The organism is Alteraquisediminimonas sediminicola (assembly GCF_019740335.1).
In the GTDB taxonomy this organism is placed as follows: domain Bacteria; phylum Pseudomonadota; class Alphaproteobacteria; order Sphingomonadales; family Sphingomonadaceae; genus Alteraquisediminimonas; species Alteraquisediminimonas sediminicola.
The window spans coordinates 1-57,671 of record NZ_JAHXZS010000008.1; the positions used below are offsets into that span (position 1 = coordinate 1).

51 protein-coding genes and 2 pseudogenes are annotated in these 57,671 nt (G+C 55.9%); 17 read left to right on the top strand and 36 right to left on the bottom strand.

Going from position 1 to position 57,671, the window contains the following annotated elements; genetic code table 11:
- The 4 genes from K6117_RS13285 to K6117_RS13300 form a co-directional block, all read right to left on the bottom strand.
- On the bottom strand, positions 1-520 hold a 520-nt coding region (locus K6117_RS13285; RefSeq protein WP_221796146.1), incomplete at its 3' end, for an AMP-binding protein.
- Between the two features lie 36 nt (positions 521-556).
- Entirely contained in the window at positions 557-2,401 is a 1,845-nt protein-coding gene (locus K6117_RS13290) for a flavin-containing monooxygenase (protein WP_221796149.1), read from the bottom strand.
- A gap of 42 nt (positions 2,402-2,443) precedes the next feature.
- On the bottom strand, positions 2,444-2,860 hold the full coding sequence (locus tag K6117_RS13295) for a limonene-1,2-epoxide hydrolase family protein (RefSeq protein ID WP_221796152.1): 417 nt from the start codon (positions 2,858-2,860) through the stop codon (positions 2,444-2,446).
- Positions 2,861-2,875: 15 nt separating this feature from the next.
- On the bottom strand, positions 2,876-3,289 hold the full coding sequence (locus tag K6117_RS13300) for a nuclear transport factor 2 family protein (protein ID WP_221796154.1): 414 nt from the start codon (positions 3,287-3,289) through the stop codon (positions 2,876-2,878).
- Positions 3,290-3,767: 478 nt separating this feature from the next.
- Between K6117_RS13300 and K6117_RS14695 the strand changes: the two are divergent.
- Positions 3,768-4,049, top strand: a pseudogene (locus tag K6117_RS14695) (IS6 family transposase); the annotation flags it as partial.
- A gap of 132 nt (positions 4,050-4,181) precedes the next feature.
- Here K6117_RS14695 and K6117_RS13305 read toward each other — a convergent pair.
- From K6117_RS13305 to K6117_RS13320, 4 genes are all read right to left on the bottom strand, one after another.
- Positions 4,182-4,553, bottom strand: coding sequence for a hypothetical protein (locus K6117_RS13305; RefSeq protein ID WP_221796157.1), 372 nt, complete (start codon positions 4,551-4,553; stop codon positions 4,182-4,184).
- A 27-nt stretch (positions 4,554-4,580) separates the two neighbouring features.
- Positions 4,581-4,940, bottom strand: a complete 360-nt coding sequence (locus tag K6117_RS13310; protein ID WP_221796160.1) for a hypothetical protein — start codon at positions 4,938-4,940, stop codon at positions 4,581-4,583.
- A gap of 669 nt (positions 4,941-5,609) precedes the next feature.
- Positions 5,610-6,206, bottom strand: coding sequence for a TetR/AcrR family transcriptional regulator (locus tag K6117_RS13315; protein ID WP_221796163.1), 597 nt, complete (start codon positions 6,204-6,206; stop codon positions 5,610-5,612).
- Positions 6,207-6,372: 166 nt separating this feature from the next.
- Positions 6,373-8,673 carry a TonB-dependent receptor gene (locus K6117_RS13320; RefSeq protein WP_221796166.1) on the bottom strand — a complete coding sequence of 767 codons (2,301 nt, stop codon included), beginning with the start codon at positions 8,671-8,673 and terminating at the stop codon, positions 6,373-6,375.
- A gap of 322 nt (positions 8,674-8,995) precedes the next feature.
- Here K6117_RS13320 and K6117_RS13325 point away from each other — a divergent pair, with 322 nt between their 5' ends.
- From K6117_RS13325 to K6117_RS13335, 3 genes are read left to right on the top strand one after another with little or no spacing between them, the layout of a single operon-like run.
- Positions 8,996-11,698 carry a PEP/pyruvate-binding domain-containing protein gene (locus K6117_RS13325; protein ID WP_221796169.1) on the top strand — a complete coding sequence of 901 codons (2,703 nt, stop codon included), beginning with the start codon at positions 8,996-8,998 and terminating at the stop codon, positions 11,696-11,698.
- The gene (locus tag K6117_RS13330) at positions 11,698-12,477 is read left to right on the top strand and encodes a tyrosine-protein phosphatase (RefSeq protein WP_221796173.1); all 780 of its coding nucleotides are present in this window, start codon (positions 11,698-11,700) and stop codon (positions 12,475-12,477) included. The genes K6117_RS13325 and K6117_RS13330 overlap by 1 nt, the downstream gene beginning before the upstream one ends.
- A 28-nt stretch (positions 12,478-12,505) precedes the next feature.
- Positions 12,506-13,525, top strand: coding sequence for an NADP-dependent oxidoreductase (locus K6117_RS13335; RefSeq protein WP_221796177.1), 1,020 nt, complete (start codon positions 12,506-12,508; stop codon positions 13,523-13,525).
- Between the two features lie 275 nt (positions 13,526-13,800).
- On the opposite strand, the pseudogene K6117_RS14510 reads toward K6117_RS13335, so the two are convergent.
- From K6117_RS14510 to K6117_RS13360, 6 genes and pseudogenes are all read right to left on the bottom strand, one after another.
- A pseudogene (locus K6117_RS14510) lies at positions 13,801-14,670 on the bottom strand (recombinase family protein); the annotation flags it as partial.
- The gene (locus tag K6117_RS13340) at positions 14,657-15,142 is read right to left on the bottom strand and encodes a DUF2924 domain-containing protein (RefSeq protein ID WP_221796181.1); all 486 of its coding nucleotides are present in this window, start codon (positions 15,140-15,142) and stop codon (positions 14,657-14,659) included. The pseudogene K6117_RS14510 and the gene K6117_RS13340, both read right to left, overlap by 14 nt.
- Positions 15,139-15,393 carry a DUF3489 domain-containing protein gene (locus tag K6117_RS13345; protein ID WP_221796184.1) on the bottom strand — a complete coding sequence of 85 codons (255 nt, stop codon included), beginning with the start codon at positions 15,391-15,393 and terminating at the stop codon, positions 15,139-15,141. The genes K6117_RS13340 and K6117_RS13345 overlap by 4 nt, the downstream gene beginning before the upstream one ends.
- Positions 15,394-15,712: 319 nt before the next feature.
- On the bottom strand, positions 15,713-15,964 hold the full coding sequence (locus K6117_RS13350; protein WP_221796186.1) for a hypothetical protein: 252 nt from the start codon (positions 15,962-15,964) through the stop codon (positions 15,713-15,715).
- A complete protein-coding gene (locus tag K6117_RS13355; protein WP_221796189.1) occupies positions 15,961-17,205 on the bottom strand; it encodes a Y-family DNA polymerase in 1,245 nt (414 codons plus the stop codon). Before K6117_RS13355 ends, K6117_RS13350 begins: the two co-directional genes overlap by 4 nt.
- A 184-nt stretch (positions 17,206-17,389) precedes the next feature.
- Positions 17,390-17,929, bottom strand: a complete 540-nt coding sequence (locus K6117_RS13360) for a restriction endonuclease (protein WP_246605105.1) — start codon at positions 17,927-17,929, stop codon at positions 17,390-17,392.
- Positions 17,930-18,464: 535 nt separating this feature from the next.
- On the opposite strand from K6117_RS13360, the gene K6117_RS13365 reads away from it, so the two are divergent.
- From K6117_RS13365 to K6117_RS13375, 3 genes are all read left to right on the top strand, one after another.
- Positions 18,465-19,304: a hypothetical protein gene (locus K6117_RS13365; RefSeq protein WP_221796192.1), complete on the top strand. Its 840-nt coding sequence runs from the start codon at positions 18,465-18,467 to the stop codon at positions 19,302-19,304.
- 492 nt (positions 19,305-19,796) lie between these two features.
- On the top strand, positions 19,797-20,462 hold the full coding sequence (locus tag K6117_RS13370) for a hypothetical protein (RefSeq protein ID WP_221796195.1): 666 nt from the start codon (positions 19,797-19,799) through the stop codon (positions 20,460-20,462).
- Between the two features lie 333 nt (positions 20,463-20,795).
- Entirely contained in the window at positions 20,796-21,092 is a 297-nt protein-coding gene (locus K6117_RS13375) for a hypothetical protein (RefSeq protein WP_221796198.1), read from the top strand.
- An 80-nt stretch (positions 21,093-21,172) separates the two neighbouring features.
- Here K6117_RS13375 and K6117_RS13380 read toward each other — a convergent pair whose 3' ends face one another.
- On the bottom strand, positions 21,173-21,376 hold the full coding sequence (locus tag K6117_RS13380) for a helix-turn-helix domain-containing protein (RefSeq protein WP_221796203.1): 204 nt from the start codon (positions 21,374-21,376) through the stop codon (positions 21,173-21,175).
- Positions 21,377-21,491: 115 nt separating this feature from the next.
- Between K6117_RS13380 and K6117_RS13385 the strand changes: the two genes are divergently transcribed.
- Positions 21,492-22,085: a hypothetical protein gene (locus tag K6117_RS13385; protein ID WP_221796206.1), complete on the top strand. Its 594-nt coding sequence runs from the start codon at positions 21,492-21,494 to the stop codon at positions 22,083-22,085.
- Positions 22,086-22,233: 148 nt separating this feature from the next.
- Here K6117_RS13385 and K6117_RS13390 read toward each other — a convergent pair whose 3' ends face one another.
- The 8 genes from K6117_RS13390 to K6117_RS13425 all read right to left on the bottom strand — a co-directional run bounded on the left by K6117_RS13390 (position 22,234) and on the right by K6117_RS13425 (position 29,228).
- Positions 22,234-22,545 carry a type II toxin-antitoxin system RelE/ParE family toxin gene (locus tag K6117_RS13390; protein WP_221796209.1) on the bottom strand — a complete coding sequence of 104 codons (312 nt, stop codon included), beginning with the start codon at positions 22,543-22,545 and terminating at the stop codon, positions 22,234-22,236.
- The gene (locus K6117_RS13395) at positions 22,542-22,808 is read right to left on the bottom strand and encodes a ribbon-helix-helix domain-containing protein (RefSeq protein ID WP_246605106.1); all 267 of its coding nucleotides are present in this window, start codon (positions 22,806-22,808) and stop codon (positions 22,542-22,544) included. Before K6117_RS13395 ends, K6117_RS13390 begins: the two co-directional genes overlap by 4 nt.
- Before the next feature lie 251 nt (positions 22,809-23,059).
- Positions 23,060-24,670 (bottom strand): phage terminase large subunit, encoded by a 1,611-nt coding sequence (gene terL / locus K6117_RS13400; protein ID WP_221796212.1) that lies wholly within the window; start codon positions 24,668-24,670, stop codon positions 23,060-23,062.
- A gap of 70 nt (positions 24,671-24,740) precedes the next feature.
- Positions 24,741-25,571 (bottom strand): ParB/Srx family N-terminal domain-containing protein, encoded by an 831-nt coding sequence (locus tag K6117_RS13405; protein WP_221796215.1) that lies wholly within the window; start codon positions 25,569-25,571, stop codon positions 24,741-24,743.
- Between the two features lie 43 nt (positions 25,572-25,614).
- Positions 25,615-26,319: a hypothetical protein gene (locus K6117_RS13410; RefSeq protein ID WP_221796219.1), complete on the bottom strand. Its 705-nt coding sequence runs from the start codon at positions 26,317-26,319 to the stop codon at positions 25,615-25,617.
- A 506-nt stretch (positions 26,320-26,825) separates the two neighbouring features.
- The gene (locus K6117_RS13415; RefSeq protein WP_221796222.1) at positions 26,826-28,505 is read right to left on the bottom strand and encodes a recombinase family protein; all 1,680 of its coding nucleotides are present in this window, start codon (positions 28,503-28,505) and stop codon (positions 26,826-26,828) included.
- Positions 28,492-28,977 (bottom strand): DUF2924 domain-containing protein, encoded by a 486-nt coding sequence (locus K6117_RS13420; RefSeq protein WP_221796226.1) that lies wholly within the window; start codon positions 28,975-28,977, stop codon positions 28,492-28,494. The genes K6117_RS13415 and K6117_RS13420 overlap by 14 nt, the downstream gene beginning before the upstream one ends.
- Positions 28,974-29,228 (bottom strand): DUF3489 domain-containing protein, encoded by a 255-nt coding sequence (locus K6117_RS13425; RefSeq protein WP_221796229.1) that lies wholly within the window; start codon positions 29,226-29,228, stop codon positions 28,974-28,976. Before K6117_RS13425 ends, K6117_RS13420 begins: the two co-directional genes overlap by 4 nt.
- Before the next feature lie 458 nt (positions 29,229-29,686).
- On the opposite strand from K6117_RS13425, the gene K6117_RS13430 reads away from it, so the two are divergent.
- Both K6117_RS13430 and K6117_RS13435 read left to right on the top strand, forming a co-directional pair.
- On the top strand, positions 29,687-30,076 hold the full coding sequence (locus tag K6117_RS13430) for a nuclear transport factor 2 family protein (protein WP_221796232.1): 390 nt from the start codon (positions 29,687-29,689) through the stop codon (positions 30,074-30,076).
- A gap of 323 nt (positions 30,077-30,399) precedes the next feature.
- The gene (locus K6117_RS13435; protein WP_221796234.1) at positions 30,400-31,188 is read left to right on the top strand and encodes an SDR family NAD(P)-dependent oxidoreductase; all 789 of its coding nucleotides are present in this window, start codon (positions 30,400-30,402) and stop codon (positions 31,186-31,188) included.
- A 243-nt stretch (positions 31,189-31,431) separates the two neighbouring features.
- On the opposite strand, the gene lpdA is transcribed toward K6117_RS13435, so the two are convergent.
- The 8 genes from lpdA to K6117_RS13475 form a co-directional block, all read right to left on the bottom strand.
- Positions 31,432-32,841, bottom strand: a complete 1,410-nt coding sequence (gene lpdA / locus K6117_RS13440) for a dihydrolipoyl dehydrogenase (RefSeq protein ID WP_221796237.1) — start codon at positions 32,839-32,841, stop codon at positions 31,432-31,434.
- Between the two features lie 134 nt (positions 32,842-32,975).
- Positions 32,976-33,908 carry an electron transfer flavoprotein subunit alpha/FixB family protein gene (locus K6117_RS13445; RefSeq protein WP_221796240.1) on the bottom strand — a complete coding sequence of 311 codons (933 nt, stop codon included), beginning with the start codon at positions 33,906-33,908 and terminating at the stop codon, positions 32,976-32,978.
- Positions 33,908-34,660 carry an electron transfer flavoprotein subunit beta/FixA family protein gene (locus tag K6117_RS13450; RefSeq protein ID WP_221796243.1) on the bottom strand — a complete coding sequence of 251 codons (753 nt, stop codon included), beginning with the start codon at positions 34,658-34,660 and terminating at the stop codon, positions 33,908-33,910. Before K6117_RS13450 ends, K6117_RS13445 begins: the two co-directional genes overlap by 1 nt.
- Before the next feature lie 395 nt (positions 34,661-35,055).
- Complete coding sequence (locus tag K6117_RS13455) at positions 35,056-37,878, bottom strand: TonB-dependent receptor domain-containing protein (RefSeq protein WP_221796246.1); 2,823 nt, start codon at positions 37,876-37,878, stop codon at positions 35,056-35,058.
- Between the two features lie 159 nt (positions 37,879-38,037).
- Positions 38,038-40,374, bottom strand: a complete 2,337-nt coding sequence (locus tag K6117_RS13460; protein WP_221796249.1) for an arylsulfatase — start codon at positions 40,372-40,374, stop codon at positions 38,038-38,040.
- A 42-nt stretch (positions 40,375-40,416) separates the two neighbouring features.
- Complete coding sequence (locus K6117_RS13465) at positions 40,417-42,585, bottom strand: arylsulfatase (RefSeq protein ID WP_246605107.1); 2,169 nt, start codon at positions 42,583-42,585, stop codon at positions 40,417-40,419.
- 171 nt (positions 42,586-42,756) lie between these two features.
- Positions 42,757-43,518, bottom strand: a complete 762-nt coding sequence (locus tag K6117_RS13470) for a ThuA domain-containing protein (protein WP_221796254.1) — start codon at positions 43,516-43,518, stop codon at positions 42,757-42,759.
- A 31-nt stretch (positions 43,519-43,549) separates the two neighbouring features.
- Entirely contained in the window at positions 43,550-44,311 is a 762-nt protein-coding gene (locus K6117_RS13475) for an SDR family NAD(P)-dependent oxidoreductase (protein ID WP_221796257.1), read from the bottom strand.
- A gap of 98 nt (positions 44,312-44,409) precedes the next feature.
- On the opposite strand from K6117_RS13475, the gene K6117_RS13480 reads away from it, so the two are divergent.
- Genes K6117_RS13480 through K6117_RS13490 form a run of 3 tightly spaced genes read left to right on the top strand, consistent with a single transcriptional unit; the run spans position 44,410 to position 47,842 of the window.
- Positions 44,410-45,381 (top strand): thiamine pyrophosphate-dependent dehydrogenase E1 component subunit alpha, encoded by a 972-nt coding sequence (locus tag K6117_RS13480; RefSeq protein ID WP_221796260.1) that lies wholly within the window; start codon positions 44,410-44,412, stop codon positions 45,379-45,381.
- A gap of 14 nt (positions 45,382-45,395) precedes the next feature.
- Positions 45,396-46,406, top strand: a complete 1,011-nt coding sequence (locus K6117_RS13485) for an alpha-ketoacid dehydrogenase subunit beta (protein ID WP_221796263.1) — start codon at positions 45,396-45,398, stop codon at positions 46,404-46,406.
- Between the two features lie 11 nt (positions 46,407-46,417).
- Positions 46,418-47,842: a 2-oxo acid dehydrogenase subunit E2 gene (locus K6117_RS13490; protein ID WP_221796267.1), complete on the top strand. Its 1,425-nt coding sequence runs from the start codon at positions 46,418-46,420 to the stop codon at positions 47,840-47,842.
- 16 nt (positions 47,843-47,858) lie between these two features.
- Here the strand turns inward: K6117_RS13490 and K6117_RS13495 are convergent, their stop codons facing one another.
- Positions 47,859-49,418 (bottom strand): fatty acid--CoA ligase, encoded by a 1,560-nt coding sequence (locus K6117_RS13495; RefSeq protein ID WP_221796270.1) that lies wholly within the window; start codon positions 49,416-49,418, stop codon positions 47,859-47,861.
- Positions 49,419-49,565: 147 nt separating this feature from the next.
- Between K6117_RS13495 and K6117_RS13500 the strand changes: the two genes are divergently transcribed.
- The 4 genes from K6117_RS13500 to K6117_RS13515 all read left to right on the top strand — a co-directional run bounded on the left by K6117_RS13500 (position 49,566) and on the right by K6117_RS13515 (position 53,492).
- Positions 49,566-50,684, top strand: a complete 1,119-nt coding sequence (locus tag K6117_RS13500) for an acyl-CoA dehydrogenase family protein (RefSeq protein WP_221796273.1) — start codon at positions 49,566-49,568, stop codon at positions 50,682-50,684.
- The gene (locus K6117_RS14605; RefSeq protein WP_221796276.1) at positions 50,681-51,853 is read left to right on the top strand and encodes an acyl-CoA dehydrogenase family protein; all 1,173 of its coding nucleotides are present in this window, start codon (positions 50,681-50,683) and stop codon (positions 51,851-51,853) included. The genes K6117_RS13500 and K6117_RS14605 overlap by 4 nt, the downstream gene beginning before the upstream one ends.
- Positions 51,854-51,944: 91 nt before the next feature.
- On the top strand, positions 51,945-52,694 hold the full coding sequence (locus tag K6117_RS13510; RefSeq protein WP_221796279.1) for a TetR/AcrR family transcriptional regulator: 750 nt from the start codon (positions 51,945-51,947) through the stop codon (positions 52,692-52,694).
- Between the two features lie 126 nt (positions 52,695-52,820).
- Positions 52,821-53,492 carry a TetR/AcrR family transcriptional regulator gene (locus tag K6117_RS13515; protein WP_221796282.1) on the top strand — a complete coding sequence of 224 codons (672 nt, stop codon included), beginning with the start codon at positions 52,821-52,823 and terminating at the stop codon, positions 53,490-53,492.
- A gap of 51 nt (positions 53,493-53,543) precedes the next feature.
- Here K6117_RS13515 and K6117_RS13520 read toward each other — a convergent pair whose 3' ends face one another.
- The 4 genes from K6117_RS13520 to K6117_RS13535 are packed head-to-tail and all read right to left on the bottom strand — an operon-like array spanning position 53,544 to position 57,476.
- Positions 53,544-54,884 (bottom strand): aromatic ring-hydroxylating oxygenase subunit alpha, encoded by a 1,341-nt coding sequence (locus K6117_RS13520; RefSeq protein ID WP_221796285.1) that lies wholly within the window; start codon positions 54,882-54,884, stop codon positions 53,544-53,546.
- Positions 54,885-54,913: 29 nt separating this feature from the next.
- Positions 54,914-55,675 carry an SDR family NAD(P)-dependent oxidoreductase gene (locus K6117_RS13525; protein WP_221796288.1) on the bottom strand — a complete coding sequence of 254 codons (762 nt, stop codon included), beginning with the start codon at positions 55,673-55,675 and terminating at the stop codon, positions 54,914-54,916.
- Entirely contained in the window at positions 55,672-56,205 is a 534-nt protein-coding gene (locus K6117_RS13530) for a nuclear transport factor 2 family protein (RefSeq protein WP_221796291.1), read from the bottom strand. The genes K6117_RS13525 and K6117_RS13530 overlap by 4 nt, the downstream gene beginning before the upstream one ends.
- A complete protein-coding gene (locus K6117_RS13535) occupies positions 56,202-57,476 on the bottom strand; it encodes an aromatic ring-hydroxylating oxygenase subunit alpha (protein ID WP_343211798.1) in 1,275 nt (424 codons plus the stop codon). The genes K6117_RS13530 and K6117_RS13535 overlap by 4 nt, the downstream gene beginning before the upstream one ends.
- Positions 57,477-57,671 lie beyond the last annotated feature (195 nt).

The window sequence follows — 57,671 nt, forward strand, 5'->3', positions numbered from 1 at the left end:
TTTGCAGCGTTTCGCGAATGGCACCCTTGAGCTTGAGCGTGAGCCCGGCTTCCGCGATGGCGGCATCTGCGGTGGCAACCAACGCGTCTTCTGCGATCAGGCCGCACGCCTCCGCATTGTCGAGGATATACGCGACCTCAGCGGCATTCAGCATGAAGTTGATCGGCACCATCACCGCGCCGAGCCGGGCAAGCGCAAAGCGTACAACGACAAACGCATGGTTGTTGTGCGACAGCATCGCAATATGATCGCCCTTGCCCACGCCGCGCGCTGCCAAGGCGTTCGCCATTCTGTTCACGATGTCATCAAGCGCGGCGAAGCTTTGTCGCAGATCGCCATAGACAATGGCTGTTTTGTTCGGCGTGCGAACCGCGCTGCGGTAGAGCAGATCGCCTAGACGATGACGGCGGGCGCTTTTGAGCAGATTCGCGATATTGCCTTCGGTACGCATCGGTTCTTTCCCTGCATTGCGGTTGTCGGGCGAAAGCACGTCTGACTGGCCGACTTGGCGCGCGCCCATCGACCTGTCAGACCTTACTCACGCCCTACAACTTCATCAGCGGTGGAGCGTGAGCCCCTCAAACCTACCATCCGCTCGCCACTGCGCGAGCATTTTGTAGAATTTCAGCGCGCCTTCCGGGTAATGGCCCTGCAGGAAGCCCGAGTTGTTCTTCGAGCCGCCTTCGGCGTTGTAATAGCCCGGCGTGCAGCTCTTGAGATAATCGGTCATCGCATTGGGGGCTGTCACCAGCGCCACATAATCCGCCTCAGCGTCCTTCGTTGTCTCCATCGACTTGATGCCCTTCGCATTGGCATCGGCGATCACCTTCGCAATGTGATAGGATTGTTGGTCGGCCATATAGGTGAAGTTCGGTGCATAGCCCGTCTGGGTGAAGCCCAGATGGAAGCAATTGGGGAAGCCATAAGAGAACAACCCTTGATAGGTGCGCATGCCATTGGCCCAGTAATCGCCCAGCTTAACGCCATCGCGACCAATGACTTCCATTTCCGCCTGATGCGTATAGGTGGCCCGGTTCACTTCAAAACCGGTGGCGAAGATCAGGCAGTCCAATTCATATTCGACGCCGTCGACCACGACACCCTTTTCGGTGATGCGATCCACGCCTTTGCCTTCGGTATCCACCAAGGTCACATTGGGGCGGTTGAACGTGGGCAGATATTCATCATGGAAGCACGGACGCTTGCACCACGGGCGATACCAAGCCTTCAGCCTCTCAGCGGTCTTCGGGTCTTTCACAATCGATACCACGCGGTCGCGGACGCGGTTGTCATGTTGGAAATCGATGATCTCGGCCAGCTGGTTAAGCTCTGCATCTGACAGATTCGACGAACCCGAGCCATCGAGCAGCTCACCAAGCGACTTGAACAATTCCGTCCAGCCGTCCTTGATCAGGTCTTCCTCGAAATCGGCACCGACCAGCATCGCGGTGAAATTATCGTTGCGCACCGTCTGCCAACCGGACTCAAGCGTCTTGAACCATTCCGGATCTGTCGGCCGGTTACGGCGTTCGTCCACCGACGAAGGCGTCCGCTGGAACACGTACAGATGCTTTGAATCCCTGCCCAGATGCGGGATCACCTGCACGGCGGTGGCGCCAGTGCCGATGATGCCAACACGCTTATCGGCAAGACGATCCATCGGCGTCGACGGCGTGCCGCCCGTATAAGCATAATCCCAACGGCTAGTGTGGAAGATATGGCCCTTGAAGTCGCGCACGCCCGGAATCCCCGGCAGCTTCGGCAGATTGAGCGAGCCGCTGGAGATGACGACATAATGCGCGTCAAACACGTCGCCACGATCAGTCGTGACCGTCCAGCGGTCCGTCGCCTCGTTCCATGTGCAGTCCTTTACCTGCGTCTGGAAATAGGAGAGATTATACAGGTCAAAATGATGGCCGATGCGTTGCGCGTGCTCAAAAATCTCCGTCCCAAAGGAATATTTCGCCTTGGGCATATAGCCGGTTTCCTCCAGCAGCGGGAGGTAGATATAGGATTCGACGTCACACTGTGCGCCGGGATAGCGGTTCCAATACCATGTGCCGCCAAAGTCCCCTGCACGCTCGATGATGCGAAAGCTATCGATGCCCTCCTGCCGCAGTCGCGCACCCATATAGAGGCCGCCAAAACCGCCGCCGAGCACCAGCACCTCGACCTTTTCCGTCACAGGCGCGCGCTCGATGCGCGGCGTGAAGGGGTCTTCATTGCAATGCGCGAATTCAGTCTCGATCTCCGGATACTGTTTCTCGCTATTGGCGCGCAGACGACGGTCGCGCTCAAACTGATATTTTGCCCGCATTTCCTCCGGATCGAAGCCTAGCTCGGCCGCAGTGGGAATGCTCAGCTTGCCGCTCTTGCCGAACAGCGAAGTGGCCTTATCCATCATTATTTCCTCTCGAATTCAATATATTGCATCTCACAGCACTCAGAGCACGAGGCTCGGGCCGCCGTGGTTGGTCCAATAGGCGTTGTCATAATATTCGCGCCATTCGATGATCTTGCCGTTCACGGTGACCTCGAACATGCCGCAGACCTTGAGTTCCATTTCCCATTTGCCGCTGCCGGACCAATCCCAGCGATCGACGCGCTCGGTGATGACCTTGTTTTCATAGGCAAAGCAGTTGACCAGCTCGAATTCGACGCGCTTTGCAGGCGCGAGGATAGACGCGATCATCTTGTGCACATTCGCCTTGCCCTTGATCGCTTCGAGCGGCTGGTTGAGATAGCACATATCCTCGGTGGCATATTCCATGCAGAAATCTGCATTGCGGAGGTTCCAGCCATTGAGGAAGGCGCGGACGACTTTCTCGTTGCGAGCGAGACGGGGATCAGTGTTGTTCATGAATGTTGCTCCGGATCAATCGAGGTGCAGGGTGGGGCCGCCATTCGCGAACCACATTTGGTTGTCGAAATAATCGCGCCAACCACAGATCAGGCCCTCTTCGTTGAGGTCGAACATGCCGATGCACGGCAATGCAAGACCCCAGCCCTTGCCATCGAAATCCCAAAGATCCAGCCGTTCGGACACCACGACATTGCCGCGGCCAAAGCAGTTGCGCAGTTCCCAGTGGACGCGCTTCGACAACTTCATAATGCCGTCAACTATCTGACGGACATCCTTCTGGCCCACCACAGGCTCAAGCGGCTGGTTGATATAGACGATGTCGTCCGACAGGCAGCGCATCGCATGGTCGAAGTCGAGTGCTTCCCAGCAATCAATGAACTCGCGCACTTTCGCAACGTTGCGCGCGACCTTTTCTTCTTCAGTCATTGCATCTCCTCCATCTTGGCTCGCAATCCCATGCGAGCGCTTCATTGATGGGATAATGCTATGGATCGACCACTAGGACGCCAATGGAAGGGCGTGTCAAAATCTGTTACTTTGATGACAGGCGAAGAAGCGATCCCCGAGACCCATGCCCCCGGGATCGAGAAGGCGCAACCTACTCAAAACGATGTCGCCACCACCCATAGCCGCAACATCGAGACCGGCACATGAGATGCGGCCTCGCCGAATAGCTGCCGCCACTCGGCTTTGATATCGGCGGGTGAGAGGGTCGACAGGTTTCCCACCCTGTCTGACACGTCGCGCGTCATTGTTCGACGCCAATGAGGTAATAGTGAGCTACGCCTTGCTTGATAGCGTGTTAGACCACATAGCCACGTTTACGCAAACCACTCACCGCCGCGCGGATAGGCACTGTCAAAGCAAATTGGCCGCTCGGCCCCTGCCCTGCTAGCCACCGGAAATGAGCAAGCCTGCGAACCCGTTCCGCTACTTCAACTCTTCACCCGAGGTGATCCGTCTGGCGGTAATGATGTATGTGCGTTTCCCATTGAGCCTGCGCAATGTCGAGGACCTGCTATTCAAGCGAGGAATCGACATCTGCCACGAAACGGTTCGGCTGTGGTGGAACAGGTTCGGACCGATGTTCGCTGCGGATATCCGGCGGCAGCGGGTCAACCAGATGCGAGGTTTCCGACATTGGAGATGGCGCCTCGATGAGGTCTACGTAATGATCAATGGCGACCCGAGGCAAGCTAGTTCAGGCCACCCAAGCTTCTCGTTCGAAGTAGATAGGGCTGACCGAACCCCACCTGTTCAGATGGAATTCCAGATTGAAGTCAGGGTAATTGAGCAAAATAGTGGATATGGCGCCCACTCAGGGCGAGTAATATCCATACTCTTCTATCGCTCGCTTGGCGAAATAGGCGACCCACGCTTCAGGACCATTGTAGCTTTTGATATAAGCGAGCGCCTGCAACATGGAATTGAGCTGATCGTCGAAGGTTAGACGCTCACGATAGATATCGAGCAGGAAATAGCTTGTGCCTGAGAGCGCCCAAGTCGAGCAGACGCTGTAATCATTGTGGCGCTCCGTCTCATAGGCCGTGTTCCAGCTCTGGATGATCACTTCGACCTTATAATGCTCAGGCCGCATCTCGTAGCGGCGCAGCCAGCTGAGCTGGAAGAGCGTGCCGCCACCTGCACATGGGCGCTGATTATATTGCGCTTCGAAGTCCCGCTCTCCCATCGCATGGCGGAGCCGGTCGATTTCCGCTTAATCGAACCGTTCTGGATGCAGGATATTACCTGGATAGCGCGTTATCTCACCGCCGTCCGATACTGGGATGGTCTGCTGTCGTGGTGCAATAAGTGGGAGGCAGAGCTCATCCCATCCACCGCCAGCCGCGAGTTGTCCGGGCAGGTCCTCCAGATGCAATCGCTGGGCCACCAGAAGGATTCTACCCGTCTTTGGATTGTTGAGACGACTCAACACTGTGCCGGTGAACCAGTCGATTGCGCCTTGTCGCGCGACCTCACTATGCGCGTCTTTGGCCTTGATCGGGTCGTCGATAATGGTGAAGTCACCACCCCGTCCGGTCAGCGTACCGCCGGTCGAGGTGGACAGCCTCAGCAATCAGGAAGTCCAGTCAAGAAAGTCAGGCCTTTAAAAAGCTGCATATGGACTTCCGCACAGTCTCGGGCATGTGTCGTCCCATGGACGAAATACCATTTGAGAACGAGCTAATGGATATGGCTGACCGGTTATGCACCGTCGTGGGCATAATCATGGAAGACCACCATTTGCTGGCGGTCTCATTGTCGGCGACACAGACTGCCACAAAACCCCAAGATATTGAACAACTCGCTACGGCAGTTCAGAACATGGCTACCTTGATTGAGGCCGCTAAGGTACTCACGCAACTCGGCAGATAAGTTATGACCTACGTGATTGTCCGTTTTGTTGGCAATCCGGAACGGCAGGTTTTAGGAACGACTTGCGAATAGCGGCCGCTTGATGCGGGTATCCGCGATGGTAGCGACACGCTCGATGTCGGTCATTGGCATCCATTCGTTGGCCTCGCGAAGGAGAACGTTAGTAGGATGGTACTAATACGGCTACAATGTGGACACTCCGAAAAGAAGATTTCGGTATAGGTGCGACTGTTTAGTCGTCCGCGTGGGCGGCCCACCTCCACTTGATATGTACCCGATACAGGTGGGGTGTCGACACTCATTGATGTCTATGTTCACATTTGCATTTCTGGCACGAATATAGAAGAAGCTATAATCCTATCTCAGTATATCATACGCCCAAAGAAGAATAGCATCTAGAAACGATCATTTCTAAAAACTCTTCCTTCTTATCGTAAGTCCATTCCGATGGATGTAGTATGGATTGAAGCCCCAATCCCTGAATGGAAATAAGAAGATCTGCGGTATAATTATAAGCAATATTCGATTCTGGAGACGATTTTTTTACGCCTCTTTTGTACATTATTTCTAGCGCCATTTTTCTGACATCTTCAGTTCTGCGCTCCTGCTCTAGAAGAAGATTTTTATCCATGAGTGCAAACTGAAAGAAAGCTAAATAAACCCTCCAATATTCTGGTCGGTCAGCATAGGCTAAGGCTTTAACAAAGGCGACAAGATCGCTGTCGTCATGCATCAGGGCTTGATAGACCCGCTGATAGGATTGTTTCGAAGCTGATTGGTAAGTGTAAAGCAACAGATCTTTCTTATTGGCGAAATAGTGCGTCACAACTGTCGTGCTGTAACCTGCGCGTTCAGCAACGCGACGAACGGTGACGCCATCTATCCCAAGCTCGGAAATGATATCTGTAACAATCTGAGCAATGCGCTCGCGGTGCTCCTCAGCCCTGTCTCTTCGTTTGGCACTCACGCTGGCATGTTCCCTCCACGGCAGAATGCCGTTCTACACTTAACTATGAATATAGATAGACGCGTGCAATAGAAGAAAAAACCCGCCCGACCAGGGCTAAGTCGAGCGGGTGAGGATGAGGCCCTACATTCAGTCAACTCATGTAAGGCGACCTTAAATGACGATGTTAAAACTCAAATCCAACCTGTACGCCATATGTGCTGGGCTCTCGTGCCGATGAGAATCCCCAAAGGGTCGGCCAAGCGGCCACAGTGAAGGCGGTATTTGAGCCGCGATCATCCAATAGGTTGCGGCCATAGATGGTGACCCGCCCCTTGGCGCCGGCCGTATTCATGTCCCAAATATACGATATGCTGGCGTCCACTAGGTTCTGAGGATCTGAACGCAGACGCGGATCATTGCGAGGCACAATCACAGTCGAAGACCCGGCCTGCACGGCGGTGATGTAAAGCGCTGGATCCGCCGCGATCTGCTGATCATAACGTGCGAGGTAGCGATATCCGGCGTTTAGCTTAATCTTGCCGCTGAAGTTACCCACATCGACAGGGTGCGTATATTCGCCATTGACCGAGAAAGTGATCTTGGGCGCGTAAATCAAGTCGACGCCTGAAAAATCAAAATTGCGGTTTTCAGTAATGGGAGCGCCGCCGAGCGTTACCCCGGTCGTTACCGGTTGAGTAACAATGAAGCCGCCGAACTTGGACTTGGTGTATCCAACAGAGCTTCTGAGTGTCAGGCCCTCCACTGGCCGCAATGTCAGATCCATTTCGAGACCCTTGATCTTGGCCGAAGCAGCATTGGTCACGACGGTCTCGTTACCGGTGCTAGGTGCCGGCAGAGCAACAGTCGTGGATTGCTGGATGCTCTTGTAGTTCGTATGGAATGCGGCAACATTGATCGACAGCTTGCGATCCAGCCATTCGCTTTTCAGGCCGACTTCGAATGAGTCGACGGTTTCCGGATCATAGGGCTGGGAAGCCGAAAATGCTGACAATCCGCGTCCGTTGAAGCCGCCAGAGCGATATCCGCGAGACCAAGAGCCGTAGAACATCATATCGTCATTAGGGCGATAGTCGATGCCCGCCTTCGGGGTAAACTTGCTCCAACTCTTGGTGGTCGGGCTGAGTGTGAGGGATGTGCCGCCCAGTTTGGTGAACATGGATTTTTCATCATGGGTCCAGCGCCCGCCGCCTGAGACACGCACGCGAGGGAGTATTTCCCAGTTCAGATCCAGGAATGCCGCATAGGATTCAGATTTTCCAACGGTATCTTGATAAGGCACGGGAGCGCCAAATACTAATGTATGTTGAAGTATGTGATACTTGCTTTTGAAGTAATATAACCCGGACACATAGTCTATTTTGCTGCCAATGTCACCGGCTGCGCGCAACTCCTGACTAATCTGATGATATTTCTGATCACGACGCGCCAAATATAGGCCTGCAGTGGAAAAGTCCTGTTGTTGAGTCTCTTTGCTTTCGCGATAAGATGTGACGGATGAAATCTTGACGCCGCCAGCCTGCAGATTCATTTCGAGCGTTGCAGCTGGCGCTTTATACCGACCTATATGCTCTCCTACAGGGAATACATTATAGAGATCATCCGTAATGTTGCCGCCGCACAGACCCGTTGGCAGATAGTCGCAAAAAGCGTCGCCAGCGCGAGTAAGTGAGGACGTAATCGGGTCGAATTTCTGTTGTTGCTGTTCAAGGGTGAGAAGGGCATCAAATTTATCGCTGGGGGTGAATAACAGCGAACCGCCAAAATTCTCATTGTTGCTGCCGCCGCGCTTTTGTCCGGTGCCGATTGTTTTGTAAAATCCGTCGCTCTGCTGGTGCATCTCAAACAGCTTCGCTGCCAAGACACCCTCGACAATGGGAACGTTCAGGATTGCCCGAGCACCGAATGAGCCGTAGCGCCCCATTGAGGCCTCGAACTTGCCACCCCACTCGCCAGTCGGGCGGGTGCGGCGGACATTGATGACGCCGGCAATTGTATTGCGCCCAAAGAGCGTTCCTTGAGGGCCGCGCAAGATTTCAATTGAGGCAATGTCGAAAAAGTCGAGCATCTGCCCGGTGGAAGTGCCGATATAAACACCATCCACGTTAACGCCGACCGCCGGGTCAAAGGATTTCTCGATATCGGCAAAGGCGATACCTCTGATGGAGGCGTTTGCTGCGGCTGCACCGGTTGGGGCGATCGTGATCAGGACGTTCGGGGCTGCGCCTTGAAGGTCGCCAATCGTAAGCGCTGCTGCGCCCTCTAACTGCGATGGGGCAATGGCGGTAACGGAAATCGGCGTATCCTGAATGGACTCAACGCGCCTACGCGCCGTGACGATGATTTCATTGCCGTCTGCGTTGCTTGCACCCGCCTCTTGCGCGTGGGCAGTAGCCCAGCCGCTCATCATAGCAATGCTGGCATAAAGGCTGGCTTTAAATCTTCTGATTGAGGAATGCCGTTTCATATTTCTCTCCCTATGTTTTTGGTGAATCTGCCAGTCTTGGCTTCAAGGGCGCTGGCTTGTTCTGACTACGCTGGGCCGCAACAACTCGAGCCGATTGATTGGATAGCAACGGGTAGCGTGGCGCGAGCTAATATTATGCAACGTATGTTGTATTTTATTTTATGATACCTATGATAAAAAATAGTTATTGTAGTAATAAATACAACATACGTTGCATATCAAGTGCAGGAATATTCAGGGTGGGAGCATCGGATCCCGTTCTGTCTGGTATGTCTGTGCGCTGAATAACTCTCGCCTATGAGCGAGCCAGAGGAGAGCTTGAATGGCCTATACGCTGCGTTTCCAGGACGAGTCCGCCCAACGTAAGGATTTGGTCGGCGGCAAGGGCGCCAATCTCGGCACCCTGACGGCGGCGGGTCTCGCGGTGCCTAATGGCTTCACGATCACCACTGCGGCCTATGACGGATTCATCGCGCGCAATAATCTGGGCAATGCGATTGCGGCCCTGCTGGCAAAGGTGGATTTCGCTGATCTGGATCTGCTGGATCGGCAGAGCGACCTTATCCGCGACCTGATCGTGGGCGCACCGATGCCTGAGGATATCGATGCTGAAATCGTCGCTCTTTACAAGGCCGAATGCGCAGGCGGCTTTGTCGCGGTGCGCTCCTCCGGCACTGCCGAGGATATGGAAGGCGCATCCTTTGCGGGCCTCCATGATACCTATCTCGACATCCGAGGCGACAATGCGGTACTGGATGCTGTCCGCCGCTGCTGGGCATCGATGTGGAGTTCGCGCGCGATTGCCTATCGTCACAGTCTAGGCTTTGACCAGACTGCAATCAGCATTGCCGTCGTTGTTCAGACCATGGTTGCGGCGGACGCAAGCGGAGTGCTGTTCACCGCGAACCCACTAGATGCGCGGACTGATGAGATTGTCATCAATTGCAGCTTTGGTCTGGGCGAAGCGATCGTATCCGGCATTATCACGCCCGACCAGATCACCCTCGACATGAATAGTTTGCGGATCAAGCAGCGCGTCCTTGGCGGCAAGGAAAAGCGCATCGACCGGGCAGAGCCTCCCGCGACCGGCACTGTCGAGATCGAGACTACTGAAGAGGAGCGCGCCTGCTTCGCGCTGGATGACGACCAACTCATGGAACTGGGCGATCTGGGTCGACGGATCATGCAGCTTTATGACGGCCTGCCGCAAGATATCGAATGGGCGATGGCCAATGGGCGTTTTTACGTTCTTCAGGCGCGACCAGTCACTGGCGTCGACTTTCTCTGGGAGGAATGCCTTGAGGAAGCAGCGCAGGACGAGAGCGCTGAAGAGGACGGCGACATCATCTGGACCAACAAATGGGCCGAGATGTATTGGACTGGCGGGATCACGCCGTTGTTTTATGCTGTACGCGGTCGGCACTATCGCAAAGGGCTGCAATATGTTCTCGAGTCCGCTGGATTGAACGAGCTCGAGAAGAGCCGCTTTATGAAATATCACCGCGGTACGATTTACTACAATGTCGACTATCACCAGCAGTTCATGCAGTTGGCACTGCCCCGCTATGCGCGTGGTTCGGTGGCCGATTTGTTGCCTGATAGCTGGGTCAAGGAGACAATGAATCGCCCACTCGACATGGGCAAATATTTGCGGATGCTGCTCCATGTGAACAGTTCCCCGCGCGTGTCATTCTTCAACTGGCAGGACACTTGCCGCGACTGGATCGATAACCGGGTGGACGAGGCGCAAGGCCTGTCCGACCCTGAGTTGCGCCGCCTCTCCGATGGTGAGCTGAAACGCTATGCCAAGCAACTGGAGCAAATACAGGGCGAGTTCTCCAACGTGATCTGGGTTGGCTTCGTGCTGCCGATGCCGCATATCTTCTCGTTGCTCAGCATGCTGGTCGGCAAATATTACAAGGGAGAGAACAAGCTCGTATTTCAGGATCTGATCAGCGGCATTCCGGAACAAACATTGCAATCAATCGAGCTTCATGAATTCCATGCGCTGGCCGATCACATCCGCAATTCACCCCGGCTCAGGGCGATGTTTGTCGAAAATGAGGGTATGGCCTTTTTCGAGACGGCGGAACGGGACAAGGAAGGCCAAGACTTTCTCGAACAATATCGAATTTTTGTCACCAGACATGGCCATCGCGGCCATGCCGATCGCGACGCCTATTATATCCGCCGTGCCGAGGACCCAACGCTCGACTATGAGGCGCTGCGCCAGATCATCGCCAATGACAAACAGACCAGCCCCGCAGAGATCGAGGCACGCGTGATCGCCAAGCGCGAGCAGGCGACCGCGGAGATGCTAGGCTATCTCAGCGAAGCGCCATTCGGGTCAGTCCTGACTACAGCGTTCAAGATTCTCCAGAACGAGGCGCTGCGCTTCCTCCGACTACGCGACGACTGGCGGCATTTCGCCGACCGCGTCACCTTTTCCAAACGCAAGGCGTTCCGCGAAGCCGGTCGCCGCGCAGTTGAGCGCAAACGGATGGACCAGATCGACGATTGTTTCTTCTTGTCCGACATCGAACTGTACGATGTGATGGAAGGTCATGGGTCGGCCCAACTGGCGCGGGCAAAGATCAAGGGGCGGCGCAAAGCATTCGACCAGATCGACCAGCGACAGGCTGTACTCCCCGTTTATCTCAAGGGGCGTAAACCGGTCAATCTCGACACCGATCCGGGTGACGCGTCTGGCCCGGTGCTTGGCCTGGGCATGAGCGGCGGCACCGCAGAGGGACGCGCCCGTATCGTCCCAAACCTGCGCGAGATCGGCAAGATCGAGAAGGGCGATATTCTGATCTGTAACGCGACCGATCCGGGCTGGTCGTCGGCGTTCACGCTGATCAGCGGACTGGTGATCGAAACCGGCGGCATGTTGGCCCATGGCGCCTGCCTCTCGCGCGAACACGGCATCCCAGCGGTACAGTTGCGTAATGCCATGCAGATCATCCCCGATGGCGCGCGTGTGCGCATTACCGGGGAATCCGGCGAATTGGTAGTGCTGGACTAATGGCCGGAGATAGTCCGAAGTCGATCTTCACCAGCACCCCCAATTTTCGCGACATTGGCGGTCTGGTTGGCGAGGCTGGTCAACGGTTGCGACCGGGGCGGGTGTACCGCTCCGGTTCGCTGGCGGAGCTGTCCAACGATGAGTGGCGAGATTTTTCCCGACTCGGTGTGCGACTGTTCGTCGACCTGCGCAGTCCGGGTGAACGCGCTACCCATATCATCCCTTGGCCGGATCCCGCCCCCGAAATCTGTCCTTTGGAAGTGCTGCCCGATGTGCGGGCGGGTGGCACGGCGATCATGCAGCAACTGCTCGACGATGCGGATGGCAGTTGGACGCGCGCGCTTCTTCTTCGCAATTATGCGAGCATGCCGTCCGACTTCGCGCCTTCGGTGGGGCGTTTCTTCTCGGCACTCACAGACAAGGGCGATGCGGCCGCCATTGTCGCTTGTACGGCGGGGCAGGACCGGACCGGCTTCGTCATCGCGCTGCTGCTGTCTGCCCTCGGCGTGGCGGAAGATCAGGTCATGGCGGATTATATGCTGAGCTACCCCCATCTCGATACCGACCGGGTAGCGCGCTTTATCGCGAAGACGCTGGGTGGAGAAGATGAACGCGCGCCCTCGGCAGCGGCGATGCAATCGCTGCGCGTCGCGCCAGAGTATATGGCCGCCGCAATGGAGGCGCTGCGACGCGACTATGGCGATGTTGGGCGCTATCTCGCGCGCCATGGCGTGACTGACGATGTAATGCAGCGCGTAAAATCAGACATATTTGAATGATCCGACATATCAGGCGAAGGACGTGAAAATGGCAGGGAACAAGACTGTAGTGCTGGTGTCGCGACCAGCAGGGATGGTGTCGGAGGATATATTTGCAGTTGCCGATCTCGACGTGCCAACGGTCGAAGACGGACAGATACTCGTCCGTAATCAATATGCATCACTCGATCCGGGCATTCGCAAGACGCTCGCCGAAACCAACACCTATTGGGTTCCGACCCCGCTTGGCGCGCCGCTGACAGCGAATGTGGTCGGCGAAGTCATCGAGTCCCGCCATCCCGGTTTTCAGTCGGGCGATCTCGTTGTTGGCACTGGTCAGTTGCAAGAGATTTCGGCCTTTGCGCCCGGCCCGATGTGCTGGAAAATCGATCCAGCATCCGAGTTGCCGTTGAGCGCGAGCCTCGGCATTCTTGGCGCGACCGGCCTCACGGCCTATTTCGGCCTGATCGAGGTGGGGCAACCCAAGGTAGGTGAGACCGTGCTGGTTTCAGGTGCGGCGGGCGCCGTCGGTTCGGCCGTCGGGCAGATCGCGAAGATCAAGGGCTGCCGCGTCGTCGGCATTGCTGGTGGCCCGGTCAAGACCAAGCGTTTGGTAGAGGAGTTCGGCTTTGATGCCGCCATCGACTATCGGGGAAAGACTCGTGAACAGCTTGAGGCGGAAATTCGTCTGCATTGCCCGAATGGTGTCGACGTTTTTTTCGACAATGTCGGTGGCATCCAGCTCGACGCTGCGCTCGCAAATATGAATTGGAAAGGCCGCATGGCAATCTGTGGCCTAATTTCGGAATACAATCTCGATGGCCCGCCCGCACCAATGCAAAATCTGTTCAGCATTGTCGGCAAGACCTTGCGCGTCGAGGGTTTTCTCAGCTTCGTCTATGCCGACCTGTTTCCGCAGGCCCTGCGCGAGATGGAGCAGTGGATCAAGGAAGGTCGGCTCGTCTGGCGCGAGCATGTCGAGGACGGGATTGAATCCGCTCCGGGCGTCTTCGTCATGGGAGCCTTCAGCTGCTCTGCTAATGTATTGCCCGTATCGACGAGTTGGTGATCGCGATCGAGCTGTCCCAGTTCTGTTTGTAGCCGCAGCGGATTGGTCAGCAGTTCCGTCATCGCGATACGGACCAGTGATTCAAGATCGCCGGCGGGGAGACGCCAGGTCGGTTCCGATATGCCTTCCACTGGCTTAGATACATAATAACGATAGCGCCTCGTGCCCTTGCGGCCATGTGCCACGGTCATGGGGCGTCCCAACCCATCGACGAGCATATAGCGCAGGATAGAGGGCTGACCTGTGTGGGGACGAAGGGCATTGTTGTTGAGCAACGCTTGCGATGCATCCCAATGTTCTCTGGAGATGATGCCCTGATGCTCACCTTGATAAAGCGCCTCCTTATGCGGGATCAGCCCGGCGTAGATCACATTGCGAATGATCCAATAGAGCGCGCCGGATTTGAACGGCTGGCCGCCGATGGTCCGGCCATCCTTCATCGTCCGTAGCCGGGATGCGATCCCTCGGGCTGCCAGATCATCGGCCAGGGCTTTGAGCGAGCCACAGGCCTGATGGCGTTGGAAGATCAGTCTGACGGTTTCCGCTTCCTCAGGGATGATGATCAGCTTTCGATCTTTGACCATATATCCCAATGGTACCGGTCCCCCCATCCACATCCCCTTCTTCTTGGAGGCTGCCACCTTATCCCGAATGCGTTCCCCGGCGACCTCGCGCTCGAACTGGGCAAAGGACAACAAGACATTGAGGGTCAGACGCCCCATGCTGGTGGTCGTGTTGAATGCCTGGGTGATTGAGACGAAGCTCGCCTTGTTACGATCAAGGATGTCAACGATCCGGGCGAAGTCTGACAAGGCCCTTGTCAGGCGATCAACCTTATAGACGACGATGACATCAACGCGCCCGGCTTCAATCTCCGCCAGCAGTTGCTTGAGAGCGGGACGCTCCATATTCCCGCCCGAATAACCGCCATCATCATAACAGTCCGGCATCTGCACCCAGCCCTCATGGCGCTGGCTGACGATATAGGCGGCACAGGCTTCACGTTGGGCATCAAGGCTATTGAACTCCTGCTCCAGTCCCTCCTCGGTCGATTTACGAGTATAGATGGCGCACCGGATTTGTTTGACGCCCGCCGACGGTCCTGATGGCGCATTGGACCGCACCGCCGAGCTACGCCGCGCCATGACATTGCTCCTGCACCCGGCCCTTCATCTGCGGCTTGCGCACTGGTGGTCGTGAGGGTCGTCGGAGTCCGAAGAACCGTGGGCCAGACCAATGGGCCTTGGTGATGTCGCGGGCGATATGGGAGAGCGAACCATAATGCCGGTCCGCATAAGTAAACCCCTCATCGGTCACCATCACTGCATGGACGTGCCCATTCCACTCCCGCAGTAATCGAGTCCCCGGTTTGAGCCTGATCTCAGGCTCACACACGTCGACCTCGCCATCACTCATTAGCGCATCCAGCATCCGCAGTGCTGACGGTGGCAGGCTGCCTAATCTCTCCTGCTGAAGGTGATGGGCCAATGATAACCGCAACAACGAGATCGGCACTTGAGGGGCGGCCTCGCCGAATATCTGCTGCCACTCGGTTTTGACAGCAGCGGGTGAGAGGATCGACAGGTTCGCCACCCTGTCTGACACCTCGCGCGTCATTGTGCTGCACCAATGAGGTAATAGCAGGCCACACCATCCCTGATGGCGTGTTCGACCGCATAGCCACGTTTACGCAAGCCACTCAACGCCGCGCGGATACTATGCGGTTGCCAGCCGGTGAGTTCGCCCAAATCAGCGAGAGCCACGCCGTCCTTCTGGCCAAGCAAATGTAGCACCTGCGCCATCTTGCTGTCGGGACGAGGACACCAGCGTTGCGAGGGGGCGTTCTGCTGGGAATGTGCATTGATCATGGGGGTGTCTCCAGATGGAGCCGGCACCGCACCCGCTCCCACCACCCAATGCCCTGATGGTCACACCATCAAGGCCAACACCCGGCACCGTCAACTCGGCGACCGCTCAGACACACCAATGCTCCGAAACATGAAGAAGTCGAGTGCTTTGGTAAAATGCTTATTGATAATCTAGAGCGCACATATGCAACGTCTGACAGGGGCGACGATCGACCGCGATATTCGCTGGATCGAAAATACCGTTTCAATCCACGCCACCGTGAAGGGACGCTCCTTGCCGATGGTGTAATGATGTCGATTAGGGCTATATTACCAAAGTCTATGCGATACCGCCCACAAATCCGCTTGTTTCCCCTGCCCTCGGCATCGCCATCCGCATCGAACCACCGCAACCCCGTTGATTGCATTTGGCGCGCTGCTCCACCTGATACAGCCAAAGCTGCACAGCGCCTGCGCGCGCCAGCAACGCCTCGCCGGTCAGATAGCGGACATGGCCGCATTTCCGACAGGTGAGTTCCAGCCTGTCACCCGGTTCAAGGTCCAGCACCTGCAAATTAGCCTTCCAGTTCATTGAAAGTCCTCGGCAGCCGGAATCCGCGTAAAGCTGATCTTACCACCCACATTGCCGCCTGCGGGTGGTAGCCACGGTCCTAGGCTGGCAACAGTACGCCCGAAACGAGCGTTCAGACCGTCAATTGCCGCGCCCACGGCTTCCCATTTCTGGCGGTCATGATCGTCATTCAGTAGCATGTCGAGTTGACGCGCCGTTGCGGGCGTCAGGTCGCATAACGTGACGCCAACGCGCATAACGCGCACTTTAGGCCCAACCGCTGCGCGCATCTGTTCCCACATGGTTGCCAGGGCCGCGAGTACCGCCTGATCGTCATTCACCTGCGGCAATCTTTGCATAGTAGACCAGTCATCATCATAAAACCGGAGCCAGAGCATCAGGCCGCTGCAATAATAGTCCGCCCGACGCATCCGCCGCGCCGCCTTGGTAAGTAAGAGACGGGCGACCTGATAAGCTGCATCCAGACTGCGGGCATCAGGCGGCAATACGCGGGCATGGCCGAACATCGCCCGACCCGATGCAGGGGATTCTATCGCATAGCCATGAAGCGCATACCAAAGGCGTTCACCCGTCACATTGCGCCAGATCGCCCGCATCTGCTTGGGGGCCAACTCAAGCAGATGGCCGGTTGTGCTGACGCGATGGCCTGCCAGCCGCTTGGCCATGCGCCTGCCGACACCGGGAATATCCTCCAAAGGCACTTTAAGGAGAGGCCCGGGCATCAGGTGCGGATGCCAGATGGTCAGGCCATCCGGCTTTTGCGTGCCGCCCGCAATCTTGGCGAGGTGACGATTGGCGGCAAAGCCGATGGAACAGGTAATCGTCGCGCCGATATTATACCGAATTGTGCGCTTGATCCGCATCGCCAATCCAGATGGATCGCTACGTTGGCTTTCATCCAGCGTGCAGGCCAATTCATCAATCGACTTGACGGTATCAATCGGAATGACAGAGGCAATCTCCGCCAGCAGCGCATTATGTGCCCTGCGATAGAGATCAGGCTTTTGCGGCACCAACACAAGGTCCCGACAAATGCGCCGCGCCTCATCAACCATCATGACGTTTTTTACGCCATAGGCTTTGGCCTCCTTGCTGCACGCGATAATGCAGGTTCGCCCGCCCTCATAAGGCACGACGCCAACCGGACGCCCCCTTAAACGAGGGTCACGCTGCTGCTCGACGCTGGCAAAGAAGCCGTCGAAGTCGAGATACAGATGTTCAATGGTCGCAGGCTTGCGCATGGGTCTGCCGAATCGGGAATGATCCGACAAAAAGAACATAATAAGAACATTTGCGCAAGGCACCGACGGAATATAGGTGGCGGCTGTTGACGCCTACGCGAGACCGGATTCTGCTTACGCGACGAAATGAGCCAGGTCTCGTTAGCGAAGCATTGTAAGCCTCGAGCGGGTACACCCCAAATTCTCAACTGCCCCGCAGATTGAGATCGCGGACAGGCACAAACGCTCGATTCGTCTCAGCGGCTCGACGGGCCTTTTCCTCTAGCACATCGATCAAGGACACCGAGCCCGATAGAACCTGATGGAGGTCGAGAGCATCCATGCAAATGAGGTTGGTCTGCCGTCCCCGAGCAAAGGCCTCAAGCCCTTCATCCGTGAAACCGGAATAGCTGACAAACAACCCACGTGACCAAGCTGCCTTGCCAGAGACTTTTCCTGAAAAGGTCATCAGATCAGCAAAGCCGATTTTGGGGCCATGCCACTTTGCTTCGACAAGATAGGTATGACCTTGCAGTTTGAAGCTACCATCGATCTGCTCGCCAACGACGCGAAACGATTCTCGCGATGCGAGCCCGAAGCCAGCAAACAGATCTTTGATGAAGCCCTCAAAGCGCAGCCCGCGAATTTGTGGGGCCAACCCAGAAATCTGGATGAGCAATGCCCCGAGTTCTTGTCGTTTGGCCGCGCCAAGGTCTTGCGACGGCGCCCCATTTGCTTCGCCCATAAGCCACTCAACGCAGCGCGAATGCTATGGGGTTGCGAGGGGACATTCTGCTGGGAATGTGCATTGATCATGGGGGTGTCTCCAGATGGAGCAAACACCGCGCCCGCTCCCACCACCAAATGCCCTGATGGACGCACCATCAAGGCTAGCACCCCGCACCGTCATCTCGACGACCGATCAAACACACCAATGCTCGAAAACATTAGGAAGTCGAGCTGATTGGTGAAATGCGGACCGACAGTCTTGAGAACGCATATGCGACGTCTGACAGGCGCGCTGCCTAGAAGAGAGATTCTCGACGCACACAACGTGGTCATCCCGTCTGTAAAACTGTATCGAGGGTTCAAATCCCTGTCGATCTCACGCCACATTCTGGGGCATTGTCAAAGTAAATGGTATGAACGTCGGGATGTTGGCAATCTAGAAAATCGACCAAGCCCTCCAATCCATTCTGGGGCTTCAACTCCCCGCCCATTGCAGTGACAATCATCATCCGATAAGTGCCTAGATTACAAAATATGAGAGGGCATTAAATATGAGCTTTAAGTATGCAATAATCGTTGCAGCATTGTGTTTTTCACTGCCTGCTTTCGCTGAGCCCCTCAGCCCGGATTCAATCGTAGCACTGTCCTCTATGGGACTAGGTGATGAGGCTATTATTGCAAAGATTAAGTCCTCTGAGTCGAAGTTTGATCTCACTACAGATCAGATGATATACTTGAAGAAAAAAGGTGTGACCGGACCTGTTATTGCAGCCATGCTCAACGGAGGAGGGATGTCAACACAGTCAACCATGTCCGTCGATTCTCCCGATCCAATGGTGCCTCATCCGTCCGGCGTATATTTGTTAGACTACAGCGGGCAAGAACAAAAAATGATCAAAATTGATGCAACTGTAACCAACCAAGCCAAGACTGGGGGTATCTTTGGTTATGCGCTAACGGGCGGCCTCGCATCAATGAGCGTCAAAGCCGCCATTCAGAATGAAACAGCTAGAGTTCGAGCCAAGGGTCAGCCATTCTTTTACTTCTTCTTTGATGAATCGAATGCGACCAATGGGCAATCCAATGGTGCATGGCTGGCTGGGACGGCCGCAACAGTTTCATCGCCAGGTGAATTCACATTAATTAAACTGAACAAGAAGGATGGCCGCAGAGAGGCTCGCGTTGGCAGCGTCAACATCGCTGGTGCAAAAACGGGGGTGATGGATAAGGACAGGATACAATTCGACTATAAAATGGTCCGCCCCGGTGTCTACAAAGCCAAGATGACTACTCCGCTTGAGTCCGGCGAATATGGGTTCATCTACGCAATTGCTGGATCAGGATCGGGAGGTGCTCTGACCGCCCGAATATTCGATTTTTCGGTAGAATAAAAGAGCCGTTTCAAAGCAATTGGCCGCCCTCTGGCCGAACCCAAGGGCGCGTCGCTGCTCGGACCAATCATTGGGGAGACAAGATAGGCGGAGCAGAGTGCGACTGGTCAGTTCAACCGGCTGACTCCGGCAAGGATGGCCATGATGATATCGGGGGCGAGATGTCCGTCATCCAAACATTTGGCTCAGATTGCGGCATAGCTTAGCGGAGGATCGGCCTTGAGGTGACAAGGTGAAAGTGGTCCAGTTGCAAGGCAGGCTTTTCCGGCGGATTTTTTGAAGAGAGGCGTTGATCTGCCCTCTTCAGAGTGGTCCAAAATATCTGCTATATTGGGTCACTCTGAAGGGGGCAGATCATCTTGGAAAATCGAGATCGGCATATACTAGTGCACATCAGAAGGTATCCGGGGCAGGATGGGCTCGCCGACATTCAGCGATGTTAAGCAACACCTAATGATCAGGTCCCTATATCCAATGCCTTCCTCTAAGTCTGTGCGTCGTGATTTCTCTGTTTCGTCAATCTCTGCACCCTCCTCGACTGCCCGCCGACGCGGCAGCAAGCCGGAACCCATCGTCGGACACCCGGAACCGTTGTTCACGGAATGGATCGAGCCACCAACGTTTCATGAATCGTTGGCGCTCCACATGCGCCGACATGCCGACACCTATTGGGGGCTGTGGAAAGCGCTTGTTCAGCCGAATGAACGTTTTGATCGAACAACGCTTCGATCGTGGACTTCTGGTCGACGCGCACCTCGCAGCGCCAGCAGCTTCGAGATGCTGGCACGGATCGAGCATCGCTACCGTCTGCCGACAGGACATTTTCGTTCGCTGCTGCCGCATAAGTCGCGGGCCACGACGGGGCATAAACTGGCCGGGATTGAGCCTGCCGAGCGACGCCGTCTCGCATGGCACTTGCCGGACGACTTTAATGACCGCCCCCTTAAAGAACGCAAAGAAATCGTCGAATGGGTGCGCACCCACATCATTTCTGGGTCAACCGAATACCGCCGCTTCCAGGCTGAGGCCATGAAGCATCGTTATTTCAGCATGCACTGGAATGGCCGATGCCGTGAGAAGGCTCGCAACTGCCACAGCCGGTCTACATATCCAGTTCTTCATTATCATTGCCGCCCTATAAATGTCGACGATCAGTGAAGTTGACAGGCCCTCTGAGTGACCGGAAGTCAAGTCGAATGTCATTGATCACTTTCATATTACCTGTCGCCGGATTGGCGTCAGAATGACGATGAGCGATGCCAGACTGACTGGCCCCCGCTCACATTACCTGCGACTTCACCTCATGCGATGAGTGACATTCGACTTGACACCACCGGATTTTCACCAGCATGTAAACGGTGAGGGCTGGATTGCGCAGCCTTCACCTCATCTACTGACAACTAATCCCGATCATCTGCGACGCCCATCGGCGGCGGACGTGCATGACGGTGCACGGGAGACGATTGACTAAACTAGGAAAGGAGGCAAGGCATGCCTTTTGATCTCTTTATCAGCGATATACCGCCATCAGGATTGCCTGGATTCAAGATTCAGGCAGGGTGGCTTGAGCGAATTGAATTACCACTCCCCAAAGAGGCTATTCGAGAAATCTGGTCACCGGGATACCGGGATCGATATGCGATTATCAGCCTTGGCGAGATACGTGGCCTTCAGCGTTACCAGGACCTCAAGGCAAACGAGCCAATCGTTTTGGAGGAGTTTGAGCAGTACACAGCGCGTTGGGCTGACCCTGCGCCGCTGGTTCTTCACTGGCAGGAATGGGACTAGGTGCGATGCACATCCAGTCCTGATGCTGCGCCCTCGTCAGCATATCCTATGTACGTAGGCGGGACACTGCTCCCCGGCTATCAATCAAGCAGCATCCCCGGCTTGATCCCGAACGGCTTGGCCAGCTTTTCGACGATGGTGATGGTAGGATTGCGTGCACCGCGCTCAATGTCACTGACATAGGTGCGATGAATACCCGCCTCGAACGCAAACGCCTCTTGGCTCCAGCCCTTTTCGAGGCGAAGCCGTTTAATATTACGGCCAAGGCGGTGCTGAATATCCACCGCCCATGCCTGCAGTGGCGTCGACGATCAATCTACAGACGATCAGTGACATTCAACTTGACTTGAGGGTTGAATGAAGCGCCAGTGATGTCACTTATCGTCGATAGGGAAGTCCATGGACGCATTCGAACAGCTCGCTGCCGAGATCCTCTGGAACGAGGGCTATTGGGTACAGACCTGCGTCAAGGTGGAACTTGGCCGGGAAGACAAGGAGCGGATCCGTCGGCCATCATCCCCACGGTGGGAGATTGATCTGGTTGCCTATCATCCCGCAAAAAATGAACTGCTGGCACTTGAATGCAAGAGCTACCTGGACTCCGGTGGCGTGCATGCGGCCCATTTTGGGAGCGGTTCGCGCTACGCGCATCGTTACAAGCTGTTCCATGACGATGTGCTACGTGAAACGATCCTAAGGTGTCTGAATACACAATTCGTGGAACGCGGATTGTGCTTGCCTGATGCCACTGTGCGACTGGGTCTGATCTATGCCCACGCAACCCCTTACAATACGGCACTGCTTGCCCGCCATTTCGACGACAATGACTGGATCTTATGGGGTCCCGATTGGCTGCGGGCAAAGCTGAACCGCTTCGCCAGTGGAAAATATGACAATTCCATCGCTGCGGTTGTCGCAAAGGTGCTACTGCGGGGAGCCGACGACATGATACAGGGAACACCTGCAGAGGGGCAGGCAGCCTTATCGAGCTAGCACCTGCCCTCTGAATAGATATCAAACCTTTGGTCCGTCTGGATGAAGTCGGCTTCGATCGGCGTTCATGCAGCAGTTCTCGGATCGCGCCGCTGCGTTGTCAGGACCTTTCCGGAACGCCGAGGGCTAGTGCGAACAGAAACAACGCTTAGCTGAAATCATCACGGAAACGTCCTATCTGATGCATCCGCTCGTGAAGGATGGTCACGATGCCTACCGTACCGTCGCTCAGAATCTTCCAGTAAATGAAATGGCTCTCGTAATGGCAAACATAGCCACTGACGCCAAAGTCGGCAGGTATGGGGCGCCATGGAAACGCGCGCGCCGCTATGTCGTCGAAGCGGGTGAACAAGCCGCGAATGTAGCGTTCTGCCTGCTCCTCACCCCAAATTTCACGCGTGTAGACATAGATTTCGTCCAGCCTCTCGCCGGCGGATCTCTGGATGCGATAGGCGCTCATGCAGTGCGGCGAGCGCGATTGCGGCTGATCAGATCGTCAGCTGTGAGCGTGGTATAGGCAGTATCTGGTGCGGCAAAGGCGACGTTGAGTTCAGCCCTCAACCGGTCGAATGTCTCCCGCTCAACCCGCTCCTTATCCCGGCGGATCAGATCTCGAACATATTCGCTAACATTCTCATAGGCTCCGGTTTCGCCTATGTTGGCACTGACGAAATCGCCGAGAGCGCCGCTGACACGGACATTGAGTGTCATCTGTGTGGACATAAGAGCCTCCTGATAGAATGTCCTCAATATAAGGGATAATCTTTACAAAAGCAATTAGGAAAGGCATCTCGGGGATGTCCGTCGCGCTCTGAGGGCTGACCTCATGTATAGATATCAACCCCCGTAGACCGTCCAGACGCAGTCGGTTTCGATCGGCGTTCATGCAGCAGCTCCCGGATCGCGCCGCTGCGTTGTCAGGACCTCTCTGGAGCGCCGAGGGCGTGCAGCGAAGCTTCGTGCGGACTGTAACCTTACTCCGGCAGCCGAACAAATCCTGCCCTGCTGGCAGTTCGGGCATTTTCTTCGGTAAGCCAGATGATACGGTCGGACCCAATGGTAAGACTGTGTCCATTCATGCAAATGAACTGGTTGATACCAGCTGGCGCACGCATCCTGACCGTGCAGTGATGATGAAAGGCTTCCCGCTTCTCCGCCTCCTGGCGTATGTAATGCCACAGCCCTCCGGGATTTCCCTCATCCCGAAACCATGCGAGCGCTTGCGAGGTCGAGTCCACCTGATCGTCGTGCCGGAGGCCGGGAAAACCGCAAAGCTCATGGAGGTAGTCTTCCAGCCAGACCGCCGAGTGCGGCAGCAGGACACGGCCCTCTTCAAATATTGCGCTGACGCCTTCCAGGCGCTCCACCTTGCCTTTGACCGGCTTTATGGCTTTTACCTTCCAGAAGCCGGAAGCAGGCAGATCCTTGAGCAGGCTTTCACCTGAGCCCTTGTCCTCAATCAGTACCCAGTCAGCCCGGTGACGGTCGGCTTCGTCAATTATCCGTTGCTTCAGAGCGGGAAACTCGAGCCGCACACGCACAACATCGATGAGGTAGTACCAGTTGCGCTTTATTGCCCAGGTCGTGCAGACGCTGTAATCGTTGTGCTGCCCGATCTTCGAGGCCGTATCCCAGGACTGGATGATCTGTTCGCACTCACCAAGCTCATACGGATGATAATAGCGGAACCAATCGTATTTCACCAGATTGCCCTCGACCGGCACTGGTGACTGCAGATACTGGCCTGAAAAGTGTCGACTGCCGAGCAGTCTCTTTTGTTCCTCGAGTACATGAAGTGGCTCACGATCGGGATGAAGCGCGTCGCCTTCCTGGCGCAGCACGCACCGCCTGCCGAATAGCCAAGCAAATTCGTGCACTGCGTCATGTGTGGCGATTGCCGGGAAGGACAGCATCTTGAAGGTACTTCCCGCCTTCTCGATAAGGTTGCCGATGACATCGTCTTCGTGAAGTCGTTGCATGACCACGACGATGCGGCCGGTCCGCTTATCGTTGAGGCGCGTGAACAAGCTGTGCTGGACCCAGTTGTTAATGGTGGTTCGTTCGGCATCAGAAAGGGCTTCGGATGGCTTCATTGGGTCATCGACCACAATGTAGTCGGCCCCGAAGCCGGTCAGGGTGCCGCCAATCGAGGTCGAGAACCTCGACCCGCCTGCAGTGGTCTCAAAGTTGCTCAGCGACTGGCGCCCCGGCATGAGCCGGGTGCTCGGGAATAACCGCTGGTACCATGTCGATTGTATCACCTGGCGGCAGTCACTTGCCATCTTGTCAGCCAGTTCTTGCCCATAACTGACGCAAATGATCCGCAGGCCTGGCTCGTGCCCCAGCAACCACGCGACCCAGGCGACCGAAATGATGATCGACTTGAGGCTGCGGGGCGGCATCGCCACCGTGAGCCGCTGATTGCGACCAAGGCGCATATCTTCGAGTGCCTCGATGATGACGTGAATGTGAAAGTTGTCGAGATATTCGACACCGGGGTTGAGCTCGGCAAAGACGCGCTGGACGAAAAGGGCAAGCTGTAGACGGGTCAGAGGATCGAACTCTGCATAGGTGATCGGTTTCATTGGTTGTCCTCCATGATGAATTGACGATAATCGGCGAGGAACCGCTCGACGATTTCCTGGTCGCTATGGTTCAAGGGTGCATCTGCCGGTCCTGCCGAGAGCTGCTGGGCCTCGGCCCGGGCTGCCATGTCGAGGAGTAGTTTTCCGGCTCGAATGTCACCGGAAGCACCCTTGTTGCGCCGCCGAGAAACGCGGTGAATTCCGCTTCGTTCTTCTCCCCGTTGCAGTTAACAAACGGTCGGTGCTGGATCTTTCCCAGCCCGCTGACATGGCCTGCCATGGGAACATTGTAGGGTGGATCGGTCGAGACGACGTCGGCAAGGTCGTCGCCCATCAATGCCGCGTACGAGGCATGCTGGAGGGCGTCGGCACACATGATACGATGATCGCCAAGGAACCAGATGTCACCAACCGCGGCAATTGCGGGGCCGGGTTCCGGCAGTTCCTCATCACGCGCCTCCTCGTCTTCGGGCGTCATCACCATGAGGTCGATCTCACCGACCGAAAACCCGGTGACCTCGATATCAAAGTCCAGATCTGCCTCGGACAGTTCCAACAAGATTGCCGAGAGATTGTCGCGGTTCCAGCTGCTGAGGTCATGCAGCCGGTTGTCGGCAATCATGAAGGCTCGACGCTGATTTTCACTGAGGTGTATCAGGCGGATGACGGCGATTTCGGTCATGCCGAGCAGCTTGGCAGCTTCATATCTGCCATGTCCGGCGACGAGTTGACCACTCTCGTCGGCCAGAACCGGCACGTTGAAGTTGAACTCGGCGATGCTTTTGGCCAGTGCCTTCACATGGCGGGCCTTGTGGTCGCGTGGGTTACGGGGATCAGGTCGTATCTGATCGATCGGCACATATTCGATGATGTGCCGTGTCAGTTGCTGGGGTCGTTTCATGGCATCGCTTCCTGTGTTGTAGGAGCTGCCTATTGATATCGGGTTACGCTTTCTTGCCAGGGGCAAAAACCTGCCCGGGTTCGATCCAGCGCAGGTCGATCAGTTGCGACGCCATCAGTTCGCATGTCGGTGTCGCCCGGATGTAGCCTGCGATTTCACAGGCCTTCGATACCCACCGCCGTAGGAAATCCAGATCATCATAGGCGAGCTCCATCGGGGCACCTGCAGCCGATTTCTCGCGGGCTAGCCACGCAAGTGCTGCCGCAAGATGGGCCATCGGATAACGTTTCCGGACCTGGCGTTTTTTGACGTCATGCACCCACATAAGATATTTTTCTTCTCCCGCATTGGCACTATTTGGCCAGAGGTATTGCACGATAAAATCAAGGCTGAGCTGCCGGCGCTGTCCATTGACGACGGGTAGCTCGCCAGTCGCTGCTTCCTTGACCAGTGCGAGCACAGCAGCCCCCATGCGATGTGCTTCTTCGAAGTTGGTAATGATGCCCTCGCGACCAGTGCGTACCTGGCGGGGATTGTATGTCGGGAACCTCGCCAGGAGTTCGCTCCGGCTTTCAGGATTTTGTTCGATCATCACCGCAATCCGATCAGCGCATACGGATTTGATTAGCCTTTGCGTTCGCGCAGCAGTGGCACTGGGATAGGCAAGGCGGATGTGCAGGTGGGCCGCAATCTCCCATGGCTCAAGCCGGGTTGTATCCAGCACGAGCTCGCGCTGATTATCTGCCATCACGATGCACCTGTTATGCCCGAAGTTTCACCTGATACTGCCCTGTTATAGTCCTGTTTTTCAACCCCATTGAAATCAGGCCTGGAGCTTTGATTTTCATCACTTTCCAGAGGTTTGGGTATTTTAGAACGCCAACATAGCCTGTTTCTGGCGGGAAAATCAGAAGAAAACAGGTAATAACAGGAAAAACAGGCTTGGAGACTGGTCCCTGACACCATGCGCTACGCACCATTCACTCCCTCAGATAACCCTATATTCGGGTCTCAGTATAAACTGGTGGGTGAATGGCGCGGTTCCGCGCCATTTGCGACGACCCATTTTGGGTTGAGGACAGAGACGCGGACCTTTGGTGGCTCAAAGCCGCCAATATCGCCCGCCGTCTCAACTAGCCACTTTGCTGTCCTCAAACCTGTTTGCGGAAAATTCGGCCTATTGCAGCTGCAGAGCATCCAATAAAAAACCGGCCCAACAGGCCGGCGATGCACTCATTAGATGAACGGCTGCGATCAACCAAACCCAAGGACTCGTCGCTGCTCGGTCCAGTCATTGGGGAGACACGATAAACGGAGCAGCGAGCGAGATGTCAGTTCAACTGGCTGACGCCCAGATAAGACGGCCATAATGATATCGGGTGCGAGAAAATTGAGCCGCGCCAATCGCACCAGATGACTGCGCTGATGGCTGTCGAATGCAGGCTGTCGTGTCACCAGTTGCTGCCATGCAGCTCGGCCAGATGCCAGCAACCGGATCAACCGCTCATCCCGTTCTGCCCGTCGACTATCTGGGGCCGTGAACACAAGGCGCAGTTCATGTCCTCTACGCCGTAGGCAGACCGGCACGGTCAATCGCACCTGATGGCCGATGGGCAATGACGTGTTGGCAATGCCGAGCTTATTAATCAGTGCTGCACCCTCCATGCAGATCATGATCTCGTCCTGCTTGAGCGTAATGGCTGCTTGCAGATCTTCCAGCAGGGCCCGCATGGACATGGGGGCCTTCAGCTGCTCTGCTAATCTGTGACCCGCATCGGCGAGTTGATGATCGCGATCGAGCTGTCCCAGTTCGGTTTGCAGACGTAGCGGATTGTTCAGCAGTTCCAACATCGCGATACGGACCAAAGATTCGAGATCCCCTGCGGGGAGGCGCCAGGTCGGTTTCGATATGCCATCCACTGGCTTCGACACATAATAACGATAACGTCGCGTACCCTTGCGGCCATGCGCCACGATCATGGATCGTCCCAACCCATCGACGATCATATAGCGCAGGATCGAGCGCTGACCGGTGTGGGGACGCAGGGCATTATTGTTGAGCAGTGCTTGCGATGCATCCCAATGCTCTCTGGAGATGATGCCCTGATGCTCTCCTTGATAGAGTGCCTCCTTATGTGGGATCAGCCCGGCATAAATCACATTGCGAATGATCCAATAGAGCGCGCCGGATTTGAACGGCTGGCCACCAATGGTCCGGCCATCCTTCATCGTCCGTAGCCGGGATGTAATCCCCCGGGCCGCCAGATCATCCGCCAGGGCTTTGAGCGAACCACAGGCCTGATGGCGTTGGAAGATCAGCCTGACGGTCTCGGCTTCCTCCGGGATGATGATCAGCTTTCGATCTTTGACCATATATCCCAATGGCACAGGTCCCCCCATCCACATCCCCTTCTTCTTGGAGGAGGCTACCTTATCCCGGATCCGTTCTCCGGTGACCTCGCGCTCGAACTGGGCAAAGGACAACAAGACATTGAGGGTAAGGCGTCCCATGCTGGTGGTCGTGTTGAATGCCTGCGTAACCGAGACGAAGCTCGCCTTGCTGCGATCGAGGATCTCAACGATCCGGGCAAAGTCTGACAAGGCCCTTGTCAGGCGATCGACCTTATAGACGACGATGACATCCACACGCCCGGCCTCAATCTCGGCTAACAGTTGCTTGAGGGCAGGCCGCTCCATATTTCCGCCGGAATAACCACCATCATCATAATAGTCCGGCATCTGCACCCAGCCCTCATGGCGCTGGCTCACGATATAGGCAGCACAGGCTTCCCGTTGAGCATCGAGGCTATTGAACTCCTGCTCCAGTCCCTCCTCTGTCGATTTACGGGTATAGATGGCGCAGCGGATTTGTTTGACGCTCGCTGACTGTCCTGAAGGCACATTAGGCCGTACTGCCGAACTACGCCGCGCCATGGTTTTGCTCCTGTTCCCGGCACTTCATCTGCGGCTTGCGAGTTGGCGGCCGTGCTGGTCGTCGGAGACCGAAAAACCGCGGGCCGGACCAATGGGCATTGGTGATGTCGCGGGCGATATGGGAGAGCGAACCATAATGCCGGTCGGCATAGGTAAACCCCGCTTCCGTCACCATCACTGCATGGACATGCCCGTTCCACTCCCGCAGCAATCGGGTCCCTGGCTTGAGACGGATCTCGGGCTCACACACATCAACCTCGCCATCACTCATCAGTGCATCCAGCATCCGGACTGCTGACAGTGGCAGGCCGCCCAGTTTCTCCTGCTGCAGATGGTGTGCCAGCGATAGCCGCAACTTCGAGATCGGTATTTGAGGGACCTCCTCGCCGAATAGCTGCTGCCACTCGGCTTTGGTCTCCGCAGGTGACAGTGTGGAAAGATGCGCCACCCTGTCTGACACCTCGCGCATCATTGTTCTGCGCTAACAAGGTAATAGTGGGCCACGCCGTCCCTGATGGCGTGTTCGACCACATAACCACGTTTACGCAAGCCACTCAACGCAGCGCGGATGCTATGCGGTTGCCAACCGGTGAGTTCGCCGAGGTCAGCGAGGGCGACGCCGTCCTTCTGGCCAAGCAGATGTAGCACCTGTACCATCTTGCTATCGGGACGAGGACGCCATTCTTGTGAGGGGGTGTTCTGATGGGAATGTGTATTGATCATGGGGGTGTCTCCAGATGGAGCGGACACGGCGCCCGCTTCCACCACCCAATGCCCTGATGATCACACCATCAAGGCCAGCACCCGGCACCGTCAACTCGACGACTGCTCAAACACACCAATGCTCCAAAACATTTGGAAGTCGAGTACTTTGGTGAAATACGGGCTGAGAGTTTAATAATCACAAATTCGGCCCCTAGCGAGCCGTGCCAAAGAAATGCAGACCGAGGAGTGGAAATGCTCGCCACACATAACGCGACCATCCAGTCTTCGGAATTTTTGAGCGGATGATCCTCAATGTAAACCGCACTACATCCGATATGCACCCCTAACTACTATGCCCGTCAATAAAAGTACCGAAACGGGTGCACCAACCCGCACGTATAACAACGCCAAGCCATTGCCATCTACTCCACAAGGCATAAGGAATAGCCCGCCTTATTTTCTGCCGGACTAAAGAAATGACATCACATAGTGACCTCACGATCCGCCTACGCCGGGCAGCCTTCAACCGCGCGCTCGCAGATGCTGATCTCAATGCGATCGGCCCTCTCTTGGCTCAAAATGCTGTTCTCGTCACCGGCACTGATAGTGCGGTCATTTCTGGTCGTAAGGCGCAGTTGCTCGCCTGGAAAAGAGAATTCACCGCACCCGCACGTACAATCTACACCCGGACACCGGAGACTGTTACAACCTCAAGCGTCGAGCCCATCGCCCTAGAGCATGGCCGCTGGCAAGGCGTCACGGCGGGCACAGATCAATCTGTGGCATCCGGCACCTACACCGCCAAGTGGCGCAACATTGATGCCGACTGGGTGATCGAGGCTGAGATCTACCTCACACTCGCCTGATGTCATCTACGGGCGCCATGTACTAAGGCGGCTAAACGTCTGACCGGAAAATCTCTCTCTGCAGGAAGGCTTTACAATGCCCTATGCCAATTTATATACCATGTGATAAATTTAAATCTGGATTTCAAAGTGCGAGACCTACGGAGAAATTTGCGAGTTCTCTTCACTCAGATGATCGATAACACAATCGGACGGACGGCATGCCCAGTACCTGTTCAGCCCGAACGCCACGAAGCGTCTGAATCAGGCCGCTTCGCCTGTCCTGAGCGCGCACACAAGAATTCCAGACTGGCATAAATCAAAGAGGAAGTCGGAGCAAAACCATGAATCAGCGTGAAGTGCAATCCGTCGTGGTGACCGGTGGGGCCAAAGGTCTTGGCGCAGCAATCGTCAGACGTTTTGCCGCAGCCGGCGCCGACGTGCTGATCGCTGATCTAGACCTCAGCGCCGCCGAAGCACTAGCTGACGAGATCGGATGCGCGGCGATTAGCTGCGACGTCACTCGAGAAGATGACATCGCGGCGATCGTCGATCACGCTGTCGCACGCTTCGGTGGCCTTGACGTTATGGTCAACAATGCCGGGGTGATCGGAGCGGTCGGATCACTAATCGAAACGTCGGCCGAGGACTGGCACAGGACGCTGGCCGTCCATCTTGATGGCGTGTTGTTCGGATTAAAGCACGCCGGGCGCGTCATGAAGCCCCAAGGATATGGTGCTATCGTCTCGATGTCCTCAGCATCCGCGCTGGGCGGTGGATTCGGACCCCATGCCTATGTCGCAGCGAAGGCGGCAGTAATCGCGCTCACCCGCTCCGTAGCGTCGGAATATCTCAACTACGGCATCCGCGTAACGGCGGTCGCGCCTGGCATTGTAGAGACGCCGATGACGCAGGGGATGCAGAGTTCTCTCGCCACCGCCCCGGCGCCCTCGCAAGCCACTGCATTGCCAGTTACGCCGGCAGATGTGGCCGATGCCGTGTTTTTCCTGTCCAGCGCTTCAGGCGCAGCGGTCAATGGCCAAACGCTTGCGATCGATGGCGGGCTATTGGCGACAGGTGGGAGACTCAGCCGATTCCATTCGGCACCGACGAGTTTCGTCGGCAGTCTCTGAACCGCATTGATCATACCCGGCGGGATTAGATAAGTTCCGCTTAAACCTACCAGACTGGACGTGCAGGTTCTCACCTCAGCTTTTGCTTGCGCATCCTCGGCAAGGAAATGGCGCGGGCGTTTGAACACAATGGCACGCAGGGTTTCGACCCCTCCACCGCCGCCCTTGCTGCAAAGGCATTTGGTTAGGGGGAATTTTTGATTAGTCCCTCAAATGCCGCGTGGCGCTTGAGGGACTAATCAATCAAATATGTATCGCCCGCCCATAAGCGGCGAGCACGCTCTCGTGCATCGCTTCACTGATCGTCGGATGCGCGAACACCGTCTGCATCAACTCGACTTCAGTCGCCTCCAGCGTACGGCCCACGACATAGCCCTGAATCAGCTCCGTCACTTCCGCGCCGACCATATGCGCGCCGAGTAACTCGCCGGTCGCTTCATCAAACACGGTTTTGACGAACCCTTCCGCCTCGCCCAGCGCAATCGCCTTGCCATTGCCGATGAACGGGAATTTGCCGACCTTGACCTTATGCCCGGCTTCCTTGGCTTTCGCCTCGGTCATGCCAACAGAGGCAACCTGCGGGTGGCAATAGGTGCAGCCCGGAATATTCGCCTTGTCCATCGCATGCGGATGCGCGTCCTTGCCCAGCGCTTGCGCGATATGTTCCGCCGCAATCACGCCTTCATGGCTCGCCTTATGCGCGAGCCATGGCGCACCGGTCACATCGCCAATCGCATACACGCCCGGCACATTGGTGCGGCAGAATGCGTCGGTGACGAGATGGCCACGATCCGTCGTGATATTGAGCGCCTCCAGCCCGATGGCCTCGGTATTCGGGACAATCCCCACCGCGACGATGACATGACTGAACTCTTCCGAGGTAATCTTGCCGTCCGCGCCCTTGATCTCGGCGGTGACGCCCTTGGCATCGGTCTTGATCGCCTGCACGCCCGTTGAAGGCCGAATATCCATACCCTGCTTGGTCAATGCCTTGAGCATGAACTCGCTCACATCCGCATCTTCCACCGGCATGATCCGGTCGAGCATTTCGACCACGGTCACGCTCGCGCCCATGTCGTTATAGAAGCTCGCGAACTCGATCCCGATCGCGCCCGATCCGATCACCAACAGCTTCGTCGGCATTTCCGGCGGGGTCATCGCATGGCGATAGGTCCAGATACGCTCCCCATCCGCCTTGGCAAACGGCAGATCGCGGGCGCGAGCTCCCGTGGCGATAATGATGTTCTTGGCTGTGACATTGGTCACCTGCCCGTCCTTGGTGACGGCGATGCTGTCCTTGCCAGTCAATTTGCCATCGCCGAAATACACGGTGATCTTGTTCTTCTTCATCAGGCCAGTCACGCCCTGATTAAGCTGCTTGGCGACACCACGCGAGCGGGCGACAACCTTGGCGAGATCAAAGCCCGGCTTTTCAACCGACAGGCCGTATTTATCGGCCTGCTGCATATAATGATAGATTTCCGACGAACGCAGCAGCGCCTTGGTCGGGATGCAGCCCCAGTTGAGGCAGATGCCACCGAGGCTCTCGCGCTCGACAATCGCGGTTTTCAGCCCCAATTGCGCCGCACGGATCGCCGCCACATAACCGCCCGGGCCAGAGCCAAGAATTACGAGATCGAACTGGTCGGACATGAGATTATCCTCTCAAAATGTCATCAACTTATGAGATATATCAGGCTTAGATTACCCAATTACATGCCTGCAATTTGGCTCATACAAAGTCCATGCCCGACATGAATGCACATGATGGGATTGCATCGTGCGCTTCAAATCTTGTCAGTGAGCGCCGGGATAGCGCTGAACAGGTCAGCGACGAGGCCGATGTCAGCGACCTGAAAGATGGGCGCCTCCTCATCCTTGTTAATAGCGATGATCGTTTTGGAGTCCTTCATCCCAGCCAAATGCTGGATCGCGCCTGAAATACCGACCGCAATATAGACTTCAGGCGCCACGATCTTTCCGGTTTGTCCCACCTGATAGTCGTTAGGTACATAGCCTGCATCAACCGCTGCGCGGCTTGCCCCAATGGCCGCGCCCAGCTTGTCAGCCAATGGGAAGATGGTGGCCTGAAACGTTTCGGGATCCTTCAATGCGCGACCACCCGAAACGATCACCTTGGCACTGGTTAGTTCCGGACGCTCACTCTTGGCGATTTCTGATCCAACAAAGCTGGAAAGACCTGTATCATGCGCACTTGCAACCATGTCGATCACTGCCACACCGCCGGTGACTTCGGCTTTGGAAAAAGCAGTGCCACGCACAGTGATAACAAGCTTGGCATCACTGGATTCAACGGTGGCAATAACATTTCCAGCATAAATCGGACGGGTGAATGTCTTCGGGCCCTCAACCGAAAGGATGTCGGAAACCTGCATCACATCCAGCAGGGCAGCAACACGTGGCGCAATATTTTTGCCGGTGCTGGTAGCTGGGGCAACAAAGGCATCAAAGTCACACATCAGCGAAGTGATCAGCGGCGCGACATTTTCAGGCAACGCATTGGCATAGACGGCATCCTCCGCAAGGTGAACTTTACTCACGCCCGCAATCTTTGCGGCGGCCTCGGCGACACCAGCACAGCCCGCGCCCGCCACCAGCAGATGCGCCTCACCCAATTGGGTAGCAGCAGTTATCGCGGCCAACGTCGCGTCCTTGACCGACATGTTGTCATGTTCAACCCAAACAAGCACTTTTGCCATTACGCGACTCCCAGTTCTTTGAGTGCACTAGCCAGTGCATCAACATCAGCCACCTTGATGCCGGCCGCGCGGGCCGGCGGTTCTCCAACCTTGATCATCTTGAGACGTGTCGCAATATCCACACCATAGTGATCCGGCGTCTTGGTCGCGAGCGGCTTGGACTTAGCTTTCATGATGTTAGGTAGCGAGGCATAGCGCGGCTCGTTCAAGCGCAGATCGGCAGTAATCACAGCCGGAAGCTTCAACTTCACCGTCTCGATGCCACCATCAATCTCGCGTTTCACGACGACGAATTCGCCTTCCACTGTCACTTCATTGGCGAAAGTACCCTGTGGGCAGCCAAGCAACGCGGCAACCATCTGGCCCACCTGATTACTGTCGTCATCAATCGCCTGTTTTCCGGTGACGATCAGACCCGGCTGCTCCTCGTCAGTGATCGCTTTCACGATCTTAGCCACGGCCAGCGGTTCTACATCAACATTGTCATTGACCTGCACCAGAATGGCGCGGTCCGCCCCCATAGCCAGCGCCGTGCGAAGGGTTTCCTGCGCCTTGGCCGGACCGACCGAAATAGCCACGATTTCCGACACCACGCCTTTTTCCTTGAGGCGAACAGCCTCTTCGACTGCAATCTCGTCGAACGGATTTATGCTCATCTTGACATTGGCTAGGTCAACACCCGTGCCATCCGACTTCACGCGTGGCTTCACATTATAGTCGATCACGCGTTTCACGCAGACCAAGGCTTTCATGACCGGAACTCCATCGAGATTATATTAAAATATACATGGTGCGCGGAATCGAACCTGCGCTACCAAATCAAGACAAGCATCTGAATGAACTGTCAGCTGTTTCGCGCGGCTAACCGGCGTCCGGTGGAATCATGTAATGAACCGCAAAACGTCAATCTCTCGCAACGATCTACCTTGTTCTTTACGGCTGACCTGTACCTGTCCATGCCATCTGCATGATGGCTTGACTGACAGCATTGATTGGTCGACGCTCATTTTTTGGCGGCCTTCGAATGAAAGCCATAAAATATCCAAACGCTTTTTTACTGCAAAACCTATCGGCCGAGATTTTGTCGATGAAATGAAATATCCCCTTCCGATCATCAGCGATCGGAAGGGGATCTAACATCTAGGCCTTAGAGGACGAACCGGAACCCGGCTCGGAAGGTACGACCAACAACATCGTAGAGGAACGGATTAGTCCCCGAACCCACGGTGTTACCATTTTCCGAAGCCACAACAATTGGCGGCGCCGTATTCAACACATTATCGACCGACACGTAGAACACGCTGTTCTGGGCAATCCGATTGGTCTTGATGCCTACATAAGCATCAAGATACGCGATGGCCGGAACACGGCGAATGTCGATAAAGGTCGGTCCCCATGCATCGTCAAACTGTGCGGAACCGATCAGACGCCCCTTTAACTGGGTGGTGAAACGATCGTCATCATAGGTAACCGTTGCGACACCACGCCAATGGGGCACGCCTTCGGCCGCACCGGTGTTGTTGCTGACCTCACCTGCCCGTGTGATCGTAGTAGTCGGCGTCACGATGCTGAGCTTGTCAACATAATTGGCCAAAACCCGCATATCGAGCGTGCCGTTACCGACTGGCTTGGTATAGGACAGTTCAAAGTCCACGCCGCGCGCCTGTTCCAACTGAGCATTAAACGGCTTCAAGGCAATCGCCGTCAGAGCATTGGTGTTATCGCGGCTCACAAACTGGCAGAATTGCGTATTACCTGCGCTGCACTGATTGACAACGAACTGGCCTGAATAGCTTGCAATCGCGCCCTTGATCTTGATGTCATAATAATCGACCGAAGCGCGCAAGCCGGGCGCAAAGCCAGGCTGCAACACCAAGCCAACAGTCAAAGCGTCAGCCTTTTCCGGCTTCAGTGCCAGACTACCGCCGACAGTCTGGGTGATACGCACCTGCGCATTACCGTTCAACGGGTCGTTGATCGCCTGGTTGGTCACAAGGCCGGGCTGGAACAAATCCTGCAGATTGGGCGCGCGAATATCGCGTGAACGCGTCAGACGGAATTCAACCCCATTGATCGGTTCATATCGCACACCGCCCTTCCAGGTGGTAACCGACCCGCTAACGCTATAATCGGTGTAACGCGCTGCCAGGTTGAGATTCAACGAGCGCCCCAGAGCACTGTCTTTGAACACAGGCACACCAAGTTCGCCATAGACATCCTTGACATTGTACTTGCCAGAGAAGTTCTTGAAATTTCCTGCATAAAAAGCGCTGGCCTGCGAAATAGCGTCTGCATGCGCGACGGCCTTTTCCGTGCGATATTCAACACCGGTCGCCAGGCTCAACGGACCGGCAGGAAGGCTGACCAGATCACCCGCCAGGTTCAAGCTGGAAACCGTCTGCGTGTAACGCAGATCTTGACTCGATGTGCCCGTCACATAGGCAAGCGCGATATCGCTGATCGGCTGGCTACCGAATATATTGATCGGAACGCAACCGTTAGTCGGGCTGGCAATCGTCGAACGGCAGATCGGCTGCGAAGGATTGGAAGGATTAGCGACGACATCGGTGGCCAGATCATAATTAGCCTTGCGAGCCATCGACTTTGCAGCTGTGATAGAACGAGTCTGTCCATATTGGAAGCTGGCATCCCACTTCCAATTATCGCCCAAAGTGCCTTGTAAGCCTCCTTGGCCGCGATAACTGTCGCGATTAGCATAAACCTGAATGCGTCCAAGCTTGCTATCAAAGATCGACACCGGAATCGTCGTAACACTAGCGTTGGTCATCGCCGTTGCGACCGACGCTGGCAGATAGAAATTATCCCGGGCGACATTGACCGCAGTGTTGCCGATACGCCCATAATGGACGCTCTGATAACGGCCATCGGATCCCGCATAGCTGCCTTCAATAAATGCTTCGATATTGTCGGTCAGTTCATAGCTGGCACGGCCATAGATCGAATATTGCTTGACGGGAATTGACAACTGCTGGGTCGGCGCCTGATCGGCGAGGCTGTTAAACACAGCCTCATCGCCAATGTAAAAGGTACCGGCCTTACCCGTCATCGGGAAATTGGTGCCAGCAAGGGTGCCATCATTAGCAAAATAATAGCCCGCTAGCGGCCCAGACGTCACGATGCCGTTATTCGTGGCAAATTGCGAAGCCCATGGCGCTGCGAGATTTGTAGTCTGACCGGGCTGCCCGGCACGGGGGTTAGCAACAAACTTATACCCTTTGAACCACCCACGGTCGCGATAGAGGGCCTCCTTGTTCTCATTATATTTAGCACTAACGATGAAGTGCCCCCGGTCGCTGGCAAAGGCCGTTCCGAACGAGAGATCCGCCGACAGATTTTCGGCATCACCATAGTTCGAAACGCCCGCCTGCACGTTGCCCTTCAGACCCTTGAACTTGGTGTCGAGAACGAAGTTCACAACACCGGCCACGGCGTCAGACCCCCAAGCAGCAGAAGCACCACCGGTCACCACATCGACGCGCTTAACCAAAGCATCGGGGATTGTGTTGACGTCGACCGCCGCGGTCAGCGTGGTCGGCGTGACACGACGACCGTTCAGTAGCACGAGGGTGCGCTGGGCACCAAGGCTACGCAAGTTCATCAGATTGACACCGGCCTGACCGTTACCGATGCCACCCTTGTTAGTGCGCGGTGAAACACTACCAGCCAGCGCAGGCAATTGATTAACAAAGTCAGAGATCGTTGCCGGAGCGGCAAGCTGAATCTGCTTCTCGGTCAGTACACTAACCGGCGTCGGCGCATCGAACCCGGAAGTTTTCAGACGCGTGCCGGTAACCACGATCAAGGCATCATCGCTTGCAGCGGATTCAGACGAGGCCGGGGCATTGGCAATACCGACATCAGCCTCCTCGGCGAACGCCGGCGCAGAAAGAGCAACATAAAGCGCAAGGCACGAAACTGCGCCTAGCGAGTGGCTACGATGGAACTTCATAATATTCCCCTCCCAAAAAATCATGCGGAACGCCGAATCAATCGGTCATTGTATCACGCGTATTATTTTTATCTCACTTGGGCAGGATTGCAAGACATCTAGGGAAAAATTTTTATACGCGTTATACCTTTGGTGGTGATGCCTCTATGACGAGTAAAATCAATGTGTTTCCACTGCAACTTTCAATATTTTCCCGGGAAATTTCGCCCCGACCGGATAGGCAAATGTCACCGGCACCCCGCTATCTTTCCCGACATCGATTGTTTCTCCCTGTCCCGCATCAACCGCCGGGGTACGCGCTACTTGCCCGCAGGCATCAGCCTTGCCGTTGAACTCAATGCACATCTCTCCACCCGCAGACTTTCCGCCCTTGTGCGATGTAAAGCGGAACACCACGTGTGCGGAATCTGTTGAAACAGCCGAATGAGAAGAGACACGAAACTGGTCGTCAGATCGCTCTGAAGCCGCAACCATGACGGTTGGACGGCCATTGTCGAGATAGAAGCTCCACCCGCCGAACCAACTCCCCCGCGCAAACATAACTCCAGTCGAATTCGGGGCAACGCCCTTCAAATCAATCGTGACACTGAAAGATGCGGCCGTGAAAGAAGGCCCGACATCCTCGGCGATACTGATGTCCGATCCCCACCATTCATACAGACTACGATACTCCTCATAATGCCGTCTAGCTGCGGACAGCCTGTTGGGACTCAACTCATCATCAATCGGCAACACATTATTCCGCCTTGCCTCATCAAAGAATACGCCCTGCATTTCCTTCAGCCTGCCAGGCAAGCGGGCAGCGAGGTCTTCCGACTGACTATAGTCCTCATCCAGATTGTAGAGTTCCCATTGGTAACTTGACCATGCATCTCCGGGCGTTGCCTCGACCTTCCACGGCACCCGCTTGGGTGACGTACCCGCGAACCACCCATTCCTGTAGACGCCCCGATTTCCGAGCATTTCGAAATATTGTGTGCGGGCAGGCTCGGCCGCCTTGGGATTGGCGAAAGTGTATGCGAGGCTACGACCGGTTATTTCCTGCTGCAAGACACCATCTACTAAGCGCGGTTCAGGAATGCCCGTCGCTTCCAGGATCGTCGGCATTATATCCGTGACATGCGCAAACTGATTACGCGTAATCTCCGACGGAAATACATGGCCCGGCCAGCGTACCACTAGGCCATTCCGGATACCCCCTAGGTGTGAGGCAACCTGCTTCGTCCACTGGAACGGAGCCCCCATTCCCCACGCCCATCCCGCGGGATAAAGCGGCTGCGTTCCCGGCCCACCCATATCGGCCAGATAATTGAGATCGTTCTCTAAAGTGCGCCGTACGGCAAGCCCGTTCTTGTGATGCCCGATTTCATTGAAAGTGCCATTGAGACCGCCTTCAGCGCTTGCACCATTATCCCCTTCGATGAAGAATATCATCGTATTGTCGAGTTGTCCCATGCGGCGCAACTCGGCGATAAGTCTGCCTATCTGCTCATCCTGATAGGCAACCATCCCGGCAAAAACCTCCATATACCTCGAATAGACACGTTGCTGCGCGGGTGTAAGCGAGGACCATGCCGGGATTTCCTTGGGGCGCTGCGTCAGTATCGCATCAGAGGGAATGATCCCGAGCTGCTTCTGACGTGCAAAGGTTTCTTCACGAACCTCATCCCAACCTTGGTCAAACTTACCGCGAAATCGAGAAATCCACTGCGCGGGGGCCTGATGCGGCCCATGGCCGGTACCCGTTGCATAATAGAGAAAAAATGGTTTGTCGGGAGATGCCGCCTTCTGTTGATGCAGCCAGTGAATCGCATCATTTGCTAAAAGATTGTCGAGCGTTGCCCCGTCTTGGGGCTTGTCATCTACCGCCAGCGTGTTTCTGTACAATCTCGGGTGCCACTGGTCAGTATCGCCAATAATGAACCCAAAGAAATACTCAAAACCCAATCCGGTTGGCCAACGATCAAACGGCCCGGAAAGCGATGCTTCCCAACGGGGGATATTATGATGCTTTCCAAACATCGCCGTGCTGTAACCATTGTCGCGTAATATCCGTGCAATGGTTGCAGAACTGCGCGGTATAACCGAAGTATAACCGGGGTACCCTGAGGCTACGTCGGTGATGGCCCCAGAACCGACTGCATGTGCATTGCGCCCAGTAAGCAAGGCCGCACGAGTTGGAGAACACATCGCTGTCGTATGGAACTTGTTGTACCGGGCGCCATCGCGCGCGAGCGCTTCCAGCGTTGGGGTCGGCACAGCCCCCCCAAAAGTGGAGCTGGTACCGAACCCTATATCGTCAGTCATAATCACCAGCACATTTGGCGCGCCCGACGGAGCCTTGACCGGTTTAGGCCAGTCAGGCGTCGAATTTGCCGCCGTCAGCCCAATCCGACCAATAAATGGCGCTGGGACGACCGGCAACACTGTACGATCTACACCCTGAGCGATACCAATTCCGTGAAGCACAAAAACCAATACAGTCGATACCGACAAGATTTTACTCCTATATTGCATTCTGTCTTCTCCTTTGATTGGCTATTTCACCCGGAACTTAACCCATCGAATTTCGCCCGAAAACTCCGCAGGGGATGCATAATCATGGATGACGGGCGTCGTCGTGTCAGCGCCAATATCAAGGCCTTCCGTGTGGGAAATCCAACGCGGCGCTGTCTTTTCGATACGCCCCTCGCCGATCTTGCGGCCATCGGCCAGAATGGTAACAGTCCCGCCCTTGCCTCTACCGCCACCGTCATAGACAAAATCGACATTGACCCGGTGCTCTCCGGGAGTGAGTTGTTCATCCGCGCGCACGATAGAAATATTTGGCGGCACGGCATTATAACCAAATACTGGGCGCCCATCGATCAGCGCCAGCGTGTAACCGCCGAATTGCCCACCCGCAGCAATAATCGCGCCACTGGCACCGGCTTGCGGCACGACAATGCTAGCCTCAATGTCAAAGCTTCGGTTATAAAAATTCGGACCGCTGTCCAGTGGCACCCTGCGAATCCGGCTACGATACAGAAATTCATCCCTCCCCGTAGCCAGCGATGGACGCCCTGCAGCACCAACCCCGATAGTCGAATTGTGGATCGGCAATATTTTGCTTTCGGCAGCTCGCGTCCAGAACAATGCCTTCATATCAGCAAGGCGCGCAGGCTCCTTACTCGCAAGATCGTGGCTCTCCGAAAAGTCTTCGGCAACATGGTAGAGTTCCCAGTTACGCTGATCGACCGGCACGGCAACATCCTTTGACGTATCCCATGCTACACGCCCCGGCGTAGTGCCTGCGAACCACCCATCCTTATAGACCCCCAGATTTTGCATCAGTTCGATCACCATCTCGCGCCGATGCGACGGCGCCTTGGGCTGAGTGAAGCTATAGCTCATGCTGATCCCGTCGATCTTTTGCTGCGGCACACCATCGACGACAGCCGGCGCGGGAATCCCTGTCGCTTCCAAAATGGTGGGCGCAATGTCAGTCACATAATGAAACTGACTGCGCAGGCTTCCACCAGCGGGTATATGTCCAGGCCAAGTCATCACCATCCCGTTGCGCGTGCCCCCGAAATGCGATGCCACCTGCTTGTACCATTGGAACGGCGAATTTATCGCCCAAGCCCAAGGAGCTGGGAAGTGATTATACGCATTCACCGTGCCGATGTCATCGATGTGCGCCAGCTTGTAATCGAAGCTTTCCGGTGATCGCGTCAGGGCGCTTTGCTCATACATCAGCCCGTCAAGGCCACCTTCGGCACTTGCGCCATTATCCCCCTGAATGAAGATGACGAGTGTGTTATCGAACTGTCCGCTATCCTTCAGATGCTGTATGATCCGACCGATCTGTGCATCGGCAAAGGCCAACGCCCCCGCATACGCCTCCATGTAGCGCGCATAGAGCTTCTTCTGTGCGGGCGTACATTGATCCCAGGCCGGAAGGCTGGAAGGGCGGGGCGACAGTTGCGCGTTGGCAGGGATAACGCCCATGCGCTTCTGGCGCAGATAGATTTCTTCGCGAAGCTTGTCCCAGCCTTGGTCAAACTTGCCGTGGAACCGATCAATCCAGTCCTTGGGTGCCTGATGCGGGGTGTGCGCCGTACCGGGCGCATAATACATAAAAAACGGCTTGTTGGGTGCAAGTGCCTTATGTTCGTCAATCCAGCGAATGGCATCATTAGCCAGATCCTGATCCAGAACATAACCGGGCTTGCCGGTTGCAGGATCGACTGGAGTCGTATTGCGAACAAGCGCTGGCGCAAATTGATTGGCATCCGCATTCAGGAATCCGTAAAAATATTCAAAGCCCAAGCCGGTAGGCCAACGATCGAACGGCCCGGCCTGGCTCTGCTCCCAATCAGGGGTAATGTGCCCTTTGCCGAACATGGCGGTGCTGTATCCACCCTCGCGTAGGACCGTCGCCACCGTGGCGGCCGACTTAGGTATGATGGTAGTATAGCCTGGATAGGCAGTAGGATTGTTTGTCACATTGCCCATGCCCACAGCCTGAGGGTTGCGACCGGTGAGTAATGCCGCACGGGTGGGTGAACACAGGGCCGAGGTATTGAACTGGTTATAACGAACCCCAGCCGCCGCCAGCTCATCGAAAGCGGGTGTAGGAATCGCACCGCCAAAGGTGCTGCTCGCACCGAAACCGACATCGTCCGTCATGATCAGCAAGACATTAGGCGCATTCTTCGGTGCCATTGGCATAGAGGGCCAGGGTGGCGGAGGCGCACCTTGCGGATCGTGCGCCGTGATATTCTGCGCTGTAGCGAGAGTGGAGAACATGGTGGCAATCATAGCCACACTAGCCACTCCGGATTTCAGGTTCTGGCTAAAACGCATCATCTCATCCTTTTCAGTGTATCGAATATCTTACTTGTCGACCCAACCGCTTGATCGGACCTCTGCCTTTGCCCAGCGCAAACCTCGTCGCAGCAATTCATAATAAACTGGGTAATCCCATGCGCCCCGTTCAGGGTGCGGGTAAAATGGGGTAAGTTCGACTAGATCAAAATGCCCGCGACAATGACCCAACGTATTGTAAACAATCTCGCCCTTGCCCAAACGCCGGCGATAAAGGATTGGCGCAATGGCATCCGGCCAATCCTTCTTCGTAAACCGCTCCGTTCGCCCATCGAACCGCGCCTGCAGCAAAATGTCGATCGGAGCCCGCACCTCCGAGAGGTATAGTTCATCAACTACTTCGAAGTCGGAAAGGCCCGTGGTCAACGCATCATCGTTGCGGCAAACTTCGACCAAAAACGGTGCAATCGGAGGGTGCGCTCTGAACTGGGTGCCAAGTAGCTCCATGACATCAGGCCGATCATCCGGGCAATCAACGCCATCCTTGGTAAAACGTAGGATCGAATTGGTGCCATGAAGAGCCAACCACCGCCCTCCCCCCTCAACAAATTTGCGCAGCGCAGCAGTTTCTTCCAAACTAGGCATCACGTCGCAGGTGTACGTCACCAAAAATCGACACTCGACGATTCGGTCAAGATTAGAAAAATCCATCGCAACGGTAGTGCGGACTTCCGGATGCTCTGCCAGAAGCTTGAGGAGCTCAAGCCGTGCAAAATCGATGTCGTGATGCTTTCCGGCAGCCACAAAATGTGCATCGATACGTTGGGACATGGTCACTCCTCGCGCCTTCCAAATAACTTGGTCAGAATTGTACGCGCTTGGTGAAACCACCATCGACCACAAGATTTACCCCAGTGGTGAACGATGACATCGGGCTCGCCAGAAAGACAACAGCGCGCGCTACTTCCTCCACCGCACCGAACCGCCCCAGTGCGAAGCCAGCACGGGTCGCCTCATAAAGCGCGGGATTTAGTTCGCAGATGCGCGGCCAGTTGCCGCCTTCGAACTCGATCGGCCCGGGTGAGACGCAATTGACGCGAATGCCCTTTGCCCCCCATGCCTGACCCAGCTGACCAGAATAGGTAACAAGACTAGCTTTTACAGCATTGTATCCTTGCGGACGAATGAAGGTTTCGACCGCCGCAGTGGACGACATCAAGACCACAGCCGCACGGTCAGACTTCTCGAGTTCGGCCTCAAGCGCCTCACATCCACGCACCGCGCCCATGACATCATATTCGAATGACTTGTGCCAATCGGTGGTCGACTGCGCGCCCGAGGACGAAATCATCGGAATGAAAATGTCGCAGCCGCCTAACGCAGCCACCGCCTGCCGAAGCCATTCGGCATAAGCATCTGCACCAGCCTCCATGTCGAAGGCCGCCCCGTGTACCTTACCCCCGTGGCGTTGCAGCGCTGATGCAACTTCTTCAACAACAGCCGGACTGCGGGCCGAGAATGCGACATCAGCCCCTTCTGCCGCGAAGAGTTCCAAAGCAGCACGCCCAATTCCCTTGCCGCCACCCGTCATGATGACTTTGGCGCCTTTTAACCCGAGATCCATCTAAAGCTCCTTAGAATTCAATTATTGCATAGTGCACTACTTTTCAGTATGCCCGTCAAGTCTTTTTAGCCACCGCTCTACAATCTAAGGACCAAATCATGCAATTAAGCCGGGAGGCACTGCTTCGCGCCTATCGCCAGATGAAGCTGATTCGCGAATTCGAAGAGCGACTGCACGTCGAAATCATGACCGGTGAAATCGCTGGATTCACACACCTCTACAGCGGGCAGGAAGCCGTAGCTGTTGGCGTGTGCGAACACCTCACAGCCGACGACAAGATTATTTCGACGCACAGAGGGCATGGCCATTGTCTGGCCAAGGGCGTGGAAGTGAAAGGGATGATGAAGGAAATATGGGGTAGCCGCGAAGGCACCTGCAAGGGCAAGGGCGGCTCGATGCACATCGCAAGCGAGGAGCATGGGATGCTAGGCGCAAACGGGATCGTCGGCGCCGGTGCGCCGATTGCCGTGGGTGCTGCCATCGCCGCCAAACTAAATGGTAAAGGCGGCGTATCAATCACCTTTTCCGGCGATGGTGCCTGCAATCAGGGAACGACCTTTGAAGCCATGAATTTTGCGGTTGTCACCAAGGCTCCATGCATCTTCATCTTCGAAAACAATCACTATTCCGAACACACCGGTTATGAATATGCCGTTGGCACCTCGGGCGATATCGCCAGCCGCGCAGAAGCCTTCGGCATGAAGGTCTGGCGCGGGGACGGCACCGATTTCATGTCCGTATACGACACGATGCGCGACGTGCTTGAATATGTCCGCGCAGGTCACGGTCCGGCTTCGGTCGAATTCGATACCGAGCGTTTCTTCGGCCACTTCGAAGGCGATCCGCAACGCTACCGCGCAGACGGCGAACTGGATCGGATCAGGGCCGAGCGCGATTGCCTGCGTAAATTCCGCGACAGCGTGACCGGCGCCGGTCTGCTCTCGCATACCGAGCTGGACAGCCTCGACGCCGAAATACTCGACCTCATTCAATCTGCCGTGGACGATGCCCGCGCGGCCGAACGCCCCACCGCCGAAGACGTCCTGACCGACGTCTACATCTCCTACTGAAGCGAGGCATTCCAATGGAAAAAAAGATGTACCGGACGGCGATCCTCGAGACCCTCGCCGCCGAAATGGAACGTGACCCGAATGTGGTCCTTCTGGGCGAGGACATTGTCGGCGGCATGGGAACCCCCGGTGGCCCCGAAGCCATCGGCGGGATCTGGAAGACAACTGAAGGGCTGTTTGGCCGTTTCGGTGCCGACAGGGTGATTGACACCCCGATTTCCGAAAGCGCCATCATCGGCGCAGCTGCGGGTCTTGCGCTATCCGGCAAACGCCCTGTCGCTGAACTCATGTTCGCCGATTTTGTCGGCGTCTGCATGGATCAGATCTGGAACCAGATCGCCAAGTTCCGCTACATGTTCGGCGGCAAAAGTCGTTGCCCGGTCGTGATCCGCATGGCCTATGGGGCAGGACGCAATGCGTCCGCCCAGCACAGTCAATCGGTGCACCAGATGCTGACCGGCATGCCCGGCCTGAAGGTAGTCATGCCCACCACCCCGGCTGATGCTAAGGGGCTGCTTGCTCAGGCCATCCGTGACGATGACCCGGTCATCTTCCTCGAACACAAGACACTCTACGCCACAAAGGGCAATGTGCCCGATGGCGAATATCTTGTTCCCTTTGGCCATGCCCGCCTGACTCGCGCGGGCACCGACGTCACGCTCGTATCGTTCGGCTTGATGCTGGGCTATTGCGAGCAAGCAGCCGACCTGCTTGCGGCAGAGGGCATTGGCTGCGATGTCATCGACCTGCGCACCACCAGCCCGCTTGATGAAGAAGCCATTCTCGACTCTGTGGAGGTTACCGGACGCCTAGTCGTAGTCGACGAAGCCCCACCACGCTGCAATATCGCTACGGACATTATCTCATTGGTGTGCGCCAAGGCATTCGTTGCCCTGAAGGCACCGCCTGTCGCAGTAACTCCACCACACACGCCAGTGCCTTTCGCACGCGAACTTGAGGCGGCCTATCTACCCTCGCCCGAAAAAATCGCGGCCGCGGCCCGCAAAACACTCAGTTGGAAGTAAGGGCTGTTATCGTGACCAATATCCGCGCTTTCACAATGCCCAAATGGGGCATCGAAATGACCGAAGGCACCATCGCAGAATGGATGGTAGCAGAAGGCGAAGCTTTCACTCGCGGGCAGACATTATGCCTGATCGAGACATCGAAGATTACCAATGAAGTCGAGGCCGAATATGATGCGGTCGTGCACCGCATCCTCGTGCCGGCAGGCAGTGAAGATGAACCAGTTGGCGCACTGTTAGCCGTGTTTGGCGATGCCGGGGTCAGCACCGCGGAAGTAGATGCCTTTATCGCCAGTTTTAGTGCTTCAGGTGAGGCCGGCGCACGCGCACAGGCCGAACCCCAAGTCCAGCCGCTAACCGTCGATACAGCGGATGTACCGGCAGCACCCCAGCCACCGCTTCGCATCGAAACCAATCGCCCGATCAGTCCTGAAGCCCTCGCCTATGCCGAGAGCAATGCAATCTCAATCGACCCCATCGAAGGATCGGGACGCAATGGACGCATCACCCTGCAAGATGTGGTTCAGGCAGGGCGAGACGCCGACAAGCCCGTGCTGGGGGGGCCTTTGGCCCAACCCAGCGAGCAGCCAAAGATATTTGCCTCGCCGCTAGCCCTGCGCATCGCTGCACAAAATGGCCTCGACCTTGCTCATGTTAAAGGAACTGGTGCGCGTGGCCGCATCTCCAAGACAGATGTCCTTGCGTTGATCCCAGCCAATCGAGGCGATGCCCCCACAACGCCAGCCGACAATACGCCCCAAATCGTGGAGATGGATCGTATCCGCAAGGTCGTTGCCAGCAGGCTAACGGCAGCGAAACAGGATATCCCACATTTCTATCTGCGTATGGAAGCCCGCGTTGATGCCTTGGTCGCGTTGCGCAAAACCGCCAATTTAGTCCTGTCCAGCAAGGCCTCGATCAACGATTATCTGGTTCGGGCAGTGGCGCTAGCGCTCATACGGCATCCAGATGTCAACATTCAGGTGCATGGGGATCGGATTCATCGCTTCCCGCACGCCGATATCGCAATCGCCGTTGCCAGCCCCAAGGGTCTGGTAACTCCGGTGGTCCGTGGTGCAAACCTGCTCCGCGTTGATCAAATAGCGACCACCTCGCGCCGCCTGATCGACAAGGCGCAAGCGGGCCGTCTGGGCTATGAGGACATGGAAGGCGGCACGTTCTCGATCTCAAATCTGGGCATGTTTGGGCTTGATCAGTTCGACGCGATCATCAATCCGCCTCAGGGTGCCATTCTCGCCGTGGGCGGCATTCGCCGGGTTGCCGCCGAAACAGCTGACGGGGCTATCGCGTTCGAAAGCCGGATGAGCCTGTCCCTATCCTGCGATCATCGCGCTATCGACGGCGCAGTCGGCGCAGCGTTCATGGCCACGCTGCGCCAACTCATCGAAACGCCCGAAAGTCTCTTCGGCAACTAAGTGGGTTTACGGGCGATCAACCGATCGCCCGTTCCCGCCCTTCCCAATATGGTGCGCGCAATTCACGGCGCAGCACCTTGCCGCTGGCATTACGAGGCAGTTCGGCAATAAGATCAATAGACTTAGGCAATTTGTAACCGGCAAGCTGTCCACGCGCCCAGCCAATCACTTCAGCTTGATCGAGACGATGGCCAGCAAGCGGGACAACCACCGCTTTGACAGCTTCGCCCCATTTGGGATCGGGTACGCCAATCACAGCGACCTCTGCGATCGCCGGGTGGCTGCGCAGTACGGCTTCCACTTCAGCCGGGTAAACATTTTCGCCTCCGCTGACGATCATGTCCTTCACGCGATCAACAATGGTCAGATATCCGTCTCTATCGAGCATACCGGCATCGCCACTGCGGAAAAAGCCATCGGCGGAAATGGCGTCGGCAGTAGCCTCAGGCTGGTTCCAATAGCCCTTCATGCAGGTAACGGATCGTATCGCAATCTCCCCCACCACTCCCGGCGGCTGCGCTTTCCCCTTGGGGTCAACAATCCGTATCTCCACGCCTTCCAACGCCCGTCCGGCCGATTCCATCCGGCTATTGCCAGCAGGATCGTGATCCTCCGGCACCAGCGCGCAGATCGTTCCACACATCTCGGTCATGCCATATTGCTGGACGAAACCACAACCAAACACCGCCATTGCCTCGCGCAGGAGATCAAGCGGCATGGGTGAAGCACCATAGATCAGTGTGCGAATACGACTGTAATCGGTTGACCGTGCCTGCGGATGCGCGATCAGCATCTGAGTGGCCGAAGGCACTGTGAAAATCTTGCTCAGCCCCTCTTGCGCAATCGCAGACAACACTTTCCCGGCATCAAACTCCTTGTGGATCAACCCGGTCGCCCCCGCACACAAGGTCTGCAAACCAAAGCCCGTGCCTCCGATATGGAACTGCGGCATGACGATCAGACTCACATCGTCGTCGCTCCACCTGTTCCATTCGGGCTGTTGTTCGGGCGGAAGCGATCGAAAGGCGAGCAATCCACGGTGCGTCAGCATGGCCCCCTTTGGGCGCCCGGTTGTACCCGATGTGTACATCTGCACCGCGACATCATCGGGATTTCCATCGACGACCGGCGGGCAGATTGCATCATGCGAATCGCGCCAGGCAACATAATCGCCATCTAACGTCAGCACTGTACGCAAAGCAGGAAGCTTTTGCATAAGCGGCGCGCAAGCTGAGAGAAACTCGTCCCCGCAGATGAGCAGGACCGCGCCGCTATCGGCAATAATCCATTCAATTTCAGGAGCAGCAAGGCGCCAGTTCACGGGAACCATGACCGCACCTATGGTCCCTACGGCCAACAGCACCTCGTAATAATATGGCGTATTGCGCGCCATGAACGCAACGCGATCACCAGCGCGCACGCCCTCATCCACCAAGGCGTTCACCACACGTGCAACATGGTCGCCGAATTCGGCATAGCTGATGCGTTCATTGTCCCAGACAAGCGCAGCCTTGTCTTGCAGCGCCGCAGCCTTAGCTGGCGCGACTTGCGAAAGGTGATTGAAAATTGGGGTCATTTTAACCTGCTTGCTCCATCCATCGGCGCGGGAAATTCTTCACAAAAGGGTTACATTAAAATATAACTTGCACTACTATCTAATCAGTTTCCCGCGATTGGCAAATCTGCCTTTTCAAAATAATAGAACATGTGATACTAAATTAAAATGGATGATTCTCACACCCTCGTGCTCGACATGCAGAAACGGTTCCTGTCCGACTGGAACCAGCGCATTTCAGCTAATAACGAAAATCCAGACAACGACTTCGCACCCATGTGGGGGGCTGCCGCCGAGCTGGGTTTAACCATGGCCATTGCCCCCGACAAACATGGGGGATTGGGCGATGATGGCGACTTCCACTTTTCATATTTCCACCAGCGCGGGGCACTTCTAGCCTGCGCTAACTTCGGTGCAGCGCTCGCAGGGGCCTGGGCCATCCTCTCCGCAACCAACCAGAATGATAGCGCCGACACGCTCGGCAGCGGCGCCATGCGTCCGGCGCTGCCAACCTTCCCAGAGGAAATTGGCACATTTCCGAAGAAAAGAACGCTGACTGGCCAAGAGACCGAAACTGGTATCCGCTTGTGGGGGCAATTCGACATCGTGCGCGCCGCGCCTTTGGCCACTCACATCTTCGCACCCGTCAGGATGGAGGATAACGGCGATAGCTGTATCGTGCTGCTTGATACTGACGACGCAGCCATCAGCATCGTCCCCTTCACCTTGGTCGATAAAGCTACGGCGGGCAAAATAACAATCACCGACCTGATGCTGAAACCAACACACATACTCGCACGCGGCCCACTTGCGGAAGCCATCTGGGTGGCAGCACAAACGGCCATGATTGCCGCCACCGCTGCTGAGGCAACGGGCGTGATGCAATCCCTGCTCGACCAGACAGTGGCCTATGTACGGCAACGCCAACAATTCGGTGCGTCGATCGGTTCATTCCAATCCGTGCAGCATCGTCTCGCTGAAATGCTGGTAGAAATCGAATTGACACATTCGCTGGCACTGGCGGCATCCCGGGATTTATCCGACACGCTCCTCGCATCTGCCGCGAAGGCGCGTGCTAATGACGCCCTACAGAAGATGGCCGATTGCGCTGTACAATTTCACGGGGGCATTGGCACCACCGAAGAACTGGCATTGTCCCGCTATTTCCGTAGGGCCATGGCGCTTCGTGGTGAACTTGGCACCACCGAACAACATTTCCGGCTGATCGAGAACGCGATCTGCAGCGAAGTACAGCCCGCCTCACCCGTCACTAGGAGCGCTGCGTGACCGACTTAGCCCTTGAAACGTTCCGCAACGAGGTTCGCGCGTTCCTTGATCAAGCCCTAACGACCGATCTTCGCCAAGAAGCGGATCGACAGACCGGTACTTTTGCAGAACCTGCACTGGCCCAACGCTGGCACAGGATTCTCTACCGGCAAGGATGGGCGGCGCCGAGCTGGCCAACAGAGTTCGGTGGCCCAGGCTGGACGGCACAGCAAAAACTCGTGTTCGAACGCGAATGCGCGTTGGCGAATGCGCCCTTGCTGCCCGCAATGGGCATCAGTATGTGCGGCCCGGTCCTGATCGGCCACGGCACCGCAGAGCAAAAGGCACGGTTCTTGCCAAGTATCCTGTCCGGTGAAGACCGCTGGTGTCAGGGCTATTCAGAGCCCGGCGCAGGGTCGGATCTCGCCTCGATCAAGACTAGGGCTATACGCGATGGCGACGAATATGTGATCGACGGCACGAAGATCTGGACAACCTTTGCCCATGCTTCCAACTGGATGTTCCTTCTGGCGCGTACCGATACAGAAGCCCGGCCACAAGCCGGCATTACGTTCCTGCTGGTACCAATGGATACACCGGGAATTTCGGTAAGCCCTATCCTCTCCATGTCGGGTGAGCACGAAGTCAATCAGGTATTCCTCGACAATGTCCGCATCCCCGTCGCCAATCGGGTCGGCGAGGAAAATCAAGGGTGGACTGTAGCCAAATATCTGCTCGAGTTCGAACGCGGCGGTGTAGCTGCAACAGGTCGCACGCTCAGGGTCGTCGGCCTGCTCCGGCGCATGGCGCAGGAAAATGGTGGCCTACCCCCGTCCCTGCTCCGGCGCTACGCCGCGCTTGACGTTGATATTCGCGCCACCGAGTATACGCAGCAGCGCATGCTGGCGGCGATCGATTCCGGCCAATCCGTCGGCAATGCAAATGCTTCGATCTTGAAGCTTAAAGCATCTCAATTGTATCAAACGGCTAGCCAATTGTTCCTTGACGCCGTTGGCGAATGGGGTCTCGTCGATCAGGCCGCGGCACTTTATGAAGGGGGGCAGGTAGTCGGTCCAGACTATTGCGTTACCGCGGCCGCACGCTTTATGAATTCAAAGGCAATGAGCATCTTTGGTGGCACAAGCGAGGTTCAGAAGACCATTCTGGCTCGTGGGGCACTGGGGCTGTAGCAGAACCAGCGCCCATCTCTCTCCAAGTGACTTGACATGCAGTGTCCTACATCCAAGAGTCGAATTTTGATGCAACCTGCAGGCGATTTAGATGGCAGACCACGAAACCATAACCGTTGAAACAACACTAGCTGCTAATCCCGAACGGCAACTCGTCTATTCCAGCACATCGATCCATGAACGCAGGACCCGTATCCTGCGTGAAGCGCGCAAATTGCTAGCGGAAAAAGGGATCGAAGGATTCAGCATCCGCACGCTCTGCAAACGCGCCGATGTTGCACAGCGTACGCTTTACAATGCTTTTCATAACCGCGACCGTATCATGACGCTTGCTATTCGTGAGGCGTATGAGGACGTCAACCGGTACATGCGATACCGCACGTCTGCAGAAACTCTGGACGGCATCGTCGATCGACTGATGTCGGTCAACTCCCGCAACCTGCGTGCGCGTAACTATACCAAGGCGGTGGCCGCAGTGTTCTTCGCACCATCCGCCAATCGCGACATCTGGATGGCGATGCGTGAAATGGTGGACATCAACCTCCGACAATGGCTCAACCGCTTGGTGCGGGAAGATCTGCTTGAAGATTGGGTCAAAGTAGATGAATTCGCTGACGAAATCGCCAACCTCGAATATGCGACGATCAACGACTGGGCACAGGGCCGCATTGCAAACGAAGATTATGTACGGCGACTGATCACTGCTGTGCTGACCCATGTCGTCGGTGCAATCCGCGGGGCCGACCGTGATCGCGCCAGCGAACTCCTCATAAGTATCCGTAGGACGGGCCAATTGCCCGAATACCCAAAACCGTTTTACATTCCGCCTGAGCCGGCCTGATCCTGATACAGCTTTTGACTGTAAGATTGGTCGGTACGCAGCGTTGTCTCTTGTGCTGCATTTATCCGCCATTCAATTCGTAAGCCCAATCAGGCTGCAGTTTCAAATACGACCAGGTAAGCACCTATGAACAATGACCTGACCGCCATCACCGAATTACAATCCCCCGGTACAACCGCCGTGGATGCAGGTCTCCAGCAGAGGAAAAGCGCGGATACGCGTATCGCAATACTTGATGCAACGGTCGAATGCCTAGCCAGTCATGGCTATGCTAATACTACGACCAAGGAAATTGCACGCATTGCCGGTCTCTCACGCGGGGCAATGCTTCACCATTATGCGACCCGGCAACAATTGATAGAGGCAGTTACGGACCATGCTTTCTATCGTCACATGGAAAAATTCGTTATCGCAGTCAGCGAACTCACCGAAGAAAAACGCACGCAGGACAATGCAGGCATTCTTATCGACTGGCAATTGTATCTCTCACGCGAATATTGCGCCTATCTCGAGCTCATTGTTGCGGCCCGCACTGATGATGAACTGAGAGAAATGTTCGTCCCCAAGGCCCGACGCCATGATCGGGTCTGGCAGGAACAATTGGCACGGGTATTTCCAGAATGGGCGGGAGATCGCGCACGACTGGGGCGCTCTAGGCGATTGGTGCAGGCCGTGATGAGCGGCATGGTGCTCAATCGTGCGGTTTGGGACGACCCAAAAATAGAACGATCGATCCTTTCGCTGCTTTCGAATGTGCTGCTGGACCTGCGCGAAGGCAGGCTGGATTGGCCAGCCTGACTTCACCCTAGTTCTGAACGCAGCGCTAACGGATCGCCTAAAAGGCCTCCATCAGGGACGGTTGATCCACTTTTCAAGATTGTCGTGGAAATAGCGCACGCGCGCTTCCTGACCCGCGAGAATTTCCATTTTATAGCCACGCGAATGCAGCGCCTTCTGCTGCGCCCCCCAGATTGCCACATCCTGATCAATCGTCGGCCCCATGGAATAATCCCCGGCCTTGCCGATCTGGTGCGGAGCGGGGGTCGCCATGTCCACCCAATCGCGCAAGGTTGGAGAATAATAACGCTCCTGGCCTTTGGGGAACCAGTTCAGATACCACATGTCAAAATAGCACTTTTCCGGATCCGTCGGATGCGGTCGGGCCCGCAGCCAGATGTTGCCATCGGGTTTCAGGCTCAGCGACAGGTTCGGGAACAAGGTATAATGCCAGTTGTCGGTCAACATGGAATCGTCGAAGCGCGAATAGTCGTACCCCTTTTCGGCTCCAAGCAAACGCTTCTGGCGCTGCAAGGCCTCACGCAGCTCGTGCATGCGCCCGCGGAAATCATCGGGATTGAGCCCCCAGAACTGCATATGTTCGCCCAACTGACGGATGATTTCATCCTCACCACCCTTGACGGTCCGGCTCGGCGCACCACCCGGCATCAGCATCCGTGCATGGCCGCTCGGATACATATCGAACTGAGAATAGCGATAAGCAAACTCGGCCACATATTTCAGTTGCGGATGTGCATGGAAGACATGGTAGGATTCGTTGAAATTGTCCTGAACCAGCTTCCAGTTAAAATCCCCTTCAATCGTGACCCAAAGCGTCCGAACCATCTCCTCCATCGGATAGACGTCGAGGTGATCGGCGACCGGCTCGAGAGACTCCCGTAGCGGCTGGCAATTATTGTCCATGTTGAACCAGACGAAACCGCCCCAGAACTCTGTCCGGATCGGGACAAGGTGCTTATCACGGCAATTCAGCGACTTATCGAAATTCGGTTCATCCGGAACCGTCTTGAGGATGCCGTTCACGTCCCATGACCATGCATGATATGGACAGGTGAGCCGCTTGGAGGGGGCAGAACCCACTTCCTCAGTCACAAGCATCATGCCCCGGTGCTGGCAGACATTATAGAAGCAGCGAATTTCCCCATCGGTGCCCATAATCGCCAGAATCACTTCATGACCGAACTCAAGCGTCACAAAATCGCCTGGATTCTTGAATTGGTTGGTCATGGCAGCGATCTGCCAGGTGCGCGTCCAGACCTTGTCCCATTCCTGCTTCCAGAAATCCTTATCCCAATAATGGCTAGGGTCGAATGGCCGATCGCTCAATACGGGATCTGGTGCCTTGGCAGGATCGATCCCAACACGCGGCTTGGCGTTTTCGGTAGTGATCATCTGGCTTTCCTCTCAACGTTCCAAAATGTTTAAGCTATGAAATCAGCAGGGGTGGGAAGGCGCCGCAGATGCGCGCCCGCGCTGACACGAATAAGGTCCCCGGTGGCGATGCACTCATCACTGGCCACCCAGACCACCGCATTCGCGACATCGGCGACATCAGCCGTATTGCCGAGCGGCGTTTCTCGCCGAAAAGCACCAATGATCGCCGGATTGTCAAAATAGGCACCCGTCATCGCCGTTCTAGTTAGGCCGGGTGCGACAGAATTTACCCGAATGCCCCGATCGCCATATTCAAGAGCCGCGACCCGGACGACCTTGTCAGCCGCCGCCTTGCTGCCAGCATAGGCGGCCAATCGCGCGCCGGTCAGTTCGACTGTCAGCGACGAAATGGTCACGATCGATCCCGGTCCACTCAGCGCCGCAGCGGCATCGCGAATGAACAGTGCCGTGCCCACAAAGTGCAGCCGGGCTTGATGGAGCAAGCCATCCGCAGTCTCATCAGCCAGCAGTGCGGCTTGATTTTGACCAACCAGATTCACGGCAATATCAAGTCCACCCAGTTTCTCGCGGGCCGCATTCATGCCCCGGGCAATAGACGGTTCGTCGAGCAGATCTATCGTCGTCCATTCCACACCAAGCTGCTCTGCCGCCGCGGCGGTACGACCCGCATCTCGAGCAGCGATAACGACCCGCGCCCCTTCCGCAACCATACGTGCGGCAACTGCTGCCCCCATGCCTTCAGTCGACGAAACACCTACCAGTATCGCCCGTTTCCCAGCCAGTCTCATGCTTCTTCCTTGCTTTTGGTAGGCGCCATGCCTTCAGCATAGACAGGATCATTCTTGTTGCGCTCGCCATATCGGCGCGGCCCTTCAATCCGATCCCAGGCATCAGTTTTTGGATGCGTGGCGTTCCAATCGAATACGCAGCCGCGATGCGCGATCCGCCATTCTTCATTGCGACGTTCGAACCGATCAAGATAACGTCCCGAAACGACATAGCGAATAGGACTTCCGTCCGGCCCATTCATATCATGGTTCGCGATGAAATAAGATTCGCCCCAAGCCTCGTTGCCGTCCACATCGATCAAGACGTTACCGATAAAGTGCTGTGTTCGTTCCATTGTTGCTACAACTGGCAACACCCAATCAACAAACTCTACCGCCGTTCCCTTGAACTGGCCGTGATCGTCCGTTGCATCGGGATGAAATACCGATAGCAGAATGTCCCGGTCGCAGCGGTCTATGCCTCTAGCCAGCTTGTAAACAAGGTCCGTACAGGCCTGTTTTGCATGATAGACATTATCACTTTGGCTCATTGGTCATCTCCCCCGGCCAGATATTTGTCGAGCGTCTCATGAAAATGCCGGATACGGCTTTCCTGATACTGCCCAAGCTCGAGCTTCCTGTTTTTGGAACGCTCCATGCCCTTCTGCACTTCGGGGAGGTTGCGCATATCCTGTTCGAGAATATAGCCAAGCTGCCCGAGTTCGGACTCGAAACTCTCGTCCGGCGCGATCATCACCATCTCGGGTACAGGTGCTGTTTCACCCTCCTTCAAGCGGCCAAGCAGACGCACTTCCATCAAGGTATGTTTTTCATCCGGCCAAGGCCGCCAGCGATACACTACCGTTGGCTGGAAGCCCCCCCAAGGCGAGAAGTTAGGGAATACGTTATAAGTGAAGGCATCCTGAACTTCGGCGTCCGTTGCCTCGCTAAGGTCCATACCGAAGACTTTGCCGAACCGCTCCCGGTTGAAGTCCCCCATCGTCTGACGCGCATTCTTGCCCTCAGGCACTTCAATCGTCGTGCCCGGCTCAACCACGCGGCCATTGTAGCGTACGAAATTATCGATGATTTTCTGCGCCTCACCCTCATCGCCAAGGTTCGGTGACAATATACCGAAGGGCGTGATGGCAACATTCACATTATCGCCATACAGGGCGTATTTGGTCAGCGTATCGCCCGTAAATGGCATGATCTGCGGGTGCGTGGTGGAAACATGGTACGCTTCCATGAATGCTTCGGCACAGGCCTTCCAATTGGCGGGAATAACCTTGGCTGTCCATTTCATCGTGTAGGCGCGATCATGGCGCCAGCGCGCAAAATGCTCAGGCAGTGGCGCGAGATATTCTTCAAGCGACGGTCCGCCAGCTTCTTCGCGCAGGAAGATATACCCGCCCCATTCGCCCACTTCGGCTTCTGGCAGAGACAGCTTGTCTTCTTCTAGGTGATTGAAATCCCACTTGCAGGGAATCCGGCTCAATTCACCTGAAATATCCCAAGAAAATCCGTGATAGGGACAGATGAATGAGCTGGCACTACCGCTCTGTGACCGCAAGCGCCGCCCGCGATGCAGGCATACGTTATGGAACGCACGCACAGAGCCATCCTCCTGACGCACGACCAGAAACGAACGGCCAGCATTTTCATAAAGCACATAGCTGCCCGGTTCCGGCAGCTCTTCTACGCGCGCCACGAACTGCCAAACTTTCGGCCACATCTTGCTGCATTCGGCCTGAAAGAATTCCGGGCTAACATAACGCGCAACGTCGAGTGGTTCGGTGGTCATGGGGTGCTGGCTGTCCACCAAAAGATAATCCGGCACGCGGCGACTATCAGCCGCTGCCAGATCGTTCCAGTCTGGCCCAGGGCGCCGCGCATCACGTGCGGCACGATCACGAGCAAATGAGCTGTCGTTCATAATGTCCTCTCCCGCAGACCTTCGGTCTTTCTATTCCGTACATAACCGATTCGAATAAAAAAAACAATCTTGCTTGTTTTG

Coding starts and splice junctions, on each gene's coding strand:
- K6117_RS13530 (WP_221796291.1), bottom strand. CDS start 56,205: ATGAGCCAAAGTGATAATGTCTATCATGCAAAACAGGCCTGTACGGAC.
- K6117_RS13420 (WP_221796226.1), bottom strand. CDS start 28,977: ATGATGCGCGAGGTGTCAGACAGGGTGGCGCATCTTTCCACACTGTCA.
- K6117_RS13525 (WP_221796288.1), bottom strand. CDS start 55,675: ATGAGACTGGCTGGGAAACGGGCGATACTGGTAGGTGTTTCGTCGACT.
- K6117_RS13475 (WP_221796257.1), bottom strand. CDS start 44,311: ATGGATCTCGGGTTAAAAGGCGCCAAAGTCATCATGACGGGTGGCGGC.
- K6117_RS13465 (WP_246605107.1), bottom strand. CDS start 42,585: ATGGCACCGAAGAATGCGCCTAATGTCTTGCTGATCATGACGGACGAT.
- K6117_RS13455 (WP_221796246.1), bottom strand. CDS start 37,878: ATGAAGTTCCATCGTAGCCACTCGCTAGGCGCAGTTTCGTGCCTTGCG.
- K6117_RS13345 (WP_221796184.1), bottom strand. CDS start 15,393: ATGATCAATGCACATTCCCAGCAGAACGCCCCCTCGCAACGCTGGTGT.
- K6117_RS13325 (WP_221796169.1), top strand. CDS start 8,996: ATGGCCTATACGCTGCGTTTCCAGGACGAGTCCGCCCAACGTAAGGAT.
- K6117_RS13450 (WP_221796243.1), bottom strand. CDS start 34,660: ATGAAAGCCTTGGTCTGCGTGAAACGCGTGATCGACTATAATGTGAAG.
- K6117_RS13435 (WP_221796234.1), top strand. CDS start 30,400: ATGAATCAGCGTGAAGTGCAATCCGTCGTGGTGACCGGTGGGGCCAAA.
- K6117_RS13330 (WP_221796173.1), top strand. CDS start 11,698: ATGGCCGGAGATAGTCCGAAGTCGATCTTCACCAGCACCCCCAATTTT.
- K6117_RS13385 (WP_221796206.1), top strand. CDS start 21,492: ATGGACGCATTCGAACAGCTCGCTGCCGAGATCCTCTGGAACGAGGGC.
- K6117_RS13340 (WP_221796181.1), bottom strand. CDS start 15,142: ATGACGCGCGAGGTGTCAGACAGGGTGGCGAACCTGTCGATCCTCTCA.
- K6117_RS13445 (WP_221796240.1), bottom strand. CDS start 33,908: ATGGCAAAAGTGCTTGTTTGGGTTGAACATGACAACATGTCGGTCAAG.
- K6117_RS13335 (WP_221796177.1), top strand. CDS start 12,506: ATGGCAGGGAACAAGACTGTAGTGCTGGTGTCGCGACCAGCAGGGATG.
- K6117_RS13305 (WP_221796157.1), bottom strand. CDS start 4,553: ATGGGAGAGCGGGACTTCGAAGCGCAATATAATCAGCGCCCATGTGCA.
- K6117_RS13410 (WP_221796219.1), bottom strand. CDS start 26,319: ATGGCAGATAATCAGCGCGAGCTCGTGCTGGATACAACCCGGCTTGAG.
- K6117_RS13350 (WP_221796186.1), bottom strand. CDS start 15,964: ATGAACTGGAAGGCTAATTTGCAGGTGCTGGACCTTGAACCGGGTGAC.
- terL (WP_221796212.1), bottom strand. CDS start 24,670: ATGAAACCGATCACCTATGCAGAGTTCGATCCTCTGACCCGTCTACAG.
- K6117_RS13290 (WP_221796149.1), bottom strand. CDS start 2,401: ATGGATAAGGCCACTTCGCTGTTCGGCAAGAGCGGCAAGCTGAGCATT.
- K6117_RS13375 (WP_221796198.1), top strand. CDS start 20,796: ATGCCTTTTGATCTCTTTATCAGCGATATACCGCCATCAGGATTGCCT.
- K6117_RS13515 (WP_221796282.1), top strand. CDS start 52,821: ATGAACAATGACCTGACCGCCATCACCGAATTACAATCCCCCGGTACA.
- lpdA (WP_221796237.1), bottom strand. CDS start 32,841: ATGTCCGACCAGTTCGATCTCGTAATTCTTGGCTCTGGCCCGGGCGGT.
- K6117_RS13425 (WP_221796229.1), bottom strand. CDS start 29,228: ATGATCAATACACATTCCCATCAGAACACCCCCTCACAAGAATGGCGT.
- K6117_RS13355 (WP_221796189.1), bottom strand. CDS start 17,205: ATGCGCAAGCCTGCGACCATTGAACATCTGTATCTCGACTTCGACGGC.
- K6117_RS13295 (WP_221796152.1), bottom strand. CDS start 2,860: ATGAACAACACTGATCCCCGTCTCGCTCGCAACGAGAAAGTCGTCCGC.
- K6117_RS13485 (WP_221796263.1), top strand. CDS start 45,396: ATGGAAAAAAAGATGTACCGGACGGCGATCCTCGAGACCCTCGCCGCC.
- K6117_RS13500 (WP_221796273.1), top strand. CDS start 49,566: ATGGATGATTCTCACACCCTCGTGCTCGACATGCAGAAACGGTTCCTG.
- K6117_RS13510 (WP_221796279.1), top strand. CDS start 51,945: ATGGCAGACCACGAAACCATAACCGTTGAAACAACACTAGCTGCTAAT.
- K6117_RS13395 (WP_246605106.1), bottom strand. CDS start 22,808: ATGTCCACACAGATGACACTCAATGTCCGTGTCAGCGGCGCTCTCGGC.
- K6117_RS13470 (WP_221796254.1), bottom strand. CDS start 43,518: ATGTCCCAACGTATCGATGCACATTTTGTGGCTGCCGGAAAGCATCAC.
- K6117_RS13415 (WP_221796222.1), bottom strand. CDS start 28,505: ATGGCGCGGCGTAGTTCGGCAGTACGGCCTAATGTGCCTTCAGGACAG.
- K6117_RS13405 (WP_221796215.1), bottom strand. CDS start 25,571: ATGAAACGACCCCAGCAACTGACACGGCACATCATCGAATATGTGCCG.
- K6117_RS13430 (WP_221796232.1), top strand. CDS start 29,687: ATGACATCACATAGTGACCTCACGATCCGCCTACGCCGGGCAGCCTTC.
- K6117_RS13300 (WP_221796154.1), bottom strand. CDS start 3,289: ATGACTGAAGAAGAAAAGGTCGCGCGCAACGTTGCGAAAGTGCGCGAG.
- K6117_RS13360 (WP_246605105.1), bottom strand. CDS start 17,929: ATGGGCGAAGCAAATGGGGCGCCGTCGCAAGACCTTGGCGCGGCCAAA.
- K6117_RS13480 (WP_221796260.1), top strand. CDS start 44,410: ATGCAATTAAGCCGGGAGGCACTGCTTCGCGCCTATCGCCAGATGAAG.
- K6117_RS13365 (WP_221796192.1), top strand. CDS start 18,465: ATGAGCTTTAAGTATGCAATAATCGTTGCAGCATTGTGTTTTTCACTG.
- K6117_RS13520 (WP_221796285.1), bottom strand. CDS start 54,884: ATGATCACTACCGAAAACGCCAAGCCGCGTGTTGGGATCGATCCTGCC.
- K6117_RS13320 (WP_221796166.1), bottom strand. CDS start 8,673: ATGAAACGGCATTCCTCAATCAGAAGATTTAAAGCCAGCCTTTATGCC.
- K6117_RS13390 (WP_221796209.1), bottom strand. CDS start 22,545: ATGAGCGCCTATCGCATCCAGAGATCCGCCGGCGAGAGGCTGGACGAA.
- K6117_RS13495 (WP_221796270.1), bottom strand. CDS start 49,418: ATGACCCCAATTTTCAATCACCTTTCGCAAGTCGCGCCAGCTAAGGCT.